Origin of the sequence: Maridesulfovibrio ferrireducens, assembly GCF_900101105.1 — a bacterium.
In the GTDB taxonomy this organism is placed as follows: domain Bacteria; phylum Desulfobacterota; class Desulfovibrionia; order Desulfovibrionales; family Desulfovibrionaceae; genus Maridesulfovibrio; species Maridesulfovibrio ferrireducens.
In genome coordinates, this window is sequence record NZ_FNGA01000008.1 from 1 (window position 1) to 43,310 (window position 43,310).

The 43,310-nt window shown below is 42.1% G+C and carries 32 protein-coding genes, 1 tRNA gene and 2 rRNA genes; 23 read left to right on the plus strand and 12 right to left on the minus strand.

Annotated elements, in window-relative coordinates; all coding sequences use genetic code 11:
* The 3 genes from BLT41_RS17095 to BLT41_RS17105 form a co-directional block, all read left to right on the plus strand.
* Positions 1-93: ribosomal RNA gene (locus BLT41_RS17095) — 23S ribosomal RNA — on the plus strand; the annotation flags it as partial.
* An 82-nt stretch (positions 94-175) separates the two neighbouring features.
* Positions 176-290 (plus strand): 5S ribosomal RNA (gene rrf / locus BLT41_RS17100).
* A 144-nt stretch (positions 291-434) separates the two neighbouring features.
* Positions 435-1,037 (plus strand): hypothetical protein, encoded by a 603-nt coding sequence (locus BLT41_RS17105; protein ID WP_092163451.1) that lies wholly within the window; start codon positions 435-437, stop codon positions 1,035-1,037.
* Positions 1,038-1,059: 22 nt separating this feature from the next.
* Here the strand turns inward: BLT41_RS17105 and BLT41_RS17110 are convergent, their stop codons facing one another.
* On the minus strand, positions 1,060-2,124 hold the full coding sequence (locus BLT41_RS17110; protein WP_092163452.1) for an HD-GYP domain-containing protein: 1,065 nt from the start codon (positions 2,122-2,124) through the stop codon (positions 1,060-1,062).
* A 311-nt stretch (positions 2,125-2,435) separates the two neighbouring features.
* Between BLT41_RS17110 and BLT41_RS17540 the strand changes: the two genes are divergently transcribed.
* Positions 2,436-2,624, plus strand: a complete 189-nt coding sequence (locus BLT41_RS17540) for a hypothetical protein (RefSeq protein WP_170830408.1) — start codon at positions 2,436-2,438, stop codon at positions 2,622-2,624.
* Positions 2,625-2,655: 31 nt separating this feature from the next.
* Entirely contained in the window at positions 2,656-3,384 is a 729-nt protein-coding gene (locus tag BLT41_RS17115; RefSeq protein WP_280141316.1) for a substrate-binding periplasmic protein, read from the plus strand.
* On the opposite strand, the gene BLT41_RS17120 is transcribed toward BLT41_RS17115, so the two are convergent.
* A complete protein-coding gene (locus tag BLT41_RS17120) occupies positions 3,381-5,120 on the minus strand; it encodes a chloride channel protein (RefSeq protein WP_092163457.1) in 1,740 nt (579 codons plus the stop codon). The genes BLT41_RS17115 and BLT41_RS17120 overlap by 4 nt on opposite strands.
* Before the next feature lie 4 nt (positions 5,121-5,124).
* On the minus strand, positions 5,125-6,366 hold the full coding sequence (locus BLT41_RS17125; RefSeq protein ID WP_092163459.1) for a NupC/NupG family nucleoside CNT transporter: 1,242 nt from the start codon (positions 6,364-6,366) through the stop codon (positions 5,125-5,127).
* Between the two features lie 344 nt (positions 6,367-6,710).
* Here BLT41_RS17125 and BLT41_RS17130 point away from each other — a divergent pair, with 344 nt between their 5' ends.
* Together BLT41_RS17130 and BLT41_RS17135 are read left to right on the plus strand one after the other, a co-directional pair.
* Positions 6,711-7,169 carry a chemotaxis protein CheX gene (locus BLT41_RS17130; RefSeq protein ID WP_092163461.1) on the plus strand — a complete coding sequence of 153 codons (459 nt, stop codon included), beginning with the start codon at positions 6,711-6,713 and terminating at the stop codon, positions 7,167-7,169.
* Positions 7,170-7,204: 35 nt separating this feature from the next.
* Positions 7,205-8,794 carry a HEAT repeat domain-containing protein gene (locus tag BLT41_RS17135; protein WP_092163463.1) on the plus strand — a complete coding sequence of 530 codons (1,590 nt, stop codon included), beginning with the start codon at positions 7,205-7,207 and terminating at the stop codon, positions 8,792-8,794.
* Between the two features lie 68 nt (positions 8,795-8,862).
* Here BLT41_RS17135 and BLT41_RS17140 read toward each other — a convergent pair whose 3' ends face one another.
* A complete protein-coding gene (locus BLT41_RS17140; protein WP_092163464.1) occupies positions 8,863-9,675 on the minus strand; it encodes an esterase/lipase family protein in 813 nt (270 codons plus the stop codon).
* A 110-nt stretch (positions 9,676-9,785) separates the two neighbouring features.
* On the opposite strand from BLT41_RS17140, the gene BLT41_RS17145 reads away from it, so the two are divergent.
* Together BLT41_RS17145 and BLT41_RS17150 are read left to right on the plus strand one after the other, a co-directional pair.
* On the plus strand, positions 9,786-10,823 hold the full coding sequence (locus BLT41_RS17145) for a DUF1786 domain-containing protein (protein ID WP_092163479.1): 1,038 nt from the start codon (positions 9,786-9,788) through the stop codon (positions 10,821-10,823).
* Positions 10,824-10,938: 115 nt separating this feature from the next.
* Positions 10,939-13,095: a PAS domain-containing hybrid sensor histidine kinase/response regulator gene (locus BLT41_RS17150; RefSeq protein ID WP_092163480.1), complete on the plus strand. Its 2,157-nt coding sequence runs from the start codon at positions 10,939-10,941 to the stop codon at positions 13,093-13,095.
* Positions 13,096-13,112: 17 nt separating this feature from the next.
* On the opposite strand, the gene BLT41_RS17155 is transcribed toward BLT41_RS17150, so the two are convergent.
* The 4 genes from BLT41_RS17155 to rocD all read right to left on the minus strand — a co-directional run bounded on the left by BLT41_RS17155 (position 13,113) and on the right by rocD (position 19,653).
* Positions 13,113-13,535, minus strand: coding sequence for a hypothetical protein (locus BLT41_RS17155; RefSeq protein ID WP_092163481.1), 423 nt, complete (start codon positions 13,533-13,535; stop codon positions 13,113-13,115).
* 116 nt (positions 13,536-13,651) lie between these two features.
* A complete protein-coding gene (locus BLT41_RS17160; RefSeq protein WP_092163482.1) occupies positions 13,652-14,176 on the minus strand; it encodes a hypothetical protein in 525 nt (174 codons plus the stop codon).
* Entirely contained in the window at positions 14,173-18,312 is a 4,140-nt protein-coding gene (locus BLT41_RS17165; RefSeq protein WP_092163483.1) for a hybrid sensor histidine kinase/response regulator, read from the minus strand. Before BLT41_RS17165 ends, BLT41_RS17160 begins: the two co-directional genes overlap by 4 nt.
* Positions 18,313-18,453: 141 nt before the next feature.
* Positions 18,454-19,653: an ornithine--oxo-acid transaminase gene (rocD, locus tag BLT41_RS17170; RefSeq protein WP_092163493.1), complete on the minus strand. Its 1,200-nt coding sequence runs from the start codon at positions 19,651-19,653 to the stop codon at positions 18,454-18,456.
* Between the two features lie 209 nt (positions 19,654-19,862).
* Between rocD and BLT41_RS17175 the strand changes: the two genes are divergently transcribed.
* Positions 19,863-21,044 (plus strand): HD domain-containing phosphohydrolase, encoded by a 1,182-nt coding sequence (locus BLT41_RS17175; protein ID WP_092163494.1) that lies wholly within the window; start codon positions 19,863-19,865, stop codon positions 21,042-21,044.
* The gene (locus BLT41_RS17180; protein ID WP_092163495.1) at positions 21,041-22,333 is read left to right on the plus strand and encodes a cyclic di-GMP phosphodiesterase; all 1,293 of its coding nucleotides are present in this window, start codon (positions 21,041-21,043) and stop codon (positions 22,331-22,333) included. Before BLT41_RS17175 ends, BLT41_RS17180 begins: the two co-directional genes overlap by 4 nt.
* A 90-nt stretch (positions 22,334-22,423) precedes the next feature.
* Here BLT41_RS17180 and BLT41_RS17185 read toward each other — a convergent pair whose 3' ends face one another.
* The 4 genes from BLT41_RS17185 to BLT41_RS17200 all read right to left on the minus strand — a co-directional run bounded on the left by BLT41_RS17185 (position 22,424) and on the right by BLT41_RS17200 (position 26,857).
* Positions 22,424-23,023 (minus strand): LOG family protein, encoded by a 600-nt coding sequence (locus tag BLT41_RS17185; RefSeq protein WP_092163496.1) that lies wholly within the window; start codon positions 23,021-23,023, stop codon positions 22,424-22,426.
* A 40-nt stretch (positions 23,024-23,063) separates the two neighbouring features.
* Positions 23,064-23,912 carry a hypothetical protein gene (locus tag BLT41_RS17190; RefSeq protein ID WP_092163497.1) on the minus strand — a complete coding sequence of 283 codons (849 nt, stop codon included), beginning with the start codon at positions 23,910-23,912 and terminating at the stop codon, positions 23,064-23,066.
* The gene (locus BLT41_RS17195; protein WP_092163509.1) at positions 23,909-26,104 is read right to left on the minus strand and encodes a SpoIIE family protein phosphatase; all 2,196 of its coding nucleotides are present in this window, start codon (positions 26,102-26,104) and stop codon (positions 23,909-23,911) included. Before BLT41_RS17195 ends, BLT41_RS17190 begins: the two co-directional genes overlap by 4 nt.
* A gap of 69 nt (positions 26,105-26,173) precedes the next feature.
* The gene (locus BLT41_RS17200) at positions 26,174-26,857 is read right to left on the minus strand and encodes a DUF554 domain-containing protein (RefSeq protein WP_092163511.1); all 684 of its coding nucleotides are present in this window, start codon (positions 26,855-26,857) and stop codon (positions 26,174-26,176) included.
* Between the two features lie 197 nt (positions 26,858-27,054).
* On the opposite strand from BLT41_RS17200, the gene BLT41_RS17205 reads away from it, so the two are divergent.
* From BLT41_RS17205 to BLT41_RS17725, 12 genes are all read left to right on the plus strand, one after another.
* Positions 27,055-28,839: a sensor histidine kinase gene (locus tag BLT41_RS17205; RefSeq protein WP_244512322.1), complete on the plus strand. Its 1,785-nt coding sequence runs from the start codon at positions 27,055-27,057 to the stop codon at positions 28,837-28,839.
* The gene (locus BLT41_RS17210) at positions 28,832-30,199 is read left to right on the plus strand and encodes a sigma-54-dependent transcriptional regulator (RefSeq protein ID WP_092163514.1); all 1,368 of its coding nucleotides are present in this window, start codon (positions 28,832-28,834) and stop codon (positions 30,197-30,199) included. The genes BLT41_RS17205 and BLT41_RS17210 overlap by 8 nt, the downstream gene beginning before the upstream one ends.
* Positions 30,200-30,527: 328 nt before the next feature.
* On the plus strand, positions 30,528-32,060 hold the full coding sequence (locus tag BLT41_RS17215) for an SLC13 family permease (RefSeq protein ID WP_092163516.1): 1,533 nt from the start codon (positions 30,528-30,530) through the stop codon (positions 32,058-32,060).
* 176 nt (positions 32,061-32,236) lie between these two features.
* Positions 32,237-32,323 (plus strand) — tRNA-Leu (locus BLT41_RS17220).
* 393 nt (positions 32,324-32,716) lie between these two features.
* Positions 32,717-35,386: an AAA domain-containing protein gene (locus BLT41_RS17225; RefSeq protein ID WP_211477675.1), complete on the plus strand. Its 2,670-nt coding sequence runs from the start codon at positions 32,717-32,719 to the stop codon at positions 35,384-35,386.
* Positions 35,383-36,471, plus strand: coding sequence for a helix-turn-helix domain-containing protein (locus BLT41_RS17355; RefSeq protein ID WP_139167368.1), 1,089 nt, complete (start codon positions 35,383-35,385; stop codon positions 36,469-36,471). The genes BLT41_RS17225 and BLT41_RS17355 overlap by 4 nt, the downstream gene beginning before the upstream one ends.
* Positions 36,472-36,479: 8 nt before the next feature.
* A complete protein-coding gene (locus BLT41_RS17230; RefSeq protein WP_170830410.1) occupies positions 36,480-38,033 on the plus strand; it encodes a phospholipase D-like domain-containing protein in 1,554 nt (517 codons plus the stop codon).
* A 15-nt stretch (positions 38,034-38,048) separates the two neighbouring features.
* A complete protein-coding gene (locus BLT41_RS17235) occupies positions 38,049-39,464 on the plus strand; it encodes a sigma 54-interacting transcriptional regulator (RefSeq protein ID WP_092163522.1) in 1,416 nt (471 codons plus the stop codon).
* A gap of 57 nt (positions 39,465-39,521) precedes the next feature.
* A complete protein-coding gene (locus BLT41_RS17240) occupies positions 39,522-40,313 on the plus strand; it encodes a hypothetical protein (RefSeq protein ID WP_092163525.1) in 792 nt (263 codons plus the stop codon).
* A 111-nt stretch (positions 40,314-40,424) separates the two neighbouring features.
* Positions 40,425-40,664 (plus strand): helix-turn-helix transcriptional regulator, encoded by a 240-nt coding sequence (locus BLT41_RS17245; protein WP_092160325.1) that lies wholly within the window; start codon positions 40,425-40,427, stop codon positions 40,662-40,664.
* Between the two features lie 9 nt (positions 40,665-40,673).
* Positions 40,674-42,482, plus strand: a complete 1,809-nt coding sequence (locus BLT41_RS17250; protein WP_244512323.1) for a toprim domain-containing protein — start codon at positions 40,674-40,676, stop codon at positions 42,480-42,482.
* Complete coding sequence (locus BLT41_RS17725) at positions 42,466-43,290, plus strand: hypothetical protein (RefSeq protein ID WP_092162961.1); 825 nt, start codon at positions 42,466-42,468, stop codon at positions 43,288-43,290. The genes BLT41_RS17250 and BLT41_RS17725 overlap by 17 nt, the downstream gene beginning before the upstream one ends.
* The last annotated feature ends 20 nt before the right edge of the window (positions 43,291-43,310 follow it).

The following is a 43,310-nucleotide window of genomic DNA, read 5'->3' on the forward strand; positions in this document are numbered from 1 at the left end:
ATTCCAAGTAGACTACTTGGTTGATAGGCTGGAGGTGTAAGTGTAGCAATACATTCAGCTGACCAGTACTAATAAATCGTGTGACTTATCTTTCTTCTCTTCCCTATTAACTATATATTTATGGTTGATAACTACTGACCTCGTACGGTTAGTACTACCAACTAGAGAAATTTGTCCTTGTGACCATTGAGGAGGGGCCACACCCGATCCCTTTCCGAACTCGGAAGTTAAGACCTCCATCGCCGATGATACTGCCAGGTAGCTGGTGGGAAACTAGGTCGTCGCAAGGACTTTATTTTGAAAAGACCCGTACATGTTAATGTACGGGTCTTTTTGCGTGTTGTGTGGAGGGGGGATGGGAGTAAGTGGCAATAGGGATATCTTTACGGGCTTAGATATTGCATAAAAATGTACATTTGAATTAGGAGGAATAAATGTCCATATCAGGAATTGGTTTAGATTCCACTAACGCTAGGCAGTTTGAATCAGCAGGTATTAAGAATACAAAATCAAGCTCTTCAAGCTATAACGATTCAACAAGCTCTATATATGCCCTCAGTTCCTCAGGGAAAAATTTACCTGATGCGCCTGAAGTTTCTGAAGGTGAATTGGAACAAAAAGCTTACCTTGACTATTTGCAAAAATATATACGCTCATATGGTGCTCCTGAAGAACTCGAGCGAAGAGGATTGAAAGAATTGGAACCCTTATTGGTGGATGAGGATGAAAAGGAAAAGATAAAAAAGAAAGCTAATAAAAATTTTGACCCAAATGCTTTAGATACTATTTCTGAAACAATTCAAGATCCTGAAAAGGAGAATGAAATTAAAGTCGTAGTATCAAAGGTAGACGAAAATGGAGATATGAAAATTACTCGAATCATGAGTTTTGGAGTAAAGGACGGAAATAATGATAAGGAAGGCGATTCTAATAAGGGTGAAAGTCTTGATAATCAAGATGAATCAGATATGAACAAGGGCGGAAGAGGTTCTTCAGTATTCACGAATAAGGATAGAGAACAAGAAGATATTTTTTAATTTAGATGAGATCGCATAGGGTTTAATCACACTGTTTTAATGCTAAAGCTCTTAACTGTTGCATTTTTTCTCTATCCTTTATTAAGGTCTGCATTTCTGGATTATTTGAAATAATAAATGAGACTAATGCGGATGTAAGATTTTTGTCATAGCGCTTACTGCTTTCAGTCAGAACTATAGCTGCAAGAATCGGGTTTATTCCGTTTCTATGCCATCTTTTGGATATCATGGCGCAAAAGGCGTCTGCAACGCTACATACTTTCGTTTCAGTTGAGATTGACTCAGTTCGTCGACCTCTTGGATAGCCGCTTCCGTCTAATCGTTCATGATGGTCAAGAATGCAGGATCTCACCATTTCGTCTTTTATCTCCAGACGGTTAATCATTTTTTCTGCGATATCAACATGTTCTTGCATTCGTTGTTTTTCTTTATACAAGAAAGGTCCGTTTTTGGTCATAAGTGCTGCGGGGATTTGAGTCATGCCTATGTCGTGTAAAATTAAGCCTAATCCAAGTGAGTTGAGTTCAAGCTTTTCGTCTCCTTTGTGTACTGTTTTAAGGTATACTGCCGTACCAACGAACAAAGTATTAACTGAATGACAGCAAAGGTCATTTTCTCTTCGTAATGTATTAAAAAAATATGACCATCGATTTCTGTCTACCCACACATATTCACTAAAAATAGCTAGAACTGCTTTTAGTTGATCAAGGGTTTCAGTTATTGGATTGCTATAAAAAGATCGTACTTTTTCTAATATACCGGAATAAAAAATTTCAGCAGCAGCAGTTTCATCCAGATAGTGTTCAGTGAGCAATGCTCCAAGGTTTTGGCTAATGTGTCCAGCAAGCCCTGCATAGTCATCTTTGGTAATAAAAAGGTTTCCTTCAAGACACTGTTTGATCATTTGTTCTTTCTTTTTGGGAGTGAGCCTTGTTTCTTTAGGAAAGAGAGGAGCAACTCTCGAAAACTCTTCATCATATATACATAATGAGACAGGTGTCCTATTTCCGAATGTGCTGACAATATTGGAGCTTATTTGCAGATATTCTTCTGGAATCAAATTGTCTTGTTTAGCCTGACTGCTCATTCTTTTATGTCCTATGAGAATGTTATAACGAGTCTGAATTTCAAAATTATTCTATTTTTACATAATTTATTATAATAATAAGAAAAAGTAAATGAAGTAAAAGTTTAAATGAGTTAATTGAATTATTATTTAGTTAAGGTCCTATCCATTTCATTTATCTCGATATTTTTATTAAATAAGCATGGACCGTTATATGTTCTTGATGTGATTCTATATATACTGTAGCGTTCAGGTATTATAGAAATACTTGCGTAGGATGTGTTTGTTTTTATTACTTAATAATGATTGTTGGCTTTTGTGTAGAGGATTAAGTGAAAGGAAAAATTCCACTCAAGTTTTTGAATAGTTCTAAATGTATAATGAAAGATGACCCTGAAATTTTTCAGAAATTACGGAAAGTCATGGGGAAAGTCGCTGATAGCGTGGTCAAAGATAAGTATGTTGAAGATATTAATATTATTGAAAAAGATTACAAAGAAGACGATGACGCGGCTGAATAATATTGCTCTTAAGAGTCTGTTTTTGTTGTGTATGACGTTTTTTTTATATGCTCATACCAACGCATGCGCACAGGGTGTTGTTACTGTTGGTTTTGCGTCCTTTCCGCCTTGGATGATTCTTGATGAAGGGAAATTTGAAGGTTTTGATTGTGACTTGGTTCGAGGTGTTTTTAAACATATGGGATTAAAAGTAAAATTTGTTTCCGTGTCTTTCGATAGCAGCCTTGATCAATTAAAATCCGGCGAGATAGATGTTCTTACTAGTATGTTGTTTAGAAATGAAAGGAATGATTATATACGGTATGTTTCACCTCCATATAAAACTAAATCTATAAAAAGTTTTTATGTTAAAAAAGGGGCAGAAAATAAGATTAACCGTTATATCGATTTAGTCGGTTTAAGAGTCGGAGTGAAAAAGGGGGCAAAATATTTTCCGACGTTCGATCTTGATGACAGAGTGGTGAGGGTTTTTTATGGAACAACCGCTGAAGTCTTCGAAGGTTTGGTAAAAGGAGAGGTTCAAGTTGTTATTTCTACCGATTCGGTTGGGAACTATTTTATAAAGAATATGGGGCTGGATTCTTATGTTGAAGAATGCGGTTTTAAATATAAGCCGAAACTTATGCCTGTTTATATAGGCGTTTCTCGTAAATCTCCGTTGGCTGAAAGGGCTGATGAGATTGGTGCAGTGATACGTTATTTGCAAAATTCTGGAGAAATCGAACGGCTGGCTAAAAAATATTCAGTTAAGCTCAATTAGAATAAGTTGTCACAGCTTTCATAATTTTTCATTTCTCCACGATAAGCGGAAAGAATATCTTCCTTTGTTATAAACCCCATGAAGGTTCCATTTTTCATTACAGGCAATGTCCTTTTGCCACTTTTATTCATTATTTCCAGAATTTCAGCAGTTCCCATTCCATTTTCTACTTTCGGGGTGTTCTTATCCGTTGCTACTTCACTTATGTTACTGTGTTGATGTTCCGGATCTAAAATTGAAGACCTTGCAGAAGCTACATCAATCATACCCATAAACTCTTTTGTATCACTGTCGATAATCGGGATGTGGGTCTGGTTTGTGTTTTTGAGGACATTTAAAAAATCTATTACAGGCATTTGCGGACAAACTTCTGTTAAATTTTTGCAGATAAGCTTTTCAGGGTTGATGTCGGCTAATATTTTTTCATCAGTTTTAGGTCTTAGCAGTTGCCCTTTTTCCACGAGATCTTTGAAGTAGAAGGAGGACGGTTCAAATGCGTGGGTGAGCATTGAGGATATAAATGTGACGGCCATGATGTGCATAACAGCCTGATAGCTGTTGGTGATCTCTAAAACTAGAAAGACACTCGTTAAAGGAGCCTGCATCACTCCACTTAGAACTCCTGCCATGCCGAGCATTACGTATGCGGCCTCGCCTGTAATCCATCCATCCGGTATTATTGTAGATAAAGTGCGGTGAAAAAAAACACCAAAGGTAGATCCTATGACTAGGCATGGGGCAAATATACCACCAAGTCCTCCGCTGCCCAGCGTCAATGACGTTGTTAATACTCTGGCTAGTACCAATATAGCTATGAAAGTTATGCCCGGCGGGAAAGTCCCGTGAATTGCCATCCTGATGGATTTGTATCCTTCTCCGAGGGCTAGAGGGAAGAACAGTCCGACTAAGCCGACAGCAAGTCCGCCCAGTGCTGCTTTCAGCCACGGAATGCTGCTGATCGACGCTGACAGGGAACCTACTTGTCGTATTGATCTTACAAACGCGACAGATATCAGGGCTGTGAGTACCGCCAATAATATTGTTATTCCTAAGTCTGCGAAGCCCATCGGGGGAAATTGTTCACTGAAAGGAATAACATTTCCTTCTAGAAATCTGGATGTTTGCGTGGCAACAACGGAAGAAATAGCAATCGGTACAAGGTTGTAAGGAGTCCATTCTCCAAGAATAATCTCAACAGCAAAAATCATCCCTGTAACAGGGGCGTTGAATATCGCTGAAATTGATCCGGCGGCTCCGCATCCGATAAGAGTCATCCTCGATTGACCGCTCATTTTTAAAAGTCTGGATAAGTTGGAACCCATTGAAGACCCGCTAACAACAACAGGGGCTTCCGGTCCGGCAGAGCCTCCGCTGGCAATTGTAAGCAGACTGGTAACGAGAGCGCTTATGATGGATATAGGCCGAAGTATTCCCTGCTTGAGGCCTACCTTGGCGATGACTTCTCCTACTCCGTGTCCTCCGGATTCTTTAAAAATGTTTTTACTCAGAATTATTGCAGCAGACGCGCCAAGAGCTGGAAGAATGAATATCCACCAGTGATCAGAATTATCCATTCTGAGCTGATTAAAGAATTCCAACGCCGCATTCAGGGCTATCGCAGCCAACGCCGAACATACCCCCACGACAATCGCGGCAATGATCAAGAGAGCATTTTTAGCGGGCATTCTTTTATGCAGAAAGCTCTGTAAGAGCGGAGTGTGTTCAGGTCTACTCATCTTTTTAATAAAGAATTCCGACTATTGTACCCGTCATGCAAGTTGCCAATGTTCCGCCGATAATTGATTTCATTCCCATTTCTACAATCTCCTCTTTGCGTGAAGGCGCTATTGCTGTAAGCCCTCCTATCAAAATACCAAGACTTCCTAAGTTAGCAAATCCACACATAGCATAAGTCATGATTATTGTGGACCTTGGTGAGAGCAAGCCCGGAGAAAGGTTTGCAAGCTGTAGGTAGGCCAGAAATTCATTTAGAACTGTCTTGGTGCCCATCAGCCCGGCTGCGGTTGAAGCTTCGGAAGCTGGGATTCCCATGAGCCAGACAATAGGCCACATTATAAAACTGAGTATGCGTTGAAGTGTAAGTGGTTCGCCATATATATTGGGGAAAAAATTTAAAATTTGATTTGCAAGTGAGACAAGAGCTATGAGGACAAGAAGCAGAGCGACTACAGTGATAAGAAGTTTGACCCCGTCAGAAGCTCCTTTGGTAATTGCGTCCATTGAGCTTGAGGCTGAACTGGTGATATTAACTCCGTTTCCGGCAAGGGTGTCTGTTGTTTCAGGGACCATCAGCTGGGCGATGAGAATCGCGGCCGGGGCGCTGATAATTGATGCTGTAAGAATATGTCCGATGGCACCTGGGAGTACAGGATTCAGAATTGAGGCATAAAGCACTAGGACTGTGCCTGAAATAGTTGCCATGCCGCTTACCATAAGGGTCATAAGTTCACTGCGGCTCATTGATTTGACATAGGGGCCGATTATTATTGGAGCTTCTACCATGCCTACAAAAATGTTTGCTGCCACACCAAGCCCTAACGCGCCGCCGATGTTCATTGTTTTTTGCAGAATAAAGCAGAATGCTTTGACAATGATTGGAATGATACGCCAGTAAAAAAGAAGTGCGGATAAGGAGCTTACGACCAAAATGAGAGGCAATGCCCTGAAGGCTAAAGTCCAACTTGCTCCGGGTGAAATTTCAGAAAAAGGAAGCGGGCCGCCTCCGAGGTATCCGAAAAGAAAACTTGTTCCGGCTTCGGTAGCTTGTTGCAATGCTTCAACAGCGTGATTCAAAGACATCATAGCATTACTAAATGCCGGAATTTTCAGCATCATAGTAGCAACGGCAATTTGAAGAAGCAGTCCTATGGCTACGCTTTTAAAACGGATATGACGTTTATTTTCACTGACCGCCCAAGCTATAACCATTAATCCGAATAAACCGAAGATGCTTTGAATCATGTTTCCATCCAAGTATAAGATTAGCTCTTTTTTTTAATGTATTTATCTGAATTACATAATCATCATGGAGCCTGCAACAGTAACAACAGCGAACTTGTCTTTGTATGTAAAAAAAGATTATACTGAAGAATGTTCTGTTTTGGCTTTTCTAAACAAGATATTAAACTTATGATCCGGAGGATCAACTGTATGAATGAAAAAAGCATTATTCTTTCTAAGGTTCTTGAACCTTTTCCTTTTTGTAGTTAGTATTCTAGAAAATTATGTCTTTATCTTGTGGAAAACTTGCAACTTTAGGTAGGCACTCCCGTTTAGGGAATGACGTCTGATAAAGGGAAAGCTTTATGAAAGTTGAATTAGCAAAACCGTTTATCAAAGCCGCTGTAGATGTTTTATCTATGATGGCTATGATTACTCCGAAACCCGGTAAGCCTTATGTGAAAAAAGGGAAAACCGCAGTTGGTGATGTTACTGGGTTAGTCGGTATCACTGGTGATATGAATGGAACAATTTCAATCACATTTACAAAAAATTGTGCTGTTACAATTGTCAAGAACATGCTTGGCGATGATATTCAGGATATTTTGCAGGATGTTCAGGATGCTGTCGGTGAAATCACTAATATGATTTCAGGACAGGCCAGAGCCGGACTTGTCGAGCAGGGGCTGACTTTTTCCGGTTCCACTCCGTCTGTAATTATGGGGGATAATCACTCTATTTCACATATGGCCTCTACCCCCATAATGGCCATTCCTTTTACCTGCGAGGCCGGAGAGTTTACTATCGAATTCAGTTTCGAGTAACATCCTGCTTTAATGAAAAAAAGAGAGTCACTAATATGTCTAGTCTGATCGGGTTTAGAGAACAATCATTTTTGGACAAAATCAGTATTCTGAATGAAGTTTCAATGGGGAAGGACATTGCTGATCTCGATCCGCTTCTTGATTTATTCCAGAATCCTCTTGGAGATACTTCTGTAGATTATATGGTTGTGAGTGCGTTAAACGGAGTGCTTTCTTCTGATGAAAGCAGCGCTGTTAAATTATTGGAAAGTGAAAATGACAAACTTAAGGTCCTTTGCATAAGGTCATGCGGAGAGTTTAAGTTTAAAACAGCGGTTCCGGTTCTTTCTGTTTTAGCTGAGCAGACAGATGATACAGATCTGCTTTTTGAGTTGTTGACCTCTCTTTCAAAGATAGGTGGGGAGCCCGCTCTCGATATTTTCCGTGCTAATATCACGAATGAAGATGATCTGGTTGCCTCAATGTCTATTGAAGTGGCCGGTGAGCTGAAAGATGAAAAGTCCGTCGAGGCTCTGATCACCATCGTTAAATGCAATAATGAAGATGCCAATTATGAAGTTTGCGATTTAACCACATGGAAAGCTGTTGAAGCTTTAACTTCTATCGGCTGTGAGTCTTCTCTGAATTTTATTGTGGAGAATTTACATCACAGAAATCCTACTGTCCGCAGGGTTGTAACAGACTGTCTGACAGAACTTGGCGCTAAAACAGTTCCTTACCTTCGGAAAGTAATTACTCCGGGGGCAGATAAGGATGATATGATTCTTGCGGCAAACGTCCTTGGTTTTATCGGTGACAAGAGCGGTCTTGAAATTCTTATGGATGCTCTTGATAAAGAATATTCTACAGACTCCAGTGTAAAATATGCCATATATGAAGCCATTGGTAACATCGGAACAATGAAGGGTGTTATCAGTCTTATTGATGGGCTTGATAATGATGATGAGCTGATAACTCTTGCGGTTATTAACGGTCTTGATCATCTGGTTAATCCCGGTGTTATCAAAAAGATGATTGAAATGATCAGCAAGGGCGGAAGTAAGGCCGGGAAAATTATCAGAGCAGTTGTAACAGCGAAGGCTTTGAATATTTTTGAAGGGCTTTATAATGAAGGAAAAATCGGTCGTTTTATGATGAACGCCGTTGTAACCTCTAAAGATCCTGAAGTTCATGAAGCCTTTCGCGGTAAGCTTGTTGAGATAGGCGGAGAAGTTGCAGACGCAGATATAGCAAGACTTCCTGAGACTGTTGAAGCCGGAAGTAAAAAAGCTCTCGCCGTTGATGATTCTAAATCAATGCTCGCTCTTTATCGTAGCATCCTTACAAATATCGGTTTTGAACCTTCAATTGCTGAGAACGGGCAGGAAGCATATTCTTTTGCTGAGCAGGGTGATGAGTTTGATATTGTTATTACAGACATGAACATGCCTGTAATGGATGGAATGGAGCTTGTTTCAAAGCTTAGAATGACTGATGGATTTGAAACAATCCCGATAATTATGGTTACGACAGAATCAGAGGTTTCTCAGCTTGAATTGGCGAAAAAGACCGGTGTTACCGATTTTATTACCAAGCCTTTTACTCCTGATCAGCTCAAAGCTAAAATCGAGGAATACGTTTCTTAGGACGTGTAGCAGATTGTTGATATTTTGATTTAATATGAAGGGAGAGGATAATAGTCCTCTCCCTTTTTTTATTGCTGCATAATCCGGAGGATCATATTTGTGATTTTTGGGCTGTAGAGCATAGCAACATGGCCCATTGCCGGACAGGGTAATGTTTTCCAGTCTGTTTCGCTAGGCAGTAGGTTTTTCCACGGTAGAACCATTTCATCTATAGGCGAAAATATTGCCGTTTTCTGAATGGAATTGAGTGGTGGGGTTGTATGAATTGTTTGAAAAAGTGAACTCTCTGGATGCAGGCTGCGTCCTAATCTTCCCGGAGCGATTTTTGCCAACAGGCTGCCGCGAAAAGGGGTTCCGAGGGTGATAATTTTAGCAACTGATTCCGCAACAGCTGGATCGGATACGGCTCCTTTAATAATTAATCCTCCAAGACTATGGCCTATAAGCACAATTTTCTGATTATTGTTTTCCGCATAAAGTTTAAGGATACGCCTTCGCAGTTCAAGAACAAGTTCGGGATACGAAGTCGTGAAGCTGTTGTATGACCATGTATTAAGGTTGCTGTAGCCGGCTTTACGCAGTTTCGGCTTCATGAGAAACCACGCTGTTTTATTATGATAAAGGCCGTGAGTCATAAGAACAGGTAGAGGATTACCTTCTTTTTCTGGATGTATATCCCGGCAGAGAAAGTCAAACGGGCGAGTCAGGGTTGCCGTAAGCATGCTTATTGCTGTGGTTGCTACAGATGTAAGCAGGTCGTATACAGCTTGTCTGGTTCCACGTTGCATAAGTTCTTTGCGGTTTGCGATAGTCATGACGATGATCAGAGGAAGAGGGATCATCAGGATGATAAGTAGAATTGTCAGAAATATTTTTGTCATATTTTGAGATGCATTTAATTAGTTGTTTTTAAGAAACCTATTTTTCAAATTGACGTAAAATACTTTGCTCTGCAACAGTAACTTGAAATTATAATTATTGGAGATTTAAAATGAATCGTAAAATATTAAGCCTTGATATCGGTAGCGGTACTCAGGATGTTCTCTATTATATTGAAGGTGTTGAAGTTGAAAATTGTTTTAAGTTTGTGTTGCCCTCTCCGGCCCGTGTTGTTGCAGAGCTGATTAAGAAACAGACAAATAAAGGATGTGATATTTATCTTACCGGTAAAAATATGGGTGGCGGCTTCGGTAGAGCTGTGAATGCGCATATTAAAGCCGGGTATAAAGTTTTTGCGCATCCGCGAGCTGCTCTTGCTTTGGGAGACGATTTGAATCGTTTGGAAAAAAATGGAATTGTGTTAAGTACATGCTTACCCTCTGGGTGTGTTCCTGTTCATCTTGAGGATTTCAATTCCGGTTGGTGGAATTGTTTTCTTTCCGCAGCTGGCCTTGAGCAGCCGGATCTGGTTGTAGCTTCTGTGCAGGATCATGGTTTTCATCCGGGAAAAAGTAATAGAATGGGCCGGTTCAATTTATGGAAGCGCTTTTTGCTGGATAACAAGGGAAAACCGGAAGAACTCCTTTTTGAAACTGTTCCAGAAGAATTCACAAGGCTTTCTGAATTGCAAAAAAGTATTGGTGGCGGGCAGGTCTGCGACACCGGAGCTGCTGCTGTTCTGGGCGCGTTTTTTGTTGATGAGATAGTTGAGCGTAGCTTTAGAGAAGGGATTTGTCTGATTAACGTCGGGAATAGTCATACGGTTTCTTTTTTGCTTTTCGAAGGGAGAGTTCATGGTGTCTACGAGCATCACACTGGAAATATGACTCCCGAGAAACTATGGTCAGATTCACAGCTGTTCAGAAAAGGTGAACTTAGCTTCGAAAGTGTTTTTGATGATTATGGGCATGGCTGTGCTACTCTTGATCTGTCTGAAAAAGCTTGCGGGTTTATTCCTACCTATGTGATGGGGCCGCGCCGGGCCATGCTTAAAGGTTATCCTGTTGAATTTCCGTCCCCGGGTGGTGATATGATGCTTGCAGGTTGTTTCGGACTTATAAAGGGACTTGAATTAAAAGGAACTGTTTAAATAACTCTAGCTTGTAATCTTGCATGGATTTGTTAATACCGATAGTAAGTAATCATTTGTGGTGTTGTGTTGTAATTTGAATTTATGCAACTTCATTTAAATATAGACTAAAATTATGTTGCGCTCCTTACTTCTTGCATTGTCCATGCTGTTGCTTAGCTGCACCCCTTCCTTGGCGGAGGGGTGGCTTTCGAACGCCCTCAGAGATCTTGGCTCCGGTAATCTGGATAGAATACTTATTCTCGGAGCGGGGATTGTTATTTCAGTGCTTTTGCTTTTTATCGTGTTTTTATATCTGAACATTGTAAAAAGAAGGATGGTTGAGCTGGAATTACAGCGCGAACGCGATCTCATGGGCAGCATAATGGAAACTAGCCCCATGGGGGTCATTGTCATGGATCAGGAGGGTGTTATTGTTTTCGCGAATGATCAGGCTGCAAGAGTTCACGGGCTCTCCCGGGAGAATATGATCAGGCGGAAGTACAATGATCCGGGCTGGAAAATTACTGCTCATGACGGTTCCGTTTTTCCCGAAGAACGGCTTGCTTTCAGCCGGGTAATGAAGATTCGAAATGCTGTTTTAGATATACGTCACGCAATTCACTGGGATGATGGTCGCCGGGTTTTACTTTCAATCAATGCTTCGCCTCTTTTCGGTGCTGATGGTGATATTCAGAAAGTTGTTTCTACTGTTGAAGATATTACAACCAGAAAAAAGGTCGAAGAAGCTTTGAAGGAGAGTGCTTACAGGTTCAGATCGTTGGTTAAAACGGCTGAAAGTGTGATAATCCTCCTTTCTCCCGACAGAAAAATTTTAGAATTCAACCGTATGGCTGAAGATCTTTTTGGGCGGACCCGGCACGAAGTTTTAGGGCGCGATTTCTTTGAACTTTTCCTTCCCGAAAGATTGTGGGGAGAAACTTCCCGTCAGTACGCAACTGTTCTTTCCGGTACTCCTTTGCGATTATTTGAAAGCAATGTGCGTATTCGCGGCGGTAAAGAGCTTACTATGCAATGGTCTTTGTCTAGATTGCTCGATACTACGGGGGATTCTCTCGGTGTGCTTGCTGTCGGTCAGGATGTTACAGAACGTAAGCGGTTTGAAGCTGAACTCTGCGAAGCTCGTGATGCCGCGGAAGAGGCGAACCGGGCAAAGAGTGAATTTCTTGCCAATATGAGTCACGAAATCAGAACTCCCATCAGTGCGATTATCGGAATGAGTGAAATGACACTCAGTACCGGTTTGGATGACGAACAGCAGGGATATCTGGTTACAGTAAAAAAAGCGGCCGAATCTTTACTGAGTATTATCAATGATATTTTAGATATTTCTAAGATTGAAGCCCGTAAGATGGAGCTGAGGCCCGAAGATTTTGATTTGCCTGACATGCTTGAAAAACAAATGTCTGTCTTGCGAGTTCAGGCGGAAGAAAAAGGAATTGAACTTCGTACTAGCGTAAGTAATACCGTGGATAGGTGTTATCTCGGTGATAGTCTTCGTCTGGGGCAGATTATAATGAACCTTGCAGGTAACTCGGTTAAGTTTACTGATAAGGGTTACGTAGAGATCTCCGTTAAGCGTGTCGGCGAGTGGGAAGAAGGGGAGATTCTTGAATTTACAGTAAAGGATACTGGAATAGGTATATCGGAAGACAAGGCTGAAAAACTTTTTGAAAGTTTTGTACAGCTGAATGCAGGTTATTCCAAACGACATCCCGGTAGTGGATTGGGACTTGCCATTTCACGGCAGCTTGTCGAAATGATGGGTGGCAGTATTTCTTTTTCCAGTAAGGTTGGCTGGGGATGTGAGTTCACTTTTACTGTGAAGCTTCAATCAAGTTCCGGGCCATGTTTGAAAGATGTTGTCGAGGTTGTGGATGAGGAAGAGTTTGGTAGTTCTATACCTGCTCATATCCTTTTGGCTGAAGACAATGCGACTAATCAGATATATATTTCTCATTTTCTTTCTGAGCGCGGATTTGAAATTGAAACAGCAGAAAACGGTATTGAAGTCTTGGATCTATTGGAAAACAGTGGGCCGTTTGATGTTATTTTAATGGATGTTCAAATGCCTGAGATGGACGGTTTACAGGCGACTAAAATGATAAGGGATGCCGGTAACGACATCCCTATAATTGCTTTGACAGCTTATGCTATGGAAGGGGATCGTGAAAAATTTCTGGAGAGCGGCATGGATGCTTATGCTTCCAAACCCGTCAATATAGATGAGCTGGTCCAGATCATAAACAAATTTTTACCCGCTAAGAACTAATCACTCACCTGAGTCTGTTATTGCTCCATTCCTTCCTTTTTCTCAATATTCCCAACTAGATCTTTGTGCAAAATTTTTGCTATTTGTTCTTTAAATTCTATCAATTCTTTTTCGTTGACCCCTGCGATAATATCTTCTTTCGAGGTTATTTCGTCGAACCCCATAGGAAGGGAGCAGACAAGATGAATACCGACTGTTTTGCCGTCAACGCTAACTGTGCCCAGTATGTTTGATTTTTTAACTTTTTTCCTGACAGACTGAGGAAGGTTGGAAACATTAAGAAGCGTTTCTCTCGGGTAGAAAATATATCCGAATAAGAAATGATCACTTTTAAAAGCGTCATTCTGGAAGCCGCTGTTCATATCAAGACCACTGGCCTTTGTAGTTTCGAGCATTTGCATGATGTCGGAAGCAATGCTTTCTGCGTAACTTTGATCCATTTTTAAACCCTCCGAAAAAAATATTATTTGTATAAACTTTTTGATTTTACTTAGACACAGATTCTCTCAGCGTCAGAAAAGGAATCAAGCATTTGCAAGGTGAGAATGTCAAGGTTTTAAGATTGTTTCCGGCTAACTTCTTGGTTCCGCAGTTTGCCCCACGGTTTGAAAATTGAAATCCATACCAGTAGTAGAAGGCATCCGAAAATCATGAAGGCTGAGATTTCGTTCAGTAATTGATTCTTTAAATATTCAGGGGTTTGCAAAGCCATTAATTTAATACTGCCTGAAATTTCACTCATGCGTTCAAGCCAAGGCATGTAGAAAAGAAACCCGAAGATTATGAATCCTATGTTAACAGCCCATTTGGTGATGATCCATTTGAACTTAAAAAAGCCCCATGATGTTTTCCACGCAAAGATAAAGCCGGTGATAAGACATCCAAAAGCTCCGGATGTGACAACATATTCATCAATTATTTTTATGCAGACATCCCGTGCATAAAGTTCGCCTCCTGAATGCGGCGTGAACATGCAGTGAATAAGGACCATGGAGAGGGCTCCTCCGCCCCAGAGGCATGCGCTCAACATATGAAATGTTCTTACCCACTTTATAGATTGCGGGGTCATTTTTTCTGTCATTCTTTTTTCATTCTATTATATAAGTTAAAAATTTTCTGAGTTAGTACAGCTTGCTTAATAGGCTTGGATAGAAATTCGTCTGCTCCGGCATCTAAACATTTTTTCCGGTAGTCCGCAGAAGCATGGGCGGTCAGAGCTATGACTCCTGTACGCTTTCCATGAGTATTCTTTTCAACCATTCTGAATTGATTCAGGAATTGGTAGCCGTCCATTACAGGCATTTCCATGTCCATTAAAATAATATCAAACTTATCATTCAGGGCAAGTTTAAGCCCTTCTTCTCCGTTCGAAGCCATTACCAAGGTTGCGTGCGAACTTTTGAGGAAGTGTCTGATCAATTCCCGGTTAGGAATATTATCTTCAGTCAGGAGAATCTTCATTTGAGGAAGAATTACCTTATTATCAGCGGAGAGATGGTCCTCATTAGAGCCTATGTCCAGTACGTCCAGTATGCCGCGAAGAAATTGTCTTCGTATTATGGGTTTTGTGGTCCCGGCATAAATAAGTTTGTTGTCAATGAGTCTTCTGTCAAAGCTCGCACCGCGTTGAAGGAGTATAACCGGAGGAATTGTTTTTTCGGCGTCTCGGAGAGATTCAAGCATGTGAACGCCGTTCTCAAGGTTGAGATCAAGAATCAGCAGGTTGGATTTGTGCCCTTGCGGAGAGAGCAGGAGCGCTTTCAGGGAATCTGTGTTCGTGCAAGGGGTTGTAGTTGCTTTGAAGTAATTGAGCATCTCGCAGATTGAATTAAGAGTCTTGTAATTATGAGCGGCTACAATGATGTTAATCCCTGACAGGTCCGGTTTAAGAAATGATTGAGATTCACGATCTCTGGGAAGAGGGATAGTGATTTCAAAAGAACTTCCTTCACCGGGAACACTTGTAGCGGAGATTGATCCGCCCATAAGCTCTGTCAATTTTTTACTGATGGATAGTCCAAGACCTGATCCCCCGAATTTTCTCGTGGTAGAGGAATCTGCCTGCGAAAAAGGAGCAAAGATTGCTTCCAATTGAGCCGGATCAATACCTACGCCTGTGTCATCTATGGTGATGGTCAGATTGTCAGGTTGATGAGTATTCGCCGCGCGGGAAACAGTAATACTAACCTCTCCGCAGGATGTGAATTTAACCGCATTGGAAAGAATATTCAGTATAATCTGACGTAATCTAGTCGGATCGCCAATAACAAATTCAGGCACGTCCGGTTTATATATGGATATAAGCTCGATATCGCGTGAAGATGCTGCCGCGGCCTGTAAGTATAAAATTGATTCAACTTCCTGCAACAGGTCAATGGGTATAGCTTCAAGTTTGACGTGGTCTGCTTCCAGTTTTGAAAAATCAAGAATGTCATTGATTATGGACAGTAGTATTTCACCGGAAGATTCAAAAATATTTACATATTCTCCCTGTTCCTCATCAAGTTCCGTTCCTTTGAGCAGGTCGGCAATTCCGATGATAGAGTTAAGAGGAGTACGGATTTCATGACTCATACTTGCTAGAAAGGCACTTTTAGCCTTGTTCGCTTCTTCGGCTTTTATAATGGCATTTTCCAGCTCTTCCTCTGTCTTCATGTGTTCTTTAATTTCAGTATTCAGGTCAGCCGTTCTTTCATCAACTAATGCGGCCAGCTTTTTTCTTTGTTTTTCAATTGATTTTACCCGGAAATGAATCACCACAAAAATCATCAGAAGGACTAGGGCCAGAACTGATGCTATAAACCACCATGTTCTCCAGAATGGCGGAGTAATATTGATTTTGATTGATGTTCCTGTTTCATTCCAGATGCCATCGCTATTGGACGCTTTAACTTTGAAGACGTAACTGCCGTGGTTGAAGTTTGTAAAAGTTGCGGACCCTTCGGCTGCGTTAAGCCAGTTGTCGTTAAAACCTTCCAATTTATATTTATATTTATTCAGATGCGGGTTCTGGTAGTCCAGTGCAGCAAAGCTGAAGGAGAACATGGCATCTTTCCATGAAAGAGTGATTTCTTTAGTTTCAGTAATGTTTGTTGCCAGTTCGGCCGGGCTGTTAAGAATGTTTAAAGCCGTAATGACGACAGGTGGCGGGGTGGGATTTATTTTAATATCTTTCGGGTAAAACATGTTCATTCCGTTAAGTCCGCCGAAATATATTTTACCGCTTTGACCCTTATTGTAAGAGTTTATCCAGAATTCTATTCCCTGCAATCCGTCCGAAATCCCGAAATTTAATATTTTACCGTTTTTAGGGTTCAGATGGGAAATTCCTTTGAATGTAGAAACCCATATATCGCCGTCGCTATCGAGGCAAAGACCTTGGATGCCGTCGTTGGCAAAACCGTTTTTCTGCGTGTATCTGGTGAATAAACCTGTTGCGGGGTCGAATCTGTTGAGGCCCGCGTCAGTCCCGATCCAAAGGGAACCGTCCGCTGCTTCCGCAACGGGAGTAACCCTGTTGTTTGATATTGAGTTCGGATTATCAGGATTGCTTTTGTGGTGAATAAATGTGCCGTCAGATCTATTCATCAGATCCATGCCTGCATTTGTACAGATCCAGAAGTTGTTTTTACTGTCTTCAAAAATATTACGCACGCGGTTATGCGCCAAGCTGTTCGGGTCAGAGTCAGAGTGTTTGTAAAGCTTGAAATTTCCGGTTTTGCGATCAAGTCTATTCAGCCCTTTCTTGCTGGTGCCGATCCAGATGTATCCTTGACTGCCTTCATTAATCCACCAGATATTATTTTGACTTAGAGAATTTTTATTTTTTTTGTCACGGCGGTATCTGGTTTGAATCCCTTTATTTTTATCAATAACAAATACGCCTTTTTTACGGGTTCCGACCCATATAAGACCTTTAGAATCTTGGAATATACAGTTAATTTTGTCACCCGGAAGATTCCACGGTTCCGGGGATTTGCTGCTGAAATTTTTAAGGTCTCCGGTTTGAGGATTATAGGAGCTTAATCCGTTTTTATAAGTGCCTATCCAGACTAGACCTTCACGGTCTTCGAGAACTGCGCTGATTTCTTTTCCGGGAAGTGTATCTTTTTTCCACGGTTGATATCTTATTATACCGAAAGCCTGCATTTTAGGGGTCAGCTTACTTAGTCCGTCAGCGTAGGTGCCAACCCATAAAACTCCGGAACGGTCTTCAATAACATGAGTAACCTTGTTGTCGCTGAGGCTTTGCGGATCAAGCTGGTTATGCTTAAAAAATGTGAATTCCATTTTTTCAGGTTTAGCCGTAGCTGTCTCAGGATCTCTTTTGCCAAGTCCCTCAATAGTTCCGAGCCAGAGGTTTTCTGCTCTGTCTTGGAAAATATCGTTTATTTCTAATGACCTGAAGATAGTTTTGAATGAATTGTCAGCGGTATCAAGAATAGAGATGCCTTCTTTGGTTCCTATCCATAATTGATTTTCTTTGTTTTGGTAAAAGCAGAGCACCGTGTCGCCGCAAAGGGTCTTTTCATCTTCGGGATCGTTGAAAAAATGTTTAAATTTATGTTCTTTTTCAAGAAAAAGGTTCAATCCCTTGGCAGTTCCTACCCAGAGACGGCCTTGCTTGTCCTCGTAAATAGAGCGAATTTCATCGTGACTGATGCTGAACGGGTCATTGGTATGCTTAAATTTTTTAAAAGTAAGGGATGTTCTGTCAAAAAGGTTAAGGCCGTTCTCTGTACCTATCCATAACTGCCCCTTAGAATCTTCATATATACTTGTGACGTTTTTTCCGGAAATGGAGTCGGGGTTATTTTTGTCCGGTGTAAAACTTGTAAAAGTATCTTTATTACGGTTGTACGCATTCAGTCCGCCGCTTTTTGTTCCTACCCAGAGAACTCCCGAGCTATCTTCGTACAGAGTTCTAACATTTCCGTCTGAAATTGAGCCCGGTAATTTAGATTTTGAATAAATTTTCATCTGCCGACCGTCGTAACGGTTTAGGCCGTCATATGTTCCAAACCACAAAAATCCTTTAGAATCTTGCAACATGCATAGAATAGAGGACTGAGATAGCCCTTGGTCCAGAGAAAGCCGTTCAAATCTAAGTTCTTCTTGAAAAGCTGAAGCCGGAAATGCTCCCCAAAGTAAGAAACAAAAGGAAAGCACTGCGACTATGCACTTGAAACTGTTTTTGGTATGTAAATATGTATTCATTATACTGAGTTGTTAAGGTAATTTTTTTTAAAACAGAGCATAAAAATGAAAATACTTCAATCATATAACTGCAACGCGCTTATAATAAAGCATGCTGTATTGGTTTTATCTGATTTATATATTGTGGTCGAAGGTTTGTTTTTATGTAGATAATGTAGGATTGATCCGCTCTAAAGCCCAATCTACCTGTTCGGGAGTTATTACCAGTGGGGGAGCGAACCTGATTATATTGTTATGAGTTTCTTTACATAGCAGTCCTTGCTCTTTTAGTTTTTCACAGTAACTTCTGGCCCCTCCTGCATCTGATTTAAACTCAACAGCCAGAAGTAAGCCTCGTCCTCTGATTTCTTTGATTTTAGGATTTTTGATTTCTTTAAGTCCTGCTAAAAATTTTGCACCTACATCCCGTGCGTTATCAATGAGATTCTCTTCAGTCAGGACTTTGAGGGCAGCTCTTGCCACTGCGCATGCAAGCGGATTTCCACCAAAGGTCGAGCCGTGTTCGCCGGGCTTTAGAACCCCCAGAACTTCTGAATTGGAAAGCACTGCTGAGACTGGATAAAAACCTCCCGAGAGAGCTTTGCCTATCAGTGTTAGATCAGCCTCGATTTCTTCGTGTTCCTCGGCAAGCAATTTTCCCGTACGTCCCAGCCCTGTTTGGATTTCATCAAGAATCAAACTCACATTGTTTGCCGTGCATATCTCACGTACTTTTTTGAAATATCCATCCGGTGGAATGATAACTCCTGCTTCGCCTTGTATCGGTTCAACAAGAAAACCCACAGTGTCGGGTGTAATTGCATTTTCAAGTGCTTTAAAATCGCCGAACGGAATAACTTTGAAACCGGGAGTGAATGGTCCGAATCCTTTGCGTGATGTCGGATCTGTTGAAAATCCGACAATGGTGATAGTCCTTCCGTGAAAATTGTCGGCACAGACTATTATTTCTGCACGGTCTTCAGGGACTCCTTTAACAAGATAGCCCCATTTTCTGACAGCTTTGATGGCTGTTTCAACAGCTTCAGCTCCGCTGTTCATCGGTAAAACTTTGTGTGATCCGGTTAAAGCACATAGTTCTTCATAAAAAGGGCCCAGTTGGTCGTTTCTGAAAGCTCTTGAGGTGAGAGTAAGTTTTTCAACTTGCTCCAGCATGGCTTTTTTTATTTTGGGATGGCAGTGTCCTTGATTAACAGCTGAATAAGCAGAGAGACAGTCCATATATTTTTTGCCGTCGACATCCCAAACCCAGACTCCTTCGCCTCGTTCAAGAACTACATCAAGAGGTTTGTAATTTTTGGCTCCGAACCTATCTTCCAGTTCTATGTATTCAGACGACTTCATTTGGTCTCCTCTTTTTATAAATATTATTTAAAATAGTATAAATAGGGTGTTTTGACCAGTTGATAGATGTTTTTTTGATTGTTTTTGGAAAGTGTATATTTTGCCCAGGGTGAGTCTGGATATATAAATAACTGGCATGAGATTATTTTATGTGCTTAATATAATAGAGTAGGTGTTTATGCTAAGGAGAGTCACAGGGAGGTTTTGCAATGCACAGGGTCTTATTTGTCGACGACGATGTGGCCAGCCATCTTTTATTTAAGCAATTTCTTAAGAAATTGCCGGAAGTTGTGTGTGTTAGCAATGGTGAAGAAGGGCTACAGCTTTTGAAGGAGCGTGACGACTTCAAAGTTATAATTTCTGATTATGATATGCCTTTGATGAATGGTATTGAGTTTTTATCAAAAGCCAAAGAGGTGCGGCCTCAGGTTGTTCGTATTCTGCTCAGTGGACGGGCCGACCTGCAGGTTGCAGTCGAAGCTGTAAACGAATGTGATGTCTTTCGCTTATTGACTAAGCCATGTTCTGCTAAGGTTTTAAAAATTGCATTGCGTGATGCTTTTGAACATCACCGGGTTATTACTTCGGAAAAAGAATTGATGAATAAAACAGTCCGAAGTGTAATCCATCTTATAAGTGACGTTACTTCTCTTCTGAAGCCGGAAAGGTATACACGCACAGCTCGGATTTTACCTTTAGTAAAAGCACTTTGCCGTAAATTCAGTGAAGCAGATAGATGGAGTACTGAAGTCGCCGCAGTGTTGTCGGTTGTCGGTTTTATTTTTCTGCCGGATTCACTCATGGCTAAAGTTGAAGACGGAGCGGTCCTTTCCGGGAGTGATTACAAAACATATTTGCAGCATACTCGTTATTCCTCAAAATTAATTTCCGGTATTCCCCGTTTTGAGAATGTTGCAACAATATTGTCCTTGCAGGAAGCTAATTGTGTGCAGGATCAAAGGGATGGAGGTTTTTCCGGTGATGAAGTTCCCTTAGGATCCAGAATTCTTAAAGTTGTATCTGATTATGATCGCTTGAGTTTAGGAGGACGACCGAAAGGAGAAGTTCTTTCAATGCTTAAAAGAAGAGCAGACCGTTACGATCAGAATGTGCTTAACGGTTTGATTGATATCCTCGGAGATGATGCGACTTATTATCTTCGGGAAGTTTATCCGCTTGGACTTGAGAGAGGAATGATCCTTGCCCAAGATGTGTTCGGAGATATTAAGGGGCAGCGTGTAAAATTTTTGGCAAAGGGGCAGAAGTTGAGTGATGCTATGATCGATTATATTTATAAAAATTCTGAAAGTATCATGGACATCACTCAAAAAATTGTAATTCGTGAGAATCTTGTCATCGAAACAGCCGTTGATGGCGGGGATTTGATGTGAGTGGTTCAAAAGGCTCCGAATATCTGATTGAAATAGATAGATTAAGGCCTGGAGTTTTTATAAGACTTCAAGGGGTTCCATGGTATAGGCATCCTTTTTTGACAAGCAGTTTCAGGATTAAGGATTTTGATCAGATAGAGACACTTAGAGCCTTGAACGTTAAAAAAGTAATATGTGTTCCTGATGAAAGTTTAACGACTCCACTTGATGTATCCCGCAAGAGTAAGGTGGCACCTCATTCTGTGCTTCCCGGCGAAAACCCTGTTCCGGATGGTTACTACGATGAAAAAAATAAGCGGATTAAAGTTCTTCGTGAGAAGAAAGCTTCTGTGGCTAGGGCTGTAAAAAAATATTCATTGTCTCTTTCTCAAATTGAGACTCTGATGCTTTCCATAAGTAGAGGGAATGATCAATTTATTGAGGATGCTATTCAGTTCTCAAGTGATCTTTCCAGCTATTTTTTGGAAGATTGTGAATCTATAATGCATGTGCTGAATATTCAAGATGATCAGAATGACAGTCTTTATTACCATTCTTTAAACGTGACCGTGCTTTCTTTAATCCTTGGGAGATCTATAGGGCTTGCAGAAACAGAAATGCGTGATTTGGCTATGGGGGCGATGTTTCACGATATAGGTAAATCAAAAATAGAAAAGAAGATTTTGCGTAAGAAGGGGAAGCTGACGAATGTGGAGCGATCTGTAATTCAGAAACATCCGTTCTATGGGGTACAAATTTTATCCAAGAATGAAAACTTTCCCAAAGAAGCGATGAAGATTGTGTATCAACATCACGAAAGGTGTGACGGAAAGGGGTATCCCAAAAAAATGCAGTTTAATGAACTTTCTAAACTGACAAAGATTTTATCTGTGGCCAATTTTTACGATGGACTCATAAACAAGCATGATTCATCCAAATCGCTTACTCCTTATCAAGCCCTTTCTTATATGTATACCAAGTATTCAGGAATGCTGGATAAAGAAAGTCTTTCTGTTTTTATAAGGTGTATGGGAATTTACCCTCCCGGGACTATTGTGCTTTTAAATAATGATCAGATAGGGATGGTTGTTTCAGTAAATCTGGCTAAACCTTTGTCACCAAGTATTGTTCTTTATGATCCGCAAATACCTAAAAAAGAAGCTTTGATTCTTGATCTCGAACATGAAAGCGATTTTACTATTACGGATTCTGTTTCACCGGCAAAGTTGTCGAATGATGTTTATGAATATCTGTCTCCGCGAAGCCGTATTACATATTTTGTTGATCCTGATTCGGTTTCGGAGGTTTAGTTCGTTTTCTTTTAGATACTTAATAAAAAGCGGCTCTTTTCACGATAATCATGAAAAGAGCCGGCAATCTAAATGTAAGTGTTTTGAGTTTTATTGTTGTTTTCTAATTTCCACTTTTGCTTTTTCCACCCATTTGGAGACGACAGGCGGTTCATATCCGGCAAACGAGTCAATTATTCCGGCGGGAGAGCTTGCCGTTAAAAGCATGTCTTTGTGTACGCCTTTTAAGAATCCTTCTTCCACAACGCTTCCCAGAAAGTCGAGAAGCTTGTCGTAATATCCGTCAATATTAAGCAGCCCGCAGGGTTTATTGTGAAATCCAAGCTGCGCCCATGTAAAGATCTCAAATATTTCATCCATAGTGCCGATGCCGCCCGGCATAGCTATAAATCCGTCAGAAAGTTCCGCCATCAGAGCTTTGCGTTCGTGCATGGACTCTGTGACGTGCAGTTCAGTTAAGTTAGGGTGAGAAACATTTTTTTTTACGAGGCTGTCGGGAATAACACCGATGACTTTTCCTCCGGCTTCGAGTGCGCTTTCAGCAAGAATTCCCATCAAGCCCATATCTGAACCGCCGTAAATTGTAGTTATCTTACGTTTAGCCAGTTCCCGGCCCATATTACGAGCCGCTTCAGCATATTTTTCATCGTTTCCTGGATTTGCTCCGAGGAAAATACATAAACTTTTCATGATTATCAGTCTCCGAAATGTAGTTGTTGTCGCTATAATGCTATGTTTTGTTTTGGTAGAACGTATTGTAGGCAAGAGTCAGCAGTACTGCGAATCCGGCTGAAATTACTCCCAAAGCGGCATTATAGAAAGGAGGCGCGGCAAGAGCAAGTCTTATAAGTAGAGTTACCAGAGCAAAGCCTGAGTTTCTAAAAACGGCATGGAATGACGGGAGAAATCTCTGCGATATAAGAACCAGCAGGATGTCACTGAAAATAAGAATAGTATAAAAGATGCTGAAAAAGTCGAAGTAATGTTTACCCATCAGCGGGCATAGTAGATTATAGATTCCCAATACCGTAAAAATTGCCAGCAACAGAAGGGCTACCAGTTTTTTTGAGGCAACATATCTGAATTTGAAAGTCGGTTTGAGTGATGGTCCCGGGCGTTGAATTTTATAGTAGATACCAAGGAGAACGAAAACGGCAAAGGCTCCTGTTCCGTCCGACAGTATTTTATATATGGAGGTCATATCTCCGGTGAAAGTGATCGGTTCCGGGAAGTTTACCAGTTCTTTAAAGGAGTTTCGCATCAAGATAAGACATAGAATTTCAAATTGTTTTCCTACTGATTTTGAAAAAGAGCAGGGCAGAACAAAGATCAGGCTTATAACTTCAAGGAAAAGGACAAGTGTGAAAGCAATTCCTATAGCGTGGTAATGGTTGTCAGGAGTTTTTAACGCTATAAAGTCTGGAAGCCACCCTCTGTTGCCCAGTTCTATTCCGATTAAGGCCGCGATAAAACAGGCTACAAGAACACCGGCTACTGCGCGCTGTGTTCTTTCCCGTTCCCAGAAAGCGTGAAGGGGGTCGAAGGCGTAAGTAGCCAATTCATAAATTGAGTATTTCATAAGAATTTAATTATGATGACTGTGCAGTCATCTTCAAGCGGAAGACCTCTCCTGTGGTCTGAAACTTGTTTGTGGATCTCTTCTACTATTTCCTGTGCAGGCTTATCACAACAGTCGCGTATAATTTCGCGAAGTTGTAACTTACCGAATTGTTCACCTTTCGGACTGTGTGCTTCCCATATTCCATCTGTGTAGAGAGTAAGAATTTGTCCTGCTTTCAATTGGGTAAAATTTTCTTTGTAGAGATAATATTCATCTACTCCGATAGCCAGCCCGGTTTTTATCAGTTCATCAAAATTATCCGTTTCGGGATCATAGATCAGAGCCGGGTCGTGCCCGGCCCGAATCCAGTTAATTGTTTTCTTTTTAGTGTCGCAGATTGCAGTGAACAATGTCATAAAATGACCGGTCTGTGCGCAGTCTTCTGTTATAAGTGTGTTAACTTTGCTTATAACTTCAACAAGAGGACGCCCCTGTCCGGTCAGAGCGCGTATGTACGCCCTTGCGCTGGTCATAAGCAACGCTGCGCTGACTCCATGTCCGGAAACATCTCCAATTGCTGTGGCGAAAATTTCATTTCCGCATGTGGCGCAGTCTATGAAATCAAAATAATCACCACCTGTTTTCTCGGAGAAAACACACTTGGCTCCGATTTCCGCCCCTGAAAATTTGGGTGTGGATTTAGGAAGCAAATTTTGCTGAGCCTCATCTGCCAGCGATAAGGCCTGAAGTATAGACGAATGTTCTCTAAGTTGCGGAACCATGAGATTGAAGTTTTCAGCCAGTTCTCCTAATTCATCTTTTGAATGTAAGTCGGCTCTTGCTCCCCAGTCGCCTTGTCCGACTTTTATTACCGCTTCTGATATCCGGCGGATAGGCGAGGATAAGTTCTGCGATACAAAATAAGCTACAAATCCAAGGACCGCGATTATGGATAAAGCTATAAGGGTTGTATCTTTGATTTGCCGGGAGATGCTTTCACTTACGTATTGTTCCGCTTCGTCAGCTTCAGCTGTAAAATCTGTTACCGGAATTATGACCAGCAGGGCCAAAGATTTATTGATAGGGCTGTAAGTCCAGAGTGACGGAATTCCATTGTCTTTTATTTGAAGAACGCCGGATTGCTGTATTGTAATATCTTTTACAAGGGTTGCAAATTCCGGATTGCTTTCATAAATCCATTCCGGTTCGGGCGGGATCTGCCAGAGGTGTCCGCGTGCCTGTATCGATGTCTTTTCGTTAGAAGACCCCTCGTTGCGTCCGACAATCAGGAGTTTGTCTTTATTTTCCTGATTTTTATGATCTGATAAGACCATCATTATTTTAACGTTCTTTTTGGTGCTCATGAGCAGAGCACTGCTGATAGCTGTTCCTACCGGGACAACTAAAGAAGCTGCTCCTATGAATTCATCTTTGTCGTTAAACAGAGGACTGGAAAGGCGGTAACAAAGGGATTTTGTTGCCGGATCGGGAGCAGGGTCTGTCCAGAGAGTATGAAGTGTTTGTTTAACTTCTTTGTACCAATGACTGATTCGAGGGTCGTATTTCGGAGGGATAGATTTGTGTGCAGGGAACGTTGCCTGTAATCCACTTTCAAGGGCGACTTCCTGCCATAATGCTAATTCGTTGAGAGTTTGGCTGCATGCTTGAAAGGTGTGGAGCAAAGGGGTTAGTTTATTTATTGATGGCATTGCTTCGTTAGTTGATAGCCCTTGTGGCAGCCAAAAAGAAATATGTTCCGTTGAGATTGGGAGATCTATGAGATCTCCTTTTTTATGTGAAATCGTCTGATTCCCCTGTTGAAGGCGCATGCCGCGGCCCATCATAGCTGATTTTTTATAATCCGGGTGAACATAAAGTTTCGGTATATTCTGCGCACCTTCTGGAGTCGTTATAAAGGGCACACTGTGCGGGGTAGACAGTACGTTTTTTGTTAACAGGTTTTCAGCTTCATTTTGCAGAGTCTTGATAGTTGTTCTATACAATCGATCTTCAAGATTGAGTCTGGCGGCGGTCCCTTCAGCCATTTGGGCAAGGTTGTCTGTTGCGCGTTCAAGCAGAGTAACCCTTGTTTGAGTCTGAAGATCGGAACCGAGGTCTGTCAGGGTGTTTAATCCGTGCGCTCTGATTATGATCAGCGGCAACAGAGAAAACATGAGCAGTATGAGGAGTATTTTCCAGCGAATTTTCATACTATGATTAAAACCTAACTGTTCCAATTATTCAATCATGAAAAGCAAAAAATAATTAGAGATAAATAATTATCTGAAAATAGCAGTAAGTATAATTACCATTCCAAGAGAAGGGAGCAGGTTTGATAAATTAATTCGTTTTATTTCCAGTAATATCAAACTTATTCCGAGTATGAGAACTCCACCTGTTGCAGTCAGTTGCTCAATCATGAGAGGAGAGAACCATTCTTGAAAAGAGTTTGCAAAAATAGTCAGAGCTCCCTGATAAAGAAGAACCGGAATAAATGAGAAAAGAACCCCCATGCCATAGGTGGAAGCAAGGGCAATGGAAGCAAAACCGTCAAGAATGGATTTGGTATAAAGTATCGTAGGATCACCTTTGATCCCTTCCTCAAACGACCCGATAATCGCCATTGCTCCAATGCAGAAAATAAGTGATGCGGTGATAAGCCCGTCTGTGAAGCCAGTATCTTTTGAGCCGATTGTTTTTTTAAGTTTACCGGCTAGTCGCTCAAAAAGAGTATCAAGTTTAAGCAGTTCACCTATTATCCCGCCGAGCAGAATGCTGAATATAAGAATCAGGAGGTCCTGAACCTTAAGCGCCATTTGCATACCTATTACCATGGTGCTGAGGCCCAGCCCTTGAAAAACAATCTGCCTGATGCGTTCAGGAAATCTGCTGTGGAGCATAACACCGATAAGTGAGCCGCCGATAATGGCTGCTGCGTTGACGAGTGAGCCGATAGGAATCATGAAAATCTCGCAAAGGTAATATATTAGGTAGGCAGCTACGGGTAACATTTAGTGTTTCGGTTTACAATAAAAGAGTAGTCAAAAACAGAGTGTGTACTAACTGAATGTTTTGATGACGGTCATTGCGGGGTTGTTATACTTTGTGTAGTTTAGCACTAAAAAAGATGAGTTAGTCAGGCATAATAAAGGTGGGCCTAGTGAAAAGCAGCTTCTTTGCATTATCTTTGAAACAAAGAATTCGAATTTTTTTATTTTCTGTTTTGACGCTGCTGGCAGTGTCATTGCTGGGGATTTTGCTGGTTCAATATTACTTGAAGGATATGACGCGAGTCGCTGATGAACGGTTGACCCTATATGAAAATACGCTGAAGTTACAACTTAATAAGTATAGCTATTTGCCTTTTCTTGTAGCCAGAAGTTCATTGGTTAGAAATTTTCTTGTCGATGGAATTGATAAGGCTGAGGTAAATGTTTTTTTGGAGGAGGCTAGTCATAAAGCTGATTCCACTGCGGTATATCTTGTTGATTCTTCTGGTATTGTGCTTTGCTCCAGCAATTGGAATAAAGACAATTCTTACATAGGTTTAGATCTTTCTTTTCGCCCTTATTTTAAAGAGGGCATAAAAGGAAAGGAGAAAAGATTCTATGGCGTGGGGTTTGCCTCGGAGCAACCCGGTTATTATATATCTTATCCCGTTATGGTGAATGGTTCCCCGAAGGGGGTTGCCGTGGTTAAAATAGATCTTTCCCGGCTTCAGACAATTTGGAAAGATGGCGGGGAAACTATTTTTGTTGCTGATTCTAAAGATATTATTATTCTTTCCAGCCGTCCTGCATGGCAATATCGAACTCTTATCACTCTATCTCCCGAAACCTTGCGAACCATTCAGGAGGGGGGGCAGTATCCAGAACCAAAACTTCGCAGATTAGAGTTTGAACCTGTTTTCTCCGGTATGTTGAATATGGTTCGCATTGATGGACAATATTTTCGTGAAACAACCCGCCATCTTAAAAGTATGGACTGGACGATTAGTTATTTTATGGGAGTCCGTCCGCTTTGGGAAAGAATTTTAGGAATCAGTTTGACCTCGTTTGTTCTAATTGGTCTGGCGATATTGATCAGAATGTTTTTAAACGAACGACATTTGAAGAATGTTTCCAGACAACAGGCGCGTGAAGCTGATAAAATTCAGGCAATCAATATTAGGCTGGAGCAGGAGATTAAAGAGAGGGAGAGGACTGAACGGGAATTGCGTGCTGCACAGAAGGAACTTATCGAGGCCGGTAAGCTGGCTGCCGTCGGTGAGATGGCTACGGCTGTGGCTCATGAACTCAATCAACCTATTTCCGCTCTTAAGATGTACGTTGCCAGTTGCCGATTGATGCTCAAACGGAATAAAACAACAGAACTTGATCCTACTCTGGTCAATGTGCTGGGTATCAGTGACCGCATGGCCAGAGTCACGGAACAACTTAAATCCTTTGCCCGTAAATCATCAGAGTGTGAGTCCGAGTTTGATTTGCGTGAAGCAGTCAATGCTACTTTGGCCTTGATGAAGCATCAGTTTGAATTAGAGGGATGTGAAGTAATGCTGAACATCCCGGAGTATAAAGTTTCGCTTCTCGGAGACTGTGGTCGGTTTGAACAGGTTCTCATAAATCTTTTTCGCAACGCGCTGGATGCAATGCAGGGGCAGGAAAATAAGCTTATTGGAGTTAATGTTCAAATTGAGCAGGAGATGGTAATTGTTCGAGTTCTGGACAATGGCCCGGGAATTGATGCGGAAGTAGATTCCAGTGTATTTGAACCCTTTGTAACAACGAAGAAAGAAGGTGTGGGCCTTGGTCTCGGTTTGTCTATTTCTTATAAAATAATCAAAGATATGGGCGGACGTATATGGGTTGAAAATCGTAGTGAGGGTGGCGCCGAATTTTGTCTGAAGCTTCCACTTTATCAACGGAGGGAGGATGCGAATGACTGATGTCATTATTATAGATGATGAAAGAACTGTGAGGGAGTCTGCACAGCAATGGCTGGAACTCTCCGGTTTGTCGGTTAGAGTTTATTCTGATGCCAAAGAAGCCTTGGCTTATATTGATTCTGATTTTTCAGGTGTGGTTGTTTCCGATGTTAAGATGTCCGGTATAGACGGGCTTGCTTTGCAAAAAAAAATATTCGAGCTTGATCCGGGAATTCCGGTGGTTTTATTTACAGGGCATGGTGATATTGCCATGGCGGTGACCGCCATCCGGGACGGAGCTTATGATTTTGTTGAAAAGCCGTTCGATCCGGAAAGGATGCTGGAAATTATCAAGCGCGCTATGGAAAAGAGGCAGCTTGTGTTGGAGAATCGCGATTTGCGGCGAGAAATGCAAAATTCCAGAGGGATGGAATCTAAACTTATCGGTACCAGTAAAAAAATGCGTGAGCTTAAGCGGGAAATTGCCAATATTGCTCCCACCGCAGCTAATGTGCTGATTTCCGGTGCTACGGGGACGGGAAAAGAGGTTGTTGCCCGTTCTATTCACGCCTTGAGCATGACCGGCAGAGGACCTTATATCGCATTGAATTGTGCTGCTATTCCTGTGAGCATGGCTGAAAGCGAATTGTTCGGGCATTGTTCAGGTGCTTTCACTAGTGCGCAGGGGGATCGGATCGGTAAATTGGAAGCAGCCAATGGCGGTACTCTTTTTCTGGATGAAGTGAACAGCATGCCGCTGGATGTGCAGGGTAAATTGCTCCGAGCTCTTGAGTGCAAGGAGATAACTCCTCTTGGTAGTAATAAGGCCAAGCATGTTGAATTCAGACTTATATCCGCTATGAACGAAGATCCGCAGGAAGCTGTGCGTAATGGAAAGCTTCGCGAGGATCTCCTTTTTCGGTTGAATACTGTAGAGCTTGTAGTTCCTCCGTTGCGGGAACGTAGAGATGACATTTCGATGTTGTTTTCCTTTTTTATGGAGCGGGCTGCGGAAACATGGGATAAACCCGTTGAACCTCTCCCTTCGGAAAGTCTCGCTGTTTTGATGGGTTATAGTTGGCCCGGAAATGTGCGTGAATTAAAAAATATTGCAGAACGTTATGTGTTGTCGGCTCTCCCGCCACGGGAGCGTATTCCCAAGCTTTTATCCAGCAGTAGCGAGGATAGAGGGGATTCTGCTGTGCCGCTTAAGGATCAGGTTAATCTTTTTGAACGTAACTTGATAAAAGAATCTTTGCTTAGTCATAAGGGCAATATAAAGGCGGTGCTTGCCGAACTCATGATTCCTCGCCGTACATTAAATGAAAAGATGTCCAAATTTAATTTGAAGCGATTATATAAATCCAGTCGATCTGGATAAAATATAGCCGTAATTACTGACATGAAAATTCAAGCCGGAATGCTTTTAAGCCATTCCGGCTTTTTTTATAGCAAAAATAAGCGGACTTTCGCTTATCTTTTTTTGCCAATAAGCGGATATCCGCCGATGAATTGAAATCGTGCTTAAAAAAACCAAGATTAACAGTGCCTTATTATCCTTGTTATTGGCATGCCAGTTGCTTTGTCTGTAGTAGTGTGGGTGTTTCATAACGGACAACAGGGGTGAGTTTTCCGGTCTGAGATATCATTGAAGAATTGCATTCTTGCAGCTTGCGGACAATTCAGACAAACTTTGGAGAGGTCTTTGTATGGCACAAGAGATGAATAAATCTAGAATCATCGGTTATTTTGTCGGGCCTGCTATCTTTTTTATAATGTTGTTTATGTCTCCTCCGGAAGGAATGACTCCATCCGCATGGAAAGTCGCTGCGATTACCATTCTTATGGCCATCTGGTGGATTACCGAAGCTCTTCCGATTCCTGCAACATCACTACTTCCTATAATTTTATTTCCTCTTCTTGGCATCATGCCTTCGTCTGCTGCAACCCTTCCTTATGCAAACCATTTGATTTATCTTTTTATGGCTGGATTTTTTCTGGCTGTGACAATGGAGAAGTGGAACCTCCATCGTCGTGTAGCGATTTATACTATCAGGTTGGTAGGACTGAGTCCCGGCAGAATGGTTTTGGGCTTTATGCTGGCGACAGCGTTTCTTTCTATGTGGGTATCTAATACCGCCACAACTATGATGATGGTTCCTATCGGGCTGGCCGTAATCAAGCAGTCATTGGGGTTTGATTCAGCTGACCTAAAAGCTTGTCCCTCCACAGGCCCAGAATATAACTTCGGTAAGTGTCTCATGCTGGGTATCGCTTATTCTGCATCCATAGGAGGGGTTGGGACTATTATCGGTTCACCTCCCAACACTGTTATGGTCGGCATGGTTGAAAAGATGTTCGGTGTACAGATTGGATTTGGTCAGTGGATGCTTTTCGGAGTACCGTTTGCGTCCATTATGCTGTTCATCACATGGGTTCTTTTGGTATGGGTCATTTTTCCCGTAAAAGGATTGCAACTTGGTGGCGGAAGCAATCTTCTTGATGAAGAAATAGAAAAGCTTGGCCCTATGAAAAGGGAAGAAAAATATATTGTTGCTGTAGGGCTGACAATGGCTATTTTCTGGATGTCCCGCGGCTTTTTGAAGCGGGCAGATTTTATGACCGAATTGTGGCCTAACTTTAGTTACGTGCATGATGCCACGATAGGTATTCTTGGATCTCTTCTTCTTTTTTTGATTCCAACAAATTTGAAAAAAGGTGAATTCCTTTTAGACTGGAAAACTGCCGTAAAAATTCCTTGGGATGTAATAATCCTTTTTGGCGGAGGCTTGGCTATTGCAAATGGTTTCGCCAAAACCGGCCTTGCTGCACATATCGCGGGGCAACTCGTTTTGTTAGAAGGTGTTAATATTGTGGTTTTTGTCGCCGCCGTAGTTGGCCTTACCATACTGCTGACTGAAACCACTTCCAACACAGCCACAGCCACTTTGCTGATCCCCATTATGGCCTCAGCAGCTATCGCAATGGGAGTGCATCCGTTTGCAACAATTGTAAGCGCTTGTGTGGCTGCTTCCTGTGCATTTATTCTTCCAGTCGCCACTCCACCAAACGCCGTTGTTTACAGCTCGGGCTGTATCAGTTTGGGACAGATGGCAAGGGCTGGTTTATTACTGGATTTAACAGGCGCTGTTCTCATCACAGTATTAGTGGTTTACCTCCTGCCCGTATTGTGGGGGATCGATATTATGAGCCTTCCGGCGTGGGCTGTAGTTCCTAAGTAGCTTTGGGTTCTAGCGCCATGCCAATTAAAGCCGGAGGAAATCCCTCCTCCTCCGGCTTTAATTCTCGTGTAATCTTCTAAGTTTAAATACAGAATTAATAGTCTCTAAGTTTATAGGATTATACTAAATAGTCTTGACAGTTTCGGGTTCATCTAATAGTAACAATTTCTCAACGTGCCGGGATGGCGGAATTGGTAGACGCAGCGGACTCAAAATCCGCCGGTAGTGATACCATGAGAGTTCAATTCTCTCTCCCGGTACCAGATAAATCAAGGGTTTACAGTTTAACGACTGTAAACCCTTTTTTTGTGCGTGGTTCCCTGTACAACTCCTGTACAACTTTTTTGGGGTGTGGGAGGCAATTTTGCGTTTTTAGATTTTTTTATTATTGAGTACGGTAATAAATTTCCTATATATTCTTATTTTTTCCGCGTAGATCATATCTATTAAAATTAAAAGTCATTATTATTAACATGTTGTTTTGTTGATGATCTTTGGTATGGGTTTTGTAGTTAGAGTGTGCATTGCTAACTAATTAAAAGCGAGAATTTCAAATGGCATTATTGCATTATGAAAATTTAACTGACCACAGACCCGATATTTTAATGTCTAAGGCGGAATACGGCCTATCCCCTTTCAGGAGATTTCTTGAGAATGTGAAAAGGCATTACGAGAGTGCTGATAATGTAAAGCGTTTAGGGTGGAGTGTTGTTGCGACTGATCCGGATTCCTCGAAAAATGAAAAAAAGAAATTATCCGGAAGTGCTGATGGGGTGTGGATTCAGCTTGAAGGTTTAGAATCTGCAGAGGGGGATGATGAGCTTTCTTTGCGGCAGTTTTTAGATGCGAGCGTTGATACTGTTTATGAAGCAGATCATGGAAATTGGAAATACGTTGCTTCCCCTGCAAAGGAATGCCCGTATTGCAAAGGACGGAACGGACATCCGAAGATGCTGTATATGACAGAAGAGCATGCTCAAGAGGTGGCGGACTCCACTAATAAACAGTTGGGGGTTTATTGGTGTGACGAGGGGGAAGGATGGCATCTGACTGGAAACGCCGATTTCAGGGTGTCGTTTCGCTCAAGCAATGTCTTGAGTGTGCTTGATCGCTCCCTAGGTGAGGAACGGTTAAAGTTAGATCGAATGCCCAATCTTCCTTATCTGGTTTTGCGGCCAAATACCTACCAGTTGAAATGCCAGATCAATGCAATTGAAAAATTGCGGGATGCCCCTGATAAATTTCATCGTCCTTTGTTGAGGTTGTTTGAAGCTCAAGGTCATGCCCGTTGGCCATTTGTTCCTGAAGATCCCTTTCGCTCCTGGTCTTCTGACGGCGAGGAGTTTGAACGGGAGTGGTTTGTGCTGACTGATAAAGACCGCCCCGGAAATAGTGATCAGAGGGAGTTTGTTGAAAAAGCCTTAAATACTTCTGACTTTGCGTTTTTGGAAGGCCCGCCGGGGTCCGGGAAGACTACCGCCGTCTGTGAGCTGGTTCTGCAATTGATTCAGCAGGGAAAGCGGGTTCTGCTTTGTGCCTCTACTCATGTTGCGGTTGATAATGTTGTGGAGCGGCTTATGGCCGAGGATAATCCTCAGCGGGATCTGATTATCCCCGTGCGGATAGGCGATAATGCAAGTATCTCAAAGAAAGTTCGACCATGGGAGCTACGTAGTTTTATCAGGACTGAAACGAACAGGTTGACTGAAGAGCTTGGCGCAGTCTCTTCTCCCTCAGCTGCACAGCAGGAGCTGTTTAATCAATTACGGCAAGGAAAGAATACGGTTCAGCAATGGGTTCTTTCATCTGCGAATCTTGTTTGCGGAACTACAATAGGTATTCTGCAGCATCCTGACATTAAATCCCGGAAGCATTCTCCGGAATTTGATGTGATGATTATCGATGAAGCTTCCAAAACTACATTTCAGGAGTTTTTGGTGCCGGCTCTGTTTGCAAAACGCTGGATTCTTGTCGGCGATCCAAAGCAGCTCTCACCCTATGTGGACGATGAAGCCACTGCTGTGAATCTAGCACCGGCCTTGCCAGCCCAGTACAAGCGGGAGGCATGTGTGGATATATTTAGGGCAAAGCAGTCTGATCCCAGGTTCCGTTTCTGTTCAATTGTCTGCACGGACAATGAGGAGATAGAGAAATTCTATTTAAAGCAGGGTGGGGAAAAGAAAGTGCATGTCTACTGTGATGGCAGCTCCCCTGAGCTTCTCCCGTATGCGTCTGTTGTTGTGGGGAATGCTAATTTTCTGGCCGAAAACATAGAAAGGCTTCCTCTTGATATTTCGTTTGTCCGAAACAATAAAAACGTTTCTTCTGCCATAATACGCAGAGTTGAGGCTTATAAGACACTAAAGAAACGCCGTTTCTCCGATGCTCCTGAATGGGAAAATGAAATAGCATGGAGAAGTGCCCGGATTTATGAGCAGAGAAAGGAGAAAGAATCTGAAATACGGGATGGTAGCATGGGGACAGCCGTGAAACTGACAGGGCAGCTACGGGATCTTCTTCCTGTAGAAGATGACTCTTGTCCTTGTGAGCGTGAAATACAGAAAGTGTCCAGAGTTGCATTCCCCTCAATACTTGAATGCTTGCAGGAAGGGTTTAAACGGGAAAAAGGCCAGCGTGATTCTACTGCCTTATCAGATGGCATACCTGAAAATGATCTAAAAAAACGCAAGACTTTACTTTCTTTTCAACATCGCATGCACCCGGAGATCGCTTTATTTCCTCATGAGAATATATATGACCGAAATGCATTGCGCTCTACCGCTGATATGGAGCGGAAAAGAGAGTGGGACTATAGGCCGGAACGGAGGAGAGTTGTCTGGGTTGATGTAAACGGAGGGGTAAACAGAAAAATAAATTCAAATCCTCAGGAAGCCAAAGCTCTTCTTAAGGAATTAAAAGAGTTCGACGAGTGGGCATCCATGAACGGACATAAAGACGGACGGCCCTGGCAAGTCGCGGTCTTGTCGTTTTACCGAGGGCAGGAGCGGGAGATTCAAGGGTTGCTGAAAGAATGGACTAGTTTACGGAGTCGTCGCCATTTTTCTAGGGGGGATGCTTCCACTCCCTATCTGGAAATAGAGGTATGCACTGTGGACAGGTTTCAAGGACATGAAGCGGATCTGGTCTTGCTCAGTTTTATGAATGACCACGCAACCAGCTTTCTTCAAAGTCCGAATCGTTTGAATGTCGCTTTAACAAGGGCACGCTACCAACTCGTAGTATTCGGCAACAGGCAGAAAATGAAAAAAGCCTCCGGCGTTTTAGGGAAATTTGCACAGGGACAAAGCTGGGAGGTGGATTTATGAATAAAGAATTGTTTAAAGGGATCGTTCTTAAGCGAAAGGTTGATATTGAGATCTGGCGGATAAAAGGAATAGTCAGCAGGGCTGAGCGTCGTCCTGAGTATATGCCAATTTTGCATCAACTGAGCGATAGTGGACCATGTACTGATTCTGATATCGCAGAGCATTTGCTTTTTTCGGGAGAGGGCCGCAAAACTGTTGCCAGGAGGATGCTTGATACCGTTGCTTGTTTAGGTCTCTCCGAACGGACCAGCGTTGGCTATTCCTTGACTGAGGCTGGCGAAGATGCATTGCGTGAAAACCGTGTTTTTATCCCTCAGGCAGGAATGTGGGAAGTCTGGGTAAGCGATGATCCTTTGCTGCCGTTTAAAATTATTAAGCTGGAACCGTATGAAGAGCCCAAGGCTTATCGGGATAAACCGCATGAAAGGAAGATAAACGCAATACCTCCAAAGGTCAGGTGTCTTTTGAATGGTGCAGCGGGAATTCCTTGCGTTGGGGGTAAAGAGGTCAGGATCGATTCTTTTGAAGGGAAAGCGGAAAAGATCAATTCTAACATTGATATCCGGCTTGAATGGAATATTTTGAAAAATAGGCTCCAGTTGAAGGAGGATAAACAGCTATATCCATTAGCTGCACCTGAGGTGGAGGATGACGTTCTCTGGATGGACTTGTTGGCATGCTGTGGACTTAAAGAGTTCTGGGATGAAGAGTCTGAAAGTGTGCACCGTCGTTTTCAGGATGTAATGGATGAAAAAAATAGAGTCTCCATGAAGGAGACTTTCAGTATCAACAAACCGCAGGTTTCCGACTTCGGTTTGTTCGAAAAAATATCTCTGAGGGATGTTTCAATTTCTGCAGCCACACAGGAAGACGCACAGCAATGGGTAGTTTGGAGATTGATGAACGGAATCAATCAATTGATGAGTTCCAAGCGGTATGAAGAGTTATGCGCAAGCGCAAGCCGTCCATTTAAGCAGTATAGTGTTGAATTTCCAGAGCGTGACAAGTTGGCAAAGATGCTTTGGGAGAAAAAGAAAGATAACCGTTCATGGTGGGTAATGGCTGCTGCGGACTGGGCTTTGTAGGGGGGATTATGCCTAATATTTTTGAAAAAGATTGTGTTAAAGTCGTGTACAGGACCGGTTTGGAGTTGCCACCAGTTTGGATAGGGCGGGACATAGATTCATCTGTGCAGGAAGGTTTTGGTTCTGTTTTTGTGTCAGGGAAAAAACGTATTTTTGCTGCTGAGCTTGAAAGACGTATTTCTGGTGCGCAGCAGGGTATTGTTTTGTGCAGCTTCCTCCTTGCGGACCAGAAGATCGAAGATGCTCTTTATGAAGCTGCGCAGCGGGGAGTCCGGGTTTATATCATGCTGGCCTGTGAAACCCGTCTGGATAAGGAAGAACCTGACGATGAATTCGGGCAAATGTGTTTGAAGCAGCATAAAGCAATGTTGAAGCTTTTTTCCGGTAAAGCTTTTATTCGTTCAGCCCCATTTTTTCATGCTAAAATTGTCCTGATTGATGCTTTAAGCGAGGTTGGTGAAGATTCTTACGGGGCGTTGCTTACAGCCAATGTCACGAGGGAGGCCTTGGAGAGGAATGAGGAAATCATGATTCCCTTGAATGCTGATGAAATCCGAGAGGCGGTCAATATTCTGCGTTGGGCTTTATTTGAAACTGCCGAGCATGAAGTTGATGGTGGGGCTAAATTTACTTCAATACAACCTCTTGAAGAATTGAAATATCCCGGTGTTCTCAAAAATATATGCTGCACCTCCAAGAATGAAACAGGTATTTTTGAACGTGCATTGGCGGTCATAGAGTCCTCTCGCAGGGAGTTGATTGTTTCAAGTTTTGGCTGGGACGCAGACCATTCAATTGTTGAGGCCATATGCAGGAAGGCGGAGGAAGGAGTTAAGATTACGGTTCTCGCCCGTCTCCGTCCCTCGGCAATGGATGCCTTGGTCAGGTTGGAAAATGCGGGAGTTGAAGTTCTGGGTTTTAAATGGCTTCATGCCAAGGCTGTCTGGAGTGATTCCGGCGAGGCTGTTGTTATGTCTGCGAATTTACAAAAACATGGTATGGATGATGGCTTTGAGTTAGGTGTGGGGTTATCCGGGCAGAGGGCTTCGGATCTGTTCGACAGCCTTAGTAGCTGGAAGAAAAATGCTCCATGGCAATTCCAGCAAGGAGTTAAACTTGGAGATGTCAGCGGAAGAATTAAAATTTGGGAAGCTGGCAAATTGTTGGATGAAATAATTGTCGTCAAAAGTGGAACAGTTAACTTGCCCGATGTGAAAGCAAAGTGTGTTACCCGTCTGGGTGTAGATATTGTTCCTCCGGAAAAAGGGGTAATGGAACTGCCGTTTCATGAAGTTAAGTATTTATGGAAAGTGACAGCCCCTAAGTTGCCCACCAAGAGCAATGAGATTTTCCTAAAAGATACAATTACGGAAAAGAATTCAAGGACTTTAAAAGACAAGGGTAAAGGCAAGGATACCAAGCGTTCTTATGATCCTAAGGTTTACCGTCTCCCTTCAGGTGAAAAAGTTATTGCCATCAGCAGAGCCGAGGATCTGAATAAAGCTTTAAAGTTAAAGGAACGGGCTGAGTTTAACAAAGCCAACATAGTAGCCGCAAACTAAGTATGGGGAACTGCCATGAATAATACCCTTTTATGCTGGAATTCAGTCCGGGCTGGCGATGAGGTTTTGATACAAGCGATACAGTCCTTTAAGAATAGACGTATAAGTATTGATGAAGTGTTGTTGATAGAGCAGGAAGGCCACATCTTTTCTATTTCTGGATTAGGGGATGTTCAGCTAAAAAAGATTAGTGTCCAGCTGGAAGATCCTACCCGGCATACAGATATTTATAATATAGTTGTGCATAAGGTGCTGCCTGAGATAGATCCATCATCCAGTCTGCATATTAATGTTTCTCCGGGGACCCCAGCCATGCATGCTGTCTGGTTGATATTGCATGCCGGGGGGCGGTTACCGGAAAATGCGAAATTATGGTCGTCACAGTTTAATCCTGGAACAAAGCGTCGTAGTATCAATCCGGTAGATTTCCCCATAAACACCTATCTTTCTGAAATACGGAAGGTAAGTCCTGGTGAAGCTCATTTAGCAAAGTATGATTTTGAGCCTAGATCAAATAAGCGTAAGGAGGCTTTCGAGGCTCTCAAGAGGTTTGCAGAAATCCCCGGCATCCCTTTGCTGGTTCTTGGGGAAAGGGGAACCGGGAAAACTCGCCTTGTAGAAACGGTTCTAGACACACTTAAACAGAAAGAAATCGTTGTTGTCCCGTGTGGAGCCCTTGATTCGCAACTCGCAGAGAGCCAGCTTTTCGGACATGTAAAAGGGGCGTTTACCGGTGCAGAACAGGAGCGTGGCGGGTTATTGAAAGCCGCAGATGGCGGAATCCTTTTTTTGGATGAAATTCAGGATTTACCCAAAGATATTCAACGTAAGCTGGTCCGGGTGCTTCAGGATAATAAAAGGCGTTTTCGACCGGTGGGAGCGGATGAAGAATTATCGGTTGATTTTGAATTAATATGTGCATCGAATAAGGATCTGATTGAACTGCAGGAAGCTCTGGATGAAGATTTTTTCGACCGGATATCAATGGCTACGGTAAAAATTCCCGCCTTAAGAGAGTGTCTCGATGACCTTGAGCATGATTGGCAGCAAGTATGGCGGGAGATGTGTTCAGGTTTTAGGCGTTCATCCGATGCACCTATGTCTGAAAGTCTTATGGATCTTTTGCGGAGTGATTCTTTATATGGAAACCTCCGGGATCTTCAGACGTTGGCTGTTCATATTATGGCGTGGTGGTCGGAACAGGATCTTGAAAAAACGGTTGCCGATGCCGGAAGAGAATGGAAAAAGCACTGTTCTCAACGGCATTCGCAGAAGAATTTTAAAAAGAATCTTTCTCGCAAAGAACATCTAGCGAAGTGTAAACATGAGCTGGCCGTTTGGGCTAAGCAGGAATATTTGACCTGGGAAAATGCAGCTAAAGCTCTTGGGTGTACTGAGAAAACTTTGCGGACCGATGCGGGATTGAAGTAGAAGTGTTATTTATCATAGAGATATGAAGGTTATGGCATGTTTTTAAGAGGAGTAAGTATGGTTTTTGATCCAGAAAATAACTGGCACAAAATGCCAACCCACCTAACCATATATGCAGAAGATATGCTCAATCACGTAAGATCATTCTCACGTGATAAACAGCGTTTTAAACGGTTTCTTACCTTGCTTGAAGACAGAGCACACGGAAGCCTTTTTCTATTCCCTATGAAAATTCTCGAGCAGATGCTCAAGGCATCCCCTATTGTTGCTTATACGAATCTTGCAAATATTGATTTAAGCGATGTAAACTCGCCAGCTCCGTCTGTGCTCAAAGCAATCCCTTTTTATCAACCAATCCAGCAGCTACTTAAAATCATAGCCATTTCTAACGATCTCCTAGACGACCTGAATGAAGATAAAAGGATTTCAAGGTCGTCCCTGTATGAATTGTCTGAAGTAGTCGGTGATTTTTATGACTGGGCTTTCGAGACCTATCCACGGGGTGAGCCTGAGGCTGAAGAGATTCCTGTAGTTAAAGCTGTTGAGAAGAACATTGAATGGTTCGCTATGCTTTGCGACCAGCTTGAAGTGGACGATAAAATGTCCGCCCGCAGCTTGTGGAATAAAATTAAAAAAGAGTCTGGCCCCGAAAAGCCAATATGCTTTGATCTCTATCAGGTAGTCATTCATGGTGACTTTCTTTTTTATTCGATTCTGCCCATGACACCGAAAGAATGGAAAGATTGGTTCGTCGATGCGGATGCAGACAAAATATTGTTTAAGACATTTGAAAATTACCTATCCAGATACAAAAAGAATATCCCAATTAATCCCATAAGCAGCGAATAGCATTGATTAACGGTTATTAACGCAGGATAAAAACTCTCCCACTTTTTCGCACAGCTACCATAGCGGTGCTAATCTTCATACATCATAACACGTGTACGGAGGTTAACACGCATGCCAACTAAAAAATCCAATGACTCTTCCGGTGCCGATCTCAAAATTCTGCACCAAACCCTTCCCCCTATAATTGCCCGCAAGGATGTTCAGCTTTACCTTGGTGGCCTTATTTCCAGCGGATACCTTGCTAATCTGGATTCGCAAGGACGTGGTCCGAAAAGTATAAAAAGCGGAAGAAGAGTCGCATACCTTCGGGGAGATCTGATCACATGGTTAGAGAGCTGGTTGCAGGGGTAAGGGTTTCAAATGAATAAAGAAGCGATCACATCGGAAATAGTCCATAGACTGTACAATGATGAGCAATTTGCCTTTCAAGAAAGCGCAGCCAATTTGATTAAAGGAATTTGTCCTCAATGTGGTAAAAGAGAGCTGTTCATCTCCAAAGAAAAGCCGTGGCAGTTGAAATGCAACAGGCTCAACCATTGCGGATTCGAAGAAAGCGTCAAAAACATTTATCCTGATCTTTTTGGCTGTTTTTCAAAAAGATATCCTGCAACAGACCAAAATCCAAACAGAACCGCTGATGCCTTTCTGGCTAAGGATCGAGGCTTTGATCTGTCTATCATCAAAGGATGGTATGAACAGAAAGCATACCTATTTCCTGACACAAACACATTTTGTAGCACTGTGCGATTTTATCTGGATAAAAACCGCACCAGATATTGGGAAAGACTCATAGATAAAACTTCAAAAGACGGACAAAAAGCAAATTTTGGAGGAAAACGAAAAGCTGACGGTTCTATTTACAAAGGGGATGTTTGGTCACCGCCAGATATGCCCATCAATACGGGTGATAAAATATTTATTGTGGAAGGAATCTTTCATGCCATAGCATTGTATCATCGCAAATATAAAGCGGTCGCAGCTTTTAGCTGTAATCACTTTCCCGAAGCATTCATCCAGCAGCAAAGAAGTAAAAAACTCACATGGATTCTTGCTTTAGATGGAGATAGGGCAGGGATTGAGTATACTTTAAAACATGCTAAAAAGCTCCTCAACCTTGGAGAAAAGCACGAAATATATATCTTGCCCAAAGGTCAGGATTGGGATGATTTGCTTAGAGCAAACAAAATTAATAAAAAATTTATGGAGGACTGCAAGCACCGTGGCAAGCTGCTCATGGCTAAAACGGTAGAAGAGTATACCTACCATAAGTATTGTAAAAATTCGGCTAAACGCTTTGTCATTACTTTCAAAAACAGACTTTTTAGCGTCTGCATTGATATTGCACAATTGACTGAAGATTTAACCGGCACTCCGCTTGAGGACAAAAATAGCTTTCCAGTCTTTATCAGCAACTGTACTGTAATGGAAATCTGCAATCGAGATCCACAATGTCTTTACCGTGAAGTGGATGAATTGCTCGGTGAGCAATGGTATGTTTTCAAAATACAATCCACCAACAAAAAACCTGAAATTGTACGCCTTGAAGGTTCGAATATCGCAACAGCGGATGCCTTCCACAAAGCCTTGTTAAATAGAACTGCTGGAGGGACTTTCAGCGGAACTCCTGCCGACATGCGAATTCTTACAAAGCATTGGCTTCAAAATGAACTCCCTACCGTCCGATCTATCCCCTATATTGGGTATGACAATGAATCCCAAGCTTACATTTATCCGGCAGCAGCTTTTTATAAAGGTAAGGAAATTAAACTAGACGAAAATAGTTTTTATAGAGTGGGAAAAGATCTTGTCCGTCCCGGCCTGAAATCTATCAAAATAATAACAGATGGGAAATTCACCCCTGACTGGTTTGATAAATTTTTGAAAACATTTCATTGGCAAGGCCTTGCTCTTCTTGCTTTCTGGATAGGATCACTCTTCGCACATCAAATACGGAAAGAGCAAAAATCTTTTCCTTTTTTTGAGCTTACAGGAGATCCGGGATCAGGCAAATCAACCATGCTCGAATTTTGCTGGAAACTGTTAGGACGAGAAGATTATGAAGGATTTGACGTGATGAAATCCACAATAGCAGGCCGACGCAGAGCATTTAATCAGGTATCAAATATGCCTATTGTCATCATTGAGTCAGACCGTGAAACACGGCGGTAAAGACAGCAAACAAAAACAATTCAACTTTGACGAATGCAAGCCCTTCTACAACGGTAGAGGAACAGGCACACTAGGTGTTCCCAAACGCAATAATGACGTGGAAGAGTCCCTGTTTCAGGCTACCCTAATCATCTCTCAAAATGCTGAAGTAGACGGCAGTGAAGCCCTTTTACAGCGGATTGTGCATTGCCATGCCGACAAAACGCATTACGATTCCGGATCTCGTGAACTTGCGCGATATTTTGAAAAGATTTCCTGCGAGGAAGTAAGCGGTTTTCTGAAAACAGCTCTTATAAATGAAGCAAAAATTCTAAACACGTATTTTGAGAGTTTTAAAAAAATAGAAACCGCTTTTTCAGCATCATTAAAAAATGAACGGATAGCTAAAAATCATGCACAAGTCGCGGCTTGTGGATATGCTTTGCAAACAATTTTCCCCGCCATCAGTTCAGAAAAACTTGAAAACCTCAAACTATACATCCTACAAAGAGCAATTCTGCGAGAGAAACGTCTTTTAGCAGACCATCCTTTAGTGGAACAATTTTGGGAGACTTTCAGATATTTGAATTCAGAAACACGAAACATGGAAAGAGAAGCCTTAAACCATAGTAGCAACCCTGCCTATTACGCCATCAATCTAAATCATTTCGTTCAACAATGCAGAGACAATGGACAGGAAATTCCTGACCTCAAAGTATTAAAACAACTTCTCCCGCACTCAAAAAAACATAAGTTGCTTGAAAAATCTAAGGCCATGACTAGCAAAATAACAAACAAAACAGTTAGATGCTGGCTTTTTAAGATCTAATATATTTTGAATAAAAAAAT

Coding starts and splice junctions, on each gene's coding strand:
- BLT41_RS17105 (WP_092163451.1), top strand. CDS start 435: ATGTCCATATCAGGAATTGGTTTAGATTCCACTAACGCTAGGCAGTTT.
- BLT41_RS17110 (WP_092163452.1), bottom strand. CDS start 2,124: ATGAGCAGTCAGGCTAAACAAGACAATTTGATTCCAGAAGAATATCTG.
- BLT41_RS17115 (WP_280141316.1), top strand. CDS start 2,656: ATGACGTTTTTTTTATATGCTCATACCAACGCATGCGCACAGGGTGTT.
- BLT41_RS17120 (WP_092163457.1), bottom strand. CDS start 5,120: ATGAGTAGACCTGAACACACTCCGCTCTTACAGAGCTTTCTGCATAAA.
- BLT41_RS17125 (WP_092163459.1), bottom strand. CDS start 6,366: ATGATTCAAAGCATCTTCGGTTTATTCGGATTAATGGTTATAGCTTGG.
- BLT41_RS17130 (WP_092163461.1), top strand. CDS start 6,711: ATGAAAGTTGAATTAGCAAAACCGTTTATCAAAGCCGCTGTAGATGTT.
- BLT41_RS17135 (WP_092163463.1), top strand. CDS start 7,205: ATGTCTAGTCTGATCGGGTTTAGAGAACAATCATTTTTGGACAAAATC.
- BLT41_RS17140 (WP_092163464.1), bottom strand. CDS start 9,675: ATGACAAAAATATTTCTGACAATTCTACTTATCATCCTGATGATCCCT.
- BLT41_RS17145 (WP_092163479.1), top strand. CDS start 9,786: ATGAATCGTAAAATATTAAGCCTTGATATCGGTAGCGGTACTCAGGAT.
- BLT41_RS17150 (WP_092163480.1), top strand. CDS start 10,939: ATGTTGCGCTCCTTACTTCTTGCATTGTCCATGCTGTTGCTTAGCTGC.
- BLT41_RS17155 (WP_092163481.1), bottom strand. CDS start 13,535: ATGGATCAAAGTTACGCAGAAAGCATTGCTTCCGACATCATGCAAATG.
- BLT41_RS17160 (WP_092163482.1), bottom strand. CDS start 14,176: ATGACAGAAAAAATGACCCCGCAATCTATAAAGTGGGTAAGAACATTT.
- BLT41_RS17165 (WP_092163483.1), bottom strand. CDS start 18,312: ATGAATACATATTTACATACCAAAAACAGTTTCAAGTGCATAGTCGCA.
- rocD (WP_092163493.1), bottom strand. CDS start 19,653: ATGAAGTCGTCTGAATACATAGAACTGGAAGATAGGTTCGGAGCCAAA.
- BLT41_RS17175 (WP_092163494.1), top strand. CDS start 19,863: ATGCACAGGGTCTTATTTGTCGACGACGATGTGGCCAGCCATCTTTTA.
- BLT41_RS17185 (WP_092163496.1), bottom strand. CDS start 23,023: ATGAAAAGTTTATGTATTTTCCTCGGAGCAAATCCAGGAAACGATGAA.
- BLT41_RS17190 (WP_092163497.1), bottom strand. CDS start 23,912: ATGAAATACTCAATTTATGAATTGGCTACTTACGCCTTCGACCCCCTT.
- BLT41_RS17195 (WP_092163509.1), bottom strand. CDS start 26,104: ATGAAAATTCGCTGGAAAATACTCCTCATACTGCTCATGTTTTCTCTG.
- BLT41_RS17200 (WP_092163511.1), bottom strand. CDS start 26,857: ATGATTCCTATCGGCTCACTCGTCAACGCAGCAGCCATTATCGGCGGC.
- BLT41_RS17210 (WP_092163514.1), top strand. CDS start 28,832: ATGACTGATGTCATTATTATAGATGATGAAAGAACTGTGAGGGAGTCT.
- BLT41_RS17215 (WP_092163516.1), top strand. CDS start 30,528: ATGGCACAAGAGATGAATAAATCTAGAATCATCGGTTATTTTGTCGGG.
- BLT41_RS17355 (WP_139167368.1), top strand. CDS start 35,383: ATGAATAAAGAATTGTTTAAAGGGATCGTTCTTAAGCGAAAGGTTGAT.
- BLT41_RS17230 (WP_170830410.1), top strand. CDS start 36,480: ATGCCTAATATTTTTGAAAAAGATTGTGTTAAAGTCGTGTACAGGACC.
- BLT41_RS17235 (WP_092163522.1), top strand. CDS start 38,049: ATGAATAATACCCTTTTATGCTGGAATTCAGTCCGGGCTGGCGATGAG.
- BLT41_RS17240 (WP_092163525.1), top strand. CDS start 39,522: ATGGTTTTTGATCCAGAAAATAACTGGCACAAAATGCCAACCCACCTA.
- BLT41_RS17245 (WP_092160325.1), top strand. CDS start 40,425: ATGCCAACTAAAAAATCCAATGACTCTTCCGGTGCCGATCTCAAAATT.
- BLT41_RS17250 (WP_244512323.1), top strand. CDS start 40,674: ATGAATAAAGAAGCGATCACATCGGAAATAGTCCATAGACTGTACAAT.